Annotated in this window: 60 protein-coding genes and 2 pseudogenes (1 of these 62 only partly in view); 8 read left to right on the forward strand and 54 right to left on the reverse strand. The window is 53.3% G+C overall.

Translation table 11 applies throughout. From position 1 onward, the window contains the following. Together FO268_RS20060 and FO268_RS20065 are read left to right on the forward strand one after the other, a co-directional pair. Nucleotides 1-269, forward strand: a 269-nt coding sequence (locus FO268_RS20060) for an ectoine synthase (RefSeq protein WP_150995046.1), incomplete at its 5' end; no start/stop codon positions are given. A gap of 665 nt (nucleotides 270-934) precedes the next feature. Further along, entirely contained in the window at nucleotides 935-2,326 is a 1,392-nt protein-coding gene (locus FO268_RS20065) for a diguanylate cyclase domain-containing protein (protein WP_075196032.1), read from the forward strand. Between the two features lie 282 nt (nucleotides 2,327-2,608). On the opposite strand, the gene FO268_RS20070 is transcribed toward FO268_RS20065, so the two are convergent. The 18 genes from FO268_RS20070 to FO268_RS20155 form a co-directional block, all read right to left on the reverse strand. Further along, the gene (locus tag FO268_RS20070) at nucleotides 2,609-2,818 is read right to left on the reverse strand and encodes an ATP-binding protein (RefSeq protein ID WP_075267735.1); all 210 of its coding nucleotides are present in this window, start codon (nucleotides 2,816-2,818) and stop codon (nucleotides 2,609-2,611) included. A 111-nt stretch (nucleotides 2,819-2,929) separates the two neighbouring features. Further along, entirely contained in the window at nucleotides 2,930-3,466 is a 537-nt protein-coding gene (locus tag FO268_RS20075) for an acetyltransferase (protein WP_225316914.1), read from the reverse strand. Next, nucleotides 3,450-3,752: a type II toxin-antitoxin system TacA family antitoxin gene (locus FO268_RS20080; RefSeq protein ID WP_041336904.1), complete on the reverse strand. Its 303-nt coding sequence runs from the start codon at nucleotides 3,750-3,752 to the stop codon at nucleotides 3,450-3,452. Before FO268_RS20080 ends, FO268_RS20075 begins: the two co-directional genes overlap by 17 nt. A gap of 851 nt (nucleotides 3,753-4,603) precedes the next feature. Then, complete coding sequence (locus FO268_RS20085; protein ID WP_158499472.1) at nucleotides 4,604-5,218, reverse strand: MipA/OmpV family protein; 615 nt, start codon at nucleotides 5,216-5,218, stop codon at nucleotides 4,604-4,606. A 139-nt stretch (nucleotides 5,219-5,357) separates the two neighbouring features. Continuing rightward, nucleotides 5,358-6,449, reverse strand: a complete 1,092-nt coding sequence (locus FO268_RS20090) for an aldo/keto reductase (RefSeq protein ID WP_053115212.1) — start codon at nucleotides 6,447-6,449, stop codon at nucleotides 5,358-5,360. A gap of 84 nt (nucleotides 6,450-6,533) precedes the next feature. Beyond that, the gene (locus FO268_RS20095) at nucleotides 6,534-7,340 is read right to left on the reverse strand and encodes a dienelactone hydrolase family protein (RefSeq protein WP_150995047.1); all 807 of its coding nucleotides are present in this window, start codon (nucleotides 7,338-7,340) and stop codon (nucleotides 6,534-6,536) included. Nucleotides 7,341-7,484: 144 nt separating this feature from the next. After that, on the reverse strand, nucleotides 7,485-8,051 hold the full coding sequence (locus tag FO268_RS20100; protein ID WP_008170337.1) for a TetR/AcrR family transcriptional regulator: 567 nt from the start codon (nucleotides 8,049-8,051) through the stop codon (nucleotides 7,485-7,487). 43 nt (nucleotides 8,052-8,094) lie between these two features. After that, the gene (locus FO268_RS20105; RefSeq protein WP_150995048.1) at nucleotides 8,095-8,763 is read right to left on the reverse strand and encodes a cupin domain-containing protein; all 669 of its coding nucleotides are present in this window, start codon (nucleotides 8,761-8,763) and stop codon (nucleotides 8,095-8,097) included. A 63-nt stretch (nucleotides 8,764-8,826) separates the two neighbouring features. Continuing rightward, complete coding sequence (locus tag FO268_RS20110; RefSeq protein WP_008170341.1) at nucleotides 8,827-9,447, reverse strand: glutathione S-transferase family protein; 621 nt, start codon at nucleotides 9,445-9,447, stop codon at nucleotides 8,827-8,829. A 228-nt stretch (nucleotides 9,448-9,675) separates the two neighbouring features. Continuing rightward, nucleotides 9,676-10,143, reverse strand: coding sequence for a GbsR/MarR family transcriptional regulator (locus tag FO268_RS20115; protein ID WP_150995049.1), 468 nt, complete (start codon nucleotides 10,141-10,143; stop codon nucleotides 9,676-9,678). Next, nucleotides 10,127-11,563, reverse strand: a complete 1,437-nt coding sequence (locus FO268_RS20120; RefSeq protein WP_150995050.1) for an efflux transporter outer membrane subunit — start codon at nucleotides 11,561-11,563, stop codon at nucleotides 10,127-10,129. The genes FO268_RS20115 and FO268_RS20120 overlap by 17 nt, the downstream gene beginning before the upstream one ends. Continuing rightward, nucleotides 11,553-14,720, reverse strand: coding sequence for an efflux RND transporter permease subunit (locus tag FO268_RS20125; RefSeq protein WP_053115208.1), 3,168 nt, complete (start codon nucleotides 14,718-14,720; stop codon nucleotides 11,553-11,555). Before FO268_RS20125 ends, FO268_RS20120 begins: the two co-directional genes overlap by 11 nt. Continuing rightward, nucleotides 14,717-15,970, reverse strand: a complete 1,254-nt coding sequence (locus tag FO268_RS20130; RefSeq protein WP_150995051.1) for an efflux RND transporter periplasmic adaptor subunit — start codon at nucleotides 15,968-15,970, stop codon at nucleotides 14,717-14,719. The genes FO268_RS20125 and FO268_RS20130 overlap by 4 nt, the downstream gene beginning before the upstream one ends. Nucleotides 15,971-16,026: 56 nt before the next feature. Further along, nucleotides 16,027-16,959 carry a lipid A deacylase LpxR family protein gene (locus FO268_RS20135; protein ID WP_225316916.1) on the reverse strand — a complete coding sequence of 311 codons (933 nt, stop codon included), beginning with the start codon at nucleotides 16,957-16,959 and terminating at the stop codon, nucleotides 16,027-16,029. Between the two features lie 336 nt (nucleotides 16,960-17,295). Continuing rightward, nucleotides 17,296-17,742: a MarR family transcriptional regulator gene (locus FO268_RS20140; protein WP_150995052.1), complete on the reverse strand. Its 447-nt coding sequence runs from the start codon at nucleotides 17,740-17,742 to the stop codon at nucleotides 17,296-17,298. A gap of 611 nt (nucleotides 17,743-18,353) precedes the next feature. After that, entirely contained in the window at nucleotides 18,354-18,671 is a 318-nt protein-coding gene (locus FO268_RS20145; protein WP_052479578.1) for a hypothetical protein, read from the reverse strand. A 112-nt stretch (nucleotides 18,672-18,783) separates the two neighbouring features. After that, nucleotides 18,784-19,386, reverse strand: a complete 603-nt coding sequence (locus FO268_RS20150; RefSeq protein ID WP_150995053.1) for a hypothetical protein — start codon at nucleotides 19,384-19,386, stop codon at nucleotides 18,784-18,786. Between the two features lie 8 nt (nucleotides 19,387-19,394). Continuing rightward, a complete protein-coding gene (locus FO268_RS20155; protein WP_150995054.1) occupies nucleotides 19,395-19,691 on the reverse strand; it encodes a hypothetical protein in 297 nt (98 codons plus the stop codon). A 454-nt stretch (nucleotides 19,692-20,145) separates the two neighbouring features. On the opposite strand from FO268_RS20155, the gene FO268_RS20160 reads away from it, so the two are divergent. After that, on the forward strand, nucleotides 20,146-20,952 hold the full coding sequence (locus FO268_RS20160; protein ID WP_225316918.1) for a DsbA family protein: 807 nt from the start codon (nucleotides 20,146-20,148) through the stop codon (nucleotides 20,950-20,952). A 1,124-nt stretch (nucleotides 20,953-22,076) separates the two neighbouring features. Here the strand turns inward: FO268_RS20160 and FO268_RS20170 are convergent. From FO268_RS20170 to FO268_RS20200, 7 genes are read right to left on the reverse strand one after another with little or no spacing between them, the layout of a single operon-like run. Next, on the reverse strand, nucleotides 22,077-22,889 hold the full coding sequence (locus tag FO268_RS20170; protein WP_150995056.1) for a hypothetical protein: 813 nt from the start codon (nucleotides 22,887-22,889) through the stop codon (nucleotides 22,077-22,079). A 31-nt stretch (nucleotides 22,890-22,920) separates the two neighbouring features. Then, nucleotides 22,921-26,103 (reverse strand): type I restriction endonuclease subunit R, encoded by a 3,183-nt coding sequence (locus FO268_RS20175; protein ID WP_150995057.1) that lies wholly within the window; start codon nucleotides 26,101-26,103, stop codon nucleotides 22,921-22,923. Between the two features lie 45 nt (nucleotides 26,104-26,148). After that, nucleotides 26,149-26,976, reverse strand: a complete 828-nt coding sequence (locus FO268_RS20180) for a hypothetical protein (protein ID WP_150995058.1) — start codon at nucleotides 26,974-26,976, stop codon at nucleotides 26,149-26,151. 31 nt (nucleotides 26,977-27,007) lie between these two features. Then, entirely contained in the window at nucleotides 27,008-27,949 is a 942-nt protein-coding gene (locus FO268_RS20185; protein ID WP_150995059.1) for a GIY-YIG nuclease family protein, read from the reverse strand. Next, the gene (locus tag FO268_RS20190; protein WP_150995060.1) at nucleotides 27,946-29,328 is read right to left on the reverse strand and encodes a restriction endonuclease subunit S; all 1,383 of its coding nucleotides are present in this window, start codon (nucleotides 29,326-29,328) and stop codon (nucleotides 27,946-27,948) included. Before FO268_RS20190 ends, FO268_RS20185 begins: the two co-directional genes overlap by 4 nt. After that, on the reverse strand, nucleotides 29,325-31,310 hold the full coding sequence (locus FO268_RS20195) for a type I restriction-modification system subunit M (RefSeq protein ID WP_150995061.1): 1,986 nt from the start codon (nucleotides 31,308-31,310) through the stop codon (nucleotides 29,325-29,327). The genes FO268_RS20190 and FO268_RS20195 overlap by 4 nt, the downstream gene beginning before the upstream one ends. Nucleotides 31,311-31,352: 42 nt before the next feature. Beyond that, a complete protein-coding gene (locus FO268_RS20200; RefSeq protein WP_133007686.1) occupies nucleotides 31,353-31,916 on the reverse strand; it encodes a recombinase family protein in 564 nt (187 codons plus the stop codon). Between the two features lie 361 nt (nucleotides 31,917-32,277). Between FO268_RS20200 and parS the strand changes: the two genes are divergently transcribed. After that, on the forward strand, nucleotides 32,278-32,811 hold the full coding sequence (parS, locus tag FO268_RS20205) for a type II RES/Xre toxin-antitoxin system antitoxin (RefSeq protein WP_150995062.1): 534 nt from the start codon (nucleotides 32,278-32,280) through the stop codon (nucleotides 32,809-32,811). Beyond that, on the forward strand, nucleotides 32,808-33,326 hold the full coding sequence (locus FO268_RS20210; protein ID WP_083637163.1) for an RES family NAD+ phosphorylase: 519 nt from the start codon (nucleotides 32,808-32,810) through the stop codon (nucleotides 33,324-33,326). The genes parS and FO268_RS20210 overlap by 4 nt, the downstream gene beginning before the upstream one ends. A 404-nt stretch (nucleotides 33,327-33,730) precedes the next feature. Here FO268_RS20210 and FO268_RS20220 read toward each other — a convergent pair whose 3' ends face one another. From FO268_RS20220 to FO268_RS20295, 17 genes are all read right to left on the reverse strand, one after another. Continuing rightward, complete coding sequence (locus FO268_RS20220; protein ID WP_225316920.1) at nucleotides 33,731-34,534, reverse strand: hypothetical protein; 804 nt, start codon at nucleotides 34,532-34,534, stop codon at nucleotides 33,731-33,733. A 35-nt stretch (nucleotides 34,535-34,569) separates the two neighbouring features. After that, complete coding sequence (locus tag FO268_RS20225) at nucleotides 34,570-35,061, reverse strand: hypothetical protein (RefSeq protein ID WP_150995063.1); 492 nt, start codon at nucleotides 35,059-35,061, stop codon at nucleotides 34,570-34,572. A 2-nt stretch (nucleotides 35,062-35,063) separates the two neighbouring features. Next, complete coding sequence (locus tag FO268_RS20230) at nucleotides 35,064-35,657, reverse strand: hypothetical protein (protein WP_150995064.1); 594 nt, start codon at nucleotides 35,655-35,657, stop codon at nucleotides 35,064-35,066. Nucleotides 35,658-36,097: 440 nt separating this feature from the next. After that, nucleotides 36,098-36,403 (reverse strand): hypothetical protein, encoded by a 306-nt coding sequence (locus FO268_RS20235; RefSeq protein WP_225316922.1) that lies wholly within the window; start codon nucleotides 36,401-36,403, stop codon nucleotides 36,098-36,100. Further along, nucleotides 36,404-36,679: a hypothetical protein gene (locus tag FO268_RS20240; RefSeq protein ID WP_150995065.1), complete on the reverse strand. Its 276-nt coding sequence runs from the start codon at nucleotides 36,677-36,679 to the stop codon at nucleotides 36,404-36,406. A 12-nt stretch (nucleotides 36,680-36,691) separates the two neighbouring features. Beyond that, nucleotides 36,692-36,853, reverse strand: coding sequence for a hypothetical protein (locus tag FO268_RS22865; protein WP_191967009.1), 162 nt, complete (start codon nucleotides 36,851-36,853; stop codon nucleotides 36,692-36,694). Nucleotides 36,854-36,936: 83 nt separating this feature from the next. Continuing rightward, the gene (locus tag FO268_RS20245) at nucleotides 36,937-37,488 is read right to left on the reverse strand and encodes a hypothetical protein (protein WP_150995066.1); all 552 of its coding nucleotides are present in this window, start codon (nucleotides 37,486-37,488) and stop codon (nucleotides 36,937-36,939) included. A 259-nt stretch (nucleotides 37,489-37,747) separates the two neighbouring features. Beyond that, nucleotides 37,748-38,110, reverse strand: coding sequence for a hypothetical protein (locus FO268_RS20250; protein WP_150995067.1), 363 nt, complete (start codon nucleotides 38,108-38,110; stop codon nucleotides 37,748-37,750). Between the two features lie 93 nt (nucleotides 38,111-38,203). Then, nucleotides 38,204-39,283 carry a DUF7146 domain-containing protein gene (locus FO268_RS20255; RefSeq protein WP_191967010.1) on the reverse strand — a complete coding sequence of 360 codons (1,080 nt, stop codon included), beginning with the start codon at nucleotides 39,281-39,283 and terminating at the stop codon, nucleotides 38,204-38,206. 78 nt (nucleotides 39,284-39,361) lie between these two features. Continuing rightward, nucleotides 39,362-39,529 (reverse strand): hypothetical protein, encoded by a 168-nt coding sequence (locus FO268_RS22870; protein WP_157807854.1) that lies wholly within the window; start codon nucleotides 39,527-39,529, stop codon nucleotides 39,362-39,364. An 81-nt stretch (nucleotides 39,530-39,610) separates the two neighbouring features. After that, nucleotides 39,611-39,904, reverse strand: coding sequence for a hypothetical protein (locus FO268_RS20260; protein ID WP_041335755.1), 294 nt, complete (start codon nucleotides 39,902-39,904; stop codon nucleotides 39,611-39,613). Between the two features lie 75 nt (nucleotides 39,905-39,979). Next, nucleotides 39,980-41,752 carry a vWA domain-containing protein gene (locus tag FO268_RS20265; protein WP_150995069.1) on the reverse strand — a complete coding sequence of 591 codons (1,773 nt, stop codon included), beginning with the start codon at nucleotides 41,750-41,752 and terminating at the stop codon, nucleotides 39,980-39,982. 10 nt (nucleotides 41,753-41,762) lie between these two features. Further along, nucleotides 41,763-42,677 (reverse strand): DUF3150 domain-containing protein, encoded by a 915-nt coding sequence (locus FO268_RS20270; RefSeq protein WP_069183805.1) that lies wholly within the window; start codon nucleotides 42,675-42,677, stop codon nucleotides 41,763-41,765. 90 nt (nucleotides 42,678-42,767) lie between these two features. After that, nucleotides 42,768-43,508, reverse strand: a complete 741-nt coding sequence (locus tag FO268_RS20275) for a hypothetical protein (protein ID WP_126813391.1) — start codon at nucleotides 43,506-43,508, stop codon at nucleotides 42,768-42,770. Between the two features lie 2 nt (nucleotides 43,509-43,510). Next, nucleotides 43,511-44,470, reverse strand: a complete 960-nt coding sequence (locus tag FO268_RS20280; protein WP_041335761.1) for an AAA family ATPase — start codon at nucleotides 44,468-44,470, stop codon at nucleotides 43,511-43,513. Between the two features lie 302 nt (nucleotides 44,471-44,772). Next, a complete protein-coding gene (locus FO268_RS20285) occupies nucleotides 44,773-45,777 on the reverse strand; it encodes a YqaJ viral recombinase family nuclease (RefSeq protein ID WP_041335764.1) in 1,005 nt (334 codons plus the stop codon). A gap of 435 nt (nucleotides 45,778-46,212) precedes the next feature. Further along, complete coding sequence (locus FO268_RS20295) at nucleotides 46,213-47,190, reverse strand: recombinase RecT (protein ID WP_225316924.1); 978 nt, start codon at nucleotides 47,188-47,190, stop codon at nucleotides 46,213-46,215. Between the two features lie 36 nt (nucleotides 47,191-47,226). On the opposite strand from FO268_RS20295, the gene FO268_RS20300 reads away from it, so the two are divergent. Then, nucleotides 47,227-47,547: a hypothetical protein gene (locus FO268_RS20300; protein ID WP_053115184.1), complete on the forward strand. Its 321-nt coding sequence runs from the start codon at nucleotides 47,227-47,229 to the stop codon at nucleotides 47,545-47,547. On the opposite strand, the gene FO268_RS20305 is transcribed toward FO268_RS20300, so the two are convergent. The 8 genes from FO268_RS20305 to tnpA form a co-directional block, all read right to left on the reverse strand. Then, nucleotides 47,534-47,725, reverse strand: coding sequence for a hypothetical protein (locus FO268_RS20305; protein WP_225316927.1), 192 nt, complete (start codon nucleotides 47,723-47,725; stop codon nucleotides 47,534-47,536). The two genes, FO268_RS20300 and FO268_RS20305, sit on opposite strands and share 14 nt — an antisense overlap. Nucleotides 47,726-47,806: 81 nt before the next feature. Beyond that, a complete protein-coding gene (locus FO268_RS20310) occupies nucleotides 47,807-48,271 on the reverse strand; it encodes a single-stranded DNA-binding protein (RefSeq protein ID WP_150995070.1) in 465 nt (154 codons plus the stop codon). Between the two features lie 2 nt (nucleotides 48,272-48,273). Continuing rightward, a complete protein-coding gene (locus FO268_RS20315; protein WP_150995071.1) occupies nucleotides 48,274-48,615 on the reverse strand; it encodes a hypothetical protein in 342 nt (113 codons plus the stop codon). Then, entirely contained in the window at nucleotides 48,615-48,851 is a 237-nt protein-coding gene (locus tag FO268_RS20320) for a hypothetical protein (protein WP_150995072.1), read from the reverse strand. Before FO268_RS20320 ends, FO268_RS20315 begins: the two co-directional genes overlap by 1 nt. A 289-nt stretch (nucleotides 48,852-49,140) precedes the next feature. Continuing rightward, nucleotides 49,141-49,278: a hypothetical protein gene (locus FO268_RS22875; protein ID WP_157807853.1), complete on the reverse strand. Its 138-nt coding sequence runs from the start codon at nucleotides 49,276-49,278 to the stop codon at nucleotides 49,141-49,143. Nucleotides 49,279-50,053: 775 nt separating this feature from the next. After that, complete coding sequence (locus FO268_RS20325; RefSeq protein WP_191967011.1) at nucleotides 50,054-50,221, reverse strand: helix-turn-helix domain-containing protein; 168 nt, start codon at nucleotides 50,219-50,221, stop codon at nucleotides 50,054-50,056. Between the two features lie 28 nt (nucleotides 50,222-50,249). Further along, on the reverse strand, nucleotides 50,250-50,774 hold the full coding sequence (locus tag FO268_RS20330) for an AraC family transcriptional regulator ligand-binding domain-containing protein (protein ID WP_150995074.1): 525 nt from the start codon (nucleotides 50,772-50,774) through the stop codon (nucleotides 50,250-50,252). Between the two features lie 47 nt (nucleotides 50,775-50,821). Beyond that, nucleotides 50,822-50,971, reverse strand: coding sequence for an IS66 family insertion sequence element accessory protein TnpA (tnpA, locus tag FO268_RS22880; RefSeq protein WP_225316930.1), 150 nt, complete (start codon nucleotides 50,969-50,971; stop codon nucleotides 50,822-50,824). Nucleotides 50,972-51,142: 171 nt separating this feature from the next. Between tnpA and FO268_RS20335 the strand changes: the two genes are divergently transcribed. Next, entirely contained in the window at nucleotides 51,143-52,141 is a 999-nt protein-coding gene (locus FO268_RS20335; RefSeq protein ID WP_150995075.1) for an AraC family transcriptional regulator, read from the forward strand. A 176-nt stretch (nucleotides 52,142-52,317) separates the two neighbouring features. Here the strand turns inward: FO268_RS20335 and FO268_RS20340 are convergent, their stop codons facing one another. After that, entirely contained in the window at nucleotides 52,318-53,262 is a 945-nt protein-coding gene (locus FO268_RS20340) for an IS5 family transposase (protein WP_150995076.1), read from the reverse strand. Nucleotides 53,263-53,677: 415 nt separating this feature from the next. Continuing rightward, nucleotides 53,678-54,741: pseudogene (locus FO268_RS20345) on the reverse strand (IS110 family transposase). 52 nt (nucleotides 54,742-54,793) lie between these two features. Here FO268_RS20345 and FO268_RS20350 point away from each other — a divergent pair. Further along, nucleotides 54,794-54,934 (forward strand): annotated as a pseudogene (locus tag FO268_RS20350) (integrase core domain-containing protein); the annotation flags it as partial. A gap of 55 nt (nucleotides 54,935-54,989) precedes the next feature. Here FO268_RS20350 and FO268_RS20355 read toward each other — a convergent pair. Continuing rightward, nucleotides 54,990-55,991, reverse strand: coding sequence for a porin (locus FO268_RS20355; RefSeq protein WP_150995077.1), 1,002 nt, complete (start codon nucleotides 55,989-55,991; stop codon nucleotides 54,990-54,992). Between the two features lie 73 nt (nucleotides 55,992-56,064). Beyond that, nucleotides 56,065-56,406, reverse strand: partial view of an ABC transporter ATP-binding protein gene (locus FO268_RS20360; RefSeq protein WP_150995078.1) — the end only. 372 nt of this gene lie beyond the right edge of the window; 342 of the gene's 714 nt are visible here — the last part of the coding sequence; its start codon lies off the right edge, out of view; it ends in the stop codon at nucleotides 56,065-56,067.

A 56,406-nucleotide genomic window follows, 5' to 3' on the forward strand; every position in this document is an offset into this window, starting at 1 on the left:
AGGCAGGCTCCGAGCACACTTTCTGGTACAAGCACCACCTGGAAGCCGTTTACTGCGTTGCCGGTAACGGGCGCATCAAGGACCTCGCCACGGGTGAAGTTCACGAGATTACCGACGGTACCCTCTACGCCCTGGACAACCATGACAAGCACACTCTGTACGGTGGTACCGAGGACATGCGCCTGATCTGCGCCTTCAACCCGCCGGTGACCGGCCAGGAAGTCCATGACGAGGACGGCGCCTACCTGGCGGACACCAGCGATAACTGATCCGCCCTGATAGGGCGGCTGATCTGACCGCTGGCACACCGCCAGCGCGCCTGCTGCCGGTGGCGGTGTTGCTTTGGCTGGCACGCCCTTATCAGCGAGCCCCGATCTTGGTGGCGCCACCACTGGCACGTTTGTCCGGCCTGCGCCTGGGCACTGGTACATAATGAGATGGGCTATGACCACAGCATGGCTGCGGCTAGCATGTGAAGGCGCTAACGGAAGCACACAAGTACGTTAAACAGAGTTTCCACAGAGGTAGCCACCACCGCAATAGAGGAGGGGGTCCATACACGTCCAATAATTTCACATTGTGACATGGGCCCGTGCAAGCTTCTGTAAAGCGCGTTTTCAAAAATGAAGGGATCTCAACGGCGGAAGTAACCACCTGGAGATTAGTGGCAGACGATCAATAAGCCATTGGTTTACCGAGCGAACTAACCAAAGCGCTCAGTGCGTCTCTTCAAACTGACTTTCCGCTGTAGATCAGGGGCGTGGTTGTTGTATCGGGGCTTTCTTAACCTGCAATTTATGAACGCATTTCATCTCTGCGGCCAAAAGCGGGATATGATGACTTCAGGCTTTTTAGTGAGGTCAAAATGTACACTTTATTATGATCGGGTTGATCATCGGAGCAAATCCCTTGCTCCGACATACTGGTGTCCATCTTGCAATACTACAGCGAAAACTCCGTCAGTGATGACGTTGATATAACTCCCCACGTCACCGGCGAAACTTCAGAGTGTTTGGGGCGGCTGCTCATTGGTGACGATGAGCCGCGGTTGCTTAACAGTTTATGCTCGATATTGCGTGACAAGGGGTTCGAGGTTGACGGTGCCGAGGATGGCGACGCCGTCTGCCAGCGATTACGAGAGAATGCCTATGATCTGGTTTTGTTGGATATCCGCATGCCTGGAAAGAGCGGTTTAGAGATCATGGCCTGGTTGAAAGAAACGGGCGTTGACGCTCCGGTCATCATTATCAGCGGGCATTCCGACTATCGCATCGTCAGGCAAGCATTCAAGCTGGGTGCCTGCGATTATCTAAGAAAGCCCTACGATGTAGATGAATTAATTCGGGCTGTCGGCGGCACGGTTTTGGAACGAAGGCAGGCCCGTTCTAAGGCGACTACGGGTTGGTCTAACCCCCTAACGGGCGAGTTTTGCAAGCACACACTTGATCATCTTCCGGATCTGGTTTTTTCACTGGATGAGCGCAAGTGCATCAACTATCTGAATCATCACTCCGAGAGCCTCTTGGGATTATCGGCGGAGGAGCTGATTGGCCAACCGTTTTCTCAGCTCGTTCATGAGGGTGACATCGCTAAGCTTCCACTGTTATTTGGTAAGAACGAGGTGGGAGAGTCAGTAACCCAAGAGATCAAGCTTAAAACATACCATGGAGGGATCGGTTACCTGGACTGTGACATTACAGTTGTCTCTCCGCTTAAGGCTAACACCGCGCTAACTTATGCAAAGCCCCCTCCAGCGAGGCCCCCTTTTTTGGGCATTGTGCGGGACATCACGGAGCACAAACGGACATTGGCATTGATGGAGTTTCGTGCCTCTCACGATACACTGACCGGCCTGCCAAATAGGAGCCTGTTTATGGACCGGCTTACCTTGGCTGTCAGTCAGGCGAGCCGAAATGCGCAGAAGCTTGCCGTGCTTTTTATCGACCTGAACGATTTCAAAGCGGTAAATGATACATACGGGCATGGGGTTGGCGATCAGCTGTTGCAAAAAGTCGCCGCCGGTCTGACACATTGTCTGCGAGAGGGGGATACCCTTGCCCGCTATGGTGGTGATGAATTTACGGTCCTGTTGCCCTCTCTTAACGAAAAAAAGGACGCCGCAACGGTCGCACGCAAACTTCTGAACTCACTCGAAACCCCTTTTCAGCTTGAGGGCACCGACCTTTGTGTCTCTATCGGAACCAGCATCGGGATTGCAATGTACCCTGAAGACGGGGCTGGGGCGGAAACGCTGGTAGAGCGGGCAGACATGGCCATGTATGCCGTGAAACAGAGGAAAAAAAACGACTTTTATTTTTACAGCTAGGCATGATGGACGACGAAAGACCGGGCAACACGTCGCCCTAAACCCGTCATCCAAACCACTCGGGCTCCCCCAATGAAAAACACCTGAGACGTGAGCCACAATAGCCTTTAAAACATAGTCTGGAGGAATTTCAAGAAACGGGACATCTTAATTTTGTGTCGGGATCACGAGTGATCTGCCCCTTTTCGTCAACAGGCCGTGTCTTTTCGAATGCATTAAGATGTCAATGGCCATTTATTTTGACCCACCTTTGGCCAATAAAATTGACCCACCTTTCATAGTCTAGCTTGTAGATTTCTGCTTCGGTCGATAGCTTTCCCCTCCCAGTATAAAGATGTGTGAATGGTGGATAACCCGGTCAATGATCGGCACCACCACGTTGTCGTCGTGGAAGAACTCGCCCCAACTGGTGAAGTCCTTGTTGGTGGTCAGGATGATGGACCGGTATTCGTAAAGGCTGTTGATCAGCTGGAACAGCCAGAAACAAATGATGACCGCGGCCTGCCACCAATCGTTTTCATACGAATGTAAACCCTTAAGTCTGAGGAAATGGAAATAGTCGTATCAGAGCACCGATACAGCTATTTGAAGCCAGTATCATCCTCAAGATGGAGGATCAATCAGCTGACCAATTGTGCCCATAGGTAAGTAGAGAGACTGTAGCTCTCCGAATTGCCTTCCCATTGGCAGGAAACCGTAACGCCTAAAAAAGCGGTCACTTTCCTGGGTAAGCGGATCCGTTACTACCGCTATTCCCATGCCACTGTACTGAACAATCCGGTACGCCTCTTCCAGAGCTTCAAGAAGAATCGTTTCACCGAGTCGGCGCTCTGAGCTGTGTAGCCTGCTATCAACACCTAACCACGCCAGCTTGATCACTGGAATGGGATAGGCAGGATACCGACTACGAGTCTCCTGATCTGGTAGCTCGTCACGCACCACGGTGGCGCTGGTCAGGGTGAAATAACCCAGAACCGGAGCCGGCAACACACTGGCGGGCTCATCGTCCACCAACACCCAGGTACGATTAATTTTCTTGGCCATCTGATTGCGTGCTTCGCGCCAAAGGAACTCATTTACCCGTTCCAGTCCACAATCAAACGATTTCCTGTCATGGGACTTCTTATCTAATGGTTCCAACCTCAAGGTCACCGTTTTCTATCCTTTTGTTACGGCGACGTTTCGCGCTCAGCAAAGCCTCGTTCGGCGCTGGAGCTGCCTCGCAGGCTGCTACAAAAGCATCAAACGACTGACTATTCAGCCGATACACTTCGGCTTCCTCGATCACGCGAGCCGACTTCTCTCGGATGGCTTGAATGACAAACTCCGACAGACTGTGACTCCCGGTCAGAGCTGAAGCGCGCGCCGCCAATTCTTTGATCGCTGGATCAATTCTTAAATCCAGCCGCGCGCTTGTCTTTGACATGCGGTATCCCTCTTTCAACGGGCCGGCCAATCGACCAAACCCTCTGTTTTAGTGTTTTCCGTTTTTACTGTTTTACTGGCTGGCAACTTAAAATGTCATACCGTACGGCAAATCACCGTACCTACACTATCGGCTAATCAAAACCGGATGTCAATTGGAAGCTCGACCAAGCTTCACTCAAACCTTATTGCTCAATGACGTTGCAAAAACAGTTGTTTTCGCAACACTCAGAAAAAAGCCGGTTAAGTTGCCGGAAATTCACTATCAGATGTTGCGAAACCCTATTGCACAACATAGAAGCAAAAACCATGTTGCTAAAGGTGGACCAGCCCCAGAGGCTATGCCCGAGTCAGTACAACTGACCAGAATCCAGAACTTCAGGTTGAGGGTCTTGGGTATTGAGCGTTAACAGAAACGGCTTCGCCACTGGGTTACTCCAGAACTTGTTTTGCCCATTTGAGCTTTCCGCTGAACGTCGCCAGTAATTTCGCTTGCCCCTTGAGCGTCAGTTCACTGAAAGCTCTCACAAACGCTTGCTTTTCACGAGCCGCATGGCTCGCTCCGGCGTGCTCAAGCGCAACTCATAATTTTGCGGCGAGCGTTTTTTTCATCAATGGACCGCCCCGTACAACTTGGCCGGGTCCTGAATCTTGTTTTGAGCCTTGGTGAAGATCTGCCCAAGCATTCCGGTCTGCCTGCCCAATTCACGCAATAGCTCAACATACAACACTTCGAGCTCAGCCCCCTTCTTACGGGTGAGCGACTGCCAGCTGTACTACTCCGGGACCGCCACATCGCGACTGTAGGGCGGCTTGCTGTACTCATCCGCCATTTTCAGGAAAATCAGGTAGCTAAGTGGCTCCAGGTAGTCCCCCTAGCCCACGCCATCGTCTCGGAGAGTTGTACAGAAACTCCCTAAGGCTGCCGGTCAAACCAAAACGAAAGTAGCCATCAGGGCTGTAGGTACTCAGGCCAGACCGGACACTTTCGCTCGGGGAAATACCAAACATGTCTTCGGTCCAGTCTTCACTGCTGTATGTCAGGCTTGGTCCGAAGGAAGCGGACCATTTCTCACTGAGTTGATCGCGCCATTGCGCCTTGAACGCCAATTGATAACCATTTACGTCGCCGGTAAAGGGTGTCTGTGCGGTGGCGCTGTAGGACCAGGCATTATCAGCGCAGGCAATGCGTAGACCGGCAATGGCGCCGCCATCAACCTTTTCCAGTAATTGAAGATCATTATCATTGTCACGCCCTGCTGTATAGCCAATGAAGGGTGAGACCCGCCAATTGCTTTGGCGAATAGCATTCCAGCCCATCGCGAACGTTAAATTAAAATAGAAACGATCGCCATAGCTCAGCCTCAGTATCGGCAAGGCCCGGGTTTCGTAGTCATCACTGCCCAGGTAATCAGAAGCATAGAGCGCACCGGCCCAGAGACTGGTTTCCCATTCTTCGCCTGCCACGCTTGGCGCTGCAACAGCCAGCAAATACAATGCAGCGATCAGTGGGCATGCGCTTCTGCGTTTTACAATATATTCATGCTCTCCTCCCCCGGTAGCCGCACCAGAGCGGCGCGGCTACCCGTGATATCAATTGGCGACATCATTCTCCCGGCTTTACCGGATCCCGGTACCCCGCCATCATCTTCATCATCCAGCCAGGGTACTCCTCGGGCAGGCGGCTGACTCCATCCAGGGCTACCAGTTCATCGTCGGACAAGCGGATTTGGGCCGCGCGGATATTGTCCCTGAGCTGCTCGGGCCGCTTGGCGCCAACGATGATGCTGGTCACAGGCTTCTGGTGTAGCAGCCATGACAGGGCAATCTGTGCCACATTGACCGGTTCGCCGTCGATCTGCTTGCCATCGGCAACCTCCCGCATAACCTTGATGACTTCGCTGCCCCGCTCGCGGTTGACGGGCGGAAAGTCAAACTTGGCGCGCCGGTTTTCTTCGGAAACGTCCGGCCCCTCGTATTTACCGGACAGGTAACCCCCGGCCAGTGGGCTCCACACCATCAGACCGACGTTCTCAGATTCCAGCATCGGAATAATATCCCGCTCCAGGTCGCGACCTACGAGGGTGTAGTAGGCTTGCATGGATATGATCGGGCACAGGTTGCGGGCCCGGGTGATGCCGATGGCTTTCATCACTTGCCAGGCGGCCCAGTTGGACAGGCCCACGTAACGCACATGGCCTTGCTGCACCAGGGTGTTCAGTGCCTCCAGGGTTTCCTCGATCGGCGTGGCCGGGTCAAAACCGTGGATCTGGTACAGGTCAATATAATCCGTTTGCAGGCGCGCCAGGCTCGCCTTGCATTCGCTCATTATATGGCCGCGGGAAGCACCACGGGCATTGGGGCCAGCCCCCATAGGGCCAAGCACCTTGGTCGCCAGCACCACATCTTCGCGGCGAACGCCGAGATTCTTCAGGGACTGGCCGACGATGCGCTCACTGGCGCCGAAACCATAGATGTTGGCGGTATCGATAAAGTTGATCCCCGCCTCCAGAGCGATCTTCACGAGTTCGTCGGCCTGTTCCTGCTGCAACTGGCCGATCAGGCCCCAGATGTCCTCATCGCCGCCGAAGGTCATGGTGCCCAGGCACAGTTCGGATACGAACAGTCCCGAGTTGCCCAGCGACTTATAGTCTGGACGATTGTCTCCATCGAACAGTGGTAAACTCTCAGTTGCCATGTTGCACCTCATCATGCTTTTCGGTTGGTGTTCCAGAATTCACTGTAAATACTGCCGGTTTCGGTTTGTTTGCACTCGCTTGTGTTACTGGGTGAAGATGGCCTTGTAGAAACGCATGGTGCCATCCCAGGAACGGCTGGCAGCCTCTTCGTCATAACCAACCGGCATACCAAACTTTTCGGCGATCTTGTCGGCGCCCGGGTTGGTGAATGAGTGCAGCACGCCGGGGAAGCTCACCAGTGTAAGGTCGACTTCGGCATCCTGCATCTCCTTGACCAGGCCCGCGACCTGATCCGAGGGGACCAGCTTGTCGGCACCGCCGGTGTACACCTGGATCCTGGCTTTCACGGACCCGGGTTCAGCCGTGAGGGGGCTGCCGAGCGCGCCGTGGAAGCTGACAACGCCGTCCAGATCGACGCCCATGCGCGCCATGTTGAGAACGACGGCACCGCCAAAGCAGTAACCCTGTGCAGCAATGCGGGACGCATCAACACTTTCGTGGTTCTTCAGGATGTCCATCGCCTTCATGAAGCGCGCCTTGACCTGGCTCATGTCCCGGGTGGCTTCCTGCATGAACTTCTGGGCGGTATCGGGATGGTCGGCTTGTTTGCCAGAGCCATACATATCCAGCGCCAACGCCGTATAGCCGGCTGAAGCAAGCCGTTCTGCCTGATTCCGGGCAAATTCATTGTGCCCCCACCATTCATGGACCACCAGAACGCCCGGACGCTTTTGCCCGAATTCATCATCCCAGGCCATGTAGCCGGTGAAGGTCTCGTCGCCGACTTGATACTCGATGGTTCTGGTTTGCGTTTCTGCCAGTACCTGCGTACTTGCAACAGTGAGTGACAGCGTGGCTGCTGCCAGTGCTGTTTTCAGGGTGCTCATCATCTGTTTGCTCCTTTTCGCTCGTTATGAGTCAATTTGCGTAGCGATTATGTACGGGTAGACATCGACCAAAGCTCACAGGAAATGTCGCCGGGTGAGCGAACACGAATTTAATCGCTCGCTCAAAGCGCGATTCCTGTCCCGTCGTTACTGGCAGCGGGCGCGCAGCAGTCGCGTTGCGGCATCAAACACGGCGAGGTCTTCTTCGGTGCGCGCGGCAAGGTGGGCCCCTTCCAGCATCGCCAGGGTCGCCTGCGCTTCATCGGCGGGACCCAGGATGGCCGAGACGGATCCATCCCTTTGTCCCAGTTCAAACGTTGCCGTAATCCACTGCAGAACCATTGCGCGAACGGCGCCGACTCTGGCAATGACGGTGTCGGACAGGCTTTCGCGGCAGGTCGAAAAGGCAACGCACAGACACACGGTCTGGCCATCATGCAACGCCCCGCGGTACAGGGCAATGAGTGCCTTGAGGCGCGCGCCAGCGCTGGCATGGGCTGCGTCTATCTCGGTCAGACCCTGCTGCAGACTGGTCTGATAGCGCTCGATCAGGGCTTCGGAGAGCTTCGCCTTGGTGGGGAAATGATAATGGATCGAGGCCTTTCGAATGCCGATGGCCTCGGCCAGATCCGCGTAGCTGAACCCGTCAAAGCCCCGTGACCGGACGGTGTGCTCGGCAAGATCCATCAGGGCTGTTCTGGTATCACGGTTCATGGTTATTCACCTGTCTGCCTTTTCAATCCCGCTATTGCCGGGCTTATACCCTCGGCGCCCCGGCAAATCGCAGGTGCCCCGTTTTCATCCAGATCTTGGCGCCGTCGTCCCCGGCCGTCACGGACAACCTGTGTCCTTCAGGGAGGCGCAGCCAGTCATGCCTGGCCAGCACCTCGCCATCCCTGATAGCCGAACCTTCGACCACCAGCAGTTCGATTCCGCCGGGCGCCTCAGAGGTCAGTGTCGCCCCCGCATCGAGCTGGCTGTAGGTCACGATCTCACGATCGTCCTCATGCAGCTTTGCGGTGGCAACGCCGCCCTCTGAGGCGCCCCGCTCGGCCTCCATATTCTTGCTGAACTGGGTGCGGTCGGCCAGGTCGAACTGCCACAGTTTCACAAATATCGTGCAGCCCGTTTCAGAGCCCGGAATATGTGACGTGGTTGGGGGGTTGCGCACGTAGGTGCCAGCAGGGAAGTCACCGTGCTCGTCCTGGAACACGCCATCGAGTACGATGAATTCTTCTCCACCGGTATGGGTATGCGCCGAGAAATGACTGCCCGGCGCATAACGCACGATGGTCGTGGCGCGGGCAACTTCGTCCCCGATCCGGTCCAGCATGCGCCGCTCCACCCCTTTCATGGGCGAGGGCTGCCATTCAATCTGGTCGGAATGCATAACCACCGGTTTGGAGAAATCTGCATTAATCTCCATGATATTCCTCCCTTTTGTGCCCTTCATGTTTTCAGCGCTTACATTAAATCCGAAGGTTTCGGATTACCCGGCAATTGAAGGACGGGCTGCGACTTTTGCGCGCCAGGCCTGGAGATTGGTCAGGGACTCGGGAATGTCCACCTTCGCGAAATCCGCAAACCCCAGGCCGGCAAAGGCGGTGATGTCTGCGACCGAGAAGCTGTCGCCTGCGAGAAACTCATTGTCCGCCAGAACGCTGTCAAGATAGGTCATGGTTGCGCTGGCAATTTCTTTCTGTTTATTACCCCATTCAGCACACTGCCAGGTTTCCAGATCCGGACCAAGCCCGGGGGTCGCGTGATGGAAATAGGCACCCACGGCATTCATCAGACCGTTTTCTGCCCGCAGATTCATCATTGCGATACGGGCACGCTCCGCTGGGGTTGTACCCATAAGGGACGGACCATCAAAGACGCCGTCGATATATTCGGTGATGGCATTGCACTGGGCGATGCAGGTGCCGTCGTCAAGTTCCAGCATGGGCACGGTGGCATCCGGGTTTTTCGTCTTGAACGCCTCGGAACGGTGCTCGCCGCCCATGACATCGACCGGGACGAATTCCACCTGGTTTGTTGCGCCTTTTTCTGCCAGAGCGATGCGAACGCGGAGCGGGTTCGGGAAGCCTTCGATATCGTAGATTTTCATTGATTACCTCTGTTGGTCATTAAGCATACGACACTTAATTTACCTATCAGTAGGTAGGTTTGCAAGAGGCAAATTGACGAGCCTGCTTTGTTTTGAGCCGTTGACAAGACATTCCAAACGGTGAGAACGGTCCAGGCCTCCTCGCTGTAACACCGTCGAGGGTTGCTCCGATATAGCCAGCGTTTCATTCAGGCCCGGATGAAACTCAAGGTTACTCCTGTGCGTTTATTATGTTTTATGTTCGTGGATTTGAGATTTCAGCTGTTTCAGAAGGTCTTTGGAGCTCTCATAATACAGGGTGTAGAACTGATCCAGGTCAGACAGCTTGGCAAGCGTTTGTTCATTGGTAATGGTTGCCTTGGCTTCGGCGATCACCTCCTTTCTGGCCTCGAGCCGTTTTATCTGCCCTTCCACCAAGGCAGCATAAGGATGGGGACGAATTGCGAAAAAATCCTGGCGCTCACCCGGCATTGTTCGACGTTCAACAATACCGAGCCTTTCAAGAAAGCACGTATTCGTACTGACGCTCGCCTTACTGACACGCAACGTATCCACAAGCTGCGATGAGCTGACCGGACCATCCGACACGATAAGTGTCGCCCAGAGTTGCCCGGCGATCCGGGAAAAGCCTTCAGATTGAGCCTGAAGACCGAGGCGCTCAATAAAACGCCTGTCTGAATCAGTAAGTGTTTTCATAATCAGAAGATTGTAATGAACTCTGCCAACCCCCGCCAAGAGCCCGATACAAATTAACCGTCGACTGCAATTGATCGCGCCGCGTTTCCACGAGATCAAGTTCGGTTGTAAATAGGCTTCGTTCAGCGTCCAGCACCTCCAGATAACTGGACGCGCCACCCTCAAAGCGCAATCTCGCAAGTTTAGTCGTGCTTCGCAGTGCTGCTACCTGCCGAGCCTGCGCTTCCAAGCGCTCTTCGGTACCACGCACCCCGGCCATAGCGTCGAGCACCTCCCGAAACGCCACCTGAATGGCCTGACGATACGCAATCAGGGCCTGGCGTTGACGCGCCTCCGCCTGATTGACCAGTGCCTCGGATCGCCCGAAGTCCAGCAACGGGCCGACTAACGAGCCGCCCAACTGCCAAGTGGATGCGGAGCCCTGGAACAAGTCGCCACCGGACGCACTTCGCAGGCCCAGCAGCCCCTCAAACGAAATCCTGGGCAGGAACGCCGCCCGGGCAACACCGATTTCGGCATTGGTCGCTATCAATTCCTGTTCAGCTGCAGCAATATCAGGTCGCCGGACCATGAGGTCCGCGGGCCGTCCGGCAGGGATTCTGGCCGGAACATTCATCTCATCAATGGTATCTGCTACGGAAATATCACTCCGTACAATCTGTTGTGGATCTCGCCCCAGAAGCACTGCCAAGGCGTTTCGCTGAAGGGTGTGCTGCTGGCGAAGCCTCGGAAGTTCGGATTCAGCGGCTGCAAGCTCGGCTTCAGCCTGCCGCAGGATCAATTCGTTAACTTCGCCTCCTTCGGACCGGGCCCGTTGCAGGGCGACCGATTCGCGGCGGGATGACACGGTGCGTTCCGCGATGTCGATCTGACGATCAAGCGCACGCAAATTGAAGTAACCATTGGCCACCTCACCAATCACGGCTAGTCGGACGGCCTCGCGATTCGCTGCACTGGCCAGAAGCCGTGCCCGGGCTGCTTCGCTGGCATTCGCAAGTCGCCCCCAAAGATCCAGCTCGTACGATAGCACCCCACCGACCTGGATATCGTTAAAGGGTTGACCACCACCAGCACTGTTGACAACCTCCTCACTCGGCCCCTGGCGCACCGCAGAGCCCTCTACCTCCAGAAGCGGATATTGTTCCGCCTGCTGGCCGGTAAGGAGCGCCCGCGCCTCGGCGACCCGGGCAGCAGCAAGTTGCAGGTCGCTGTTGGCACCAAGCGCCTCTTCAACAAGGGTGACAAGCGCCGGATCGCCAAAGCCACGCCACCAATCCAGGGGGAGTTTCTCGTCCGCCGAAAGTCGTGCGGAAGACCAGTTTTCCGGCACCGACGGCTCGGGTTTCTCAACAGTCGGCGCGAGTGAGCAGCCACCAAGTGACAAAGCAATCACAGTGGCCAGCAATACCTTAACGATCATCAGCCACACCTCCGTCTGCACGTCCGGGAGCGGCCGCAGCCGAGGCATCCTGGTCTCTGGAGCCACTCAGAAAATCCGTGATACGGCGGACGACCACATAGAACAGTGGAATAAAGAACGTCGCCAGTATCGTTGCCGAAATCATGCCGCCGAGAACCGCCGTTCCTATCGCAATACGGGTGGTTGCACCGGCTCCACTGGCGAAAGCAAGCGGCAACACACCCATGCCGAAAGCAACCGATGTCATCAGAATCGGCCTCAAGCGCACTCGCGCCGCTTCCTTGGTTGCCTCAATCAGCTTCATTCCCTGCTCCTCGAGTGTTCGGGCGAACTCCACCAGAAGTATAGCGTTGCGCGCAGTCACACCAACGGTGGTCAGAATGCCAACCTGGAAGAAGACGTCGTTAGGAAGCCCGCGAACCATCGCTGCAAGTACCGCCCCGAGTACGCCCAATGGCACCGCCAGCATCACGGAAATGGGTATCGTCCAACTTTCGTAGAGCGCGGCGAGCGCCAGAAACACCACCAGTGCCGACAGCGCGTAAAGCAGGGATGCCTGGGCACCGGCCTGGCGCTCCTGATAGGACAGGCCGCTCCAGGCTCCGGCCACACCGTCCGGGAGTTGAGCGATCAAACGTTCGACCTCCGCCATGGCCTCACCGGTACTGTACCCCGGTGCCGGCTCACCCTGAATCTGGCGGGACGGAACACCGTTGAAACGCTCAAGGCGCGGTGAGCCATACTCCCAGCGTCCGTTCGTCACTTCGCTCAACGGGGTCATCTCTCCGTTACCGGCTCGCAGATACCACGCCTCAAAATCCTCAGGCAGCATCCGGAAAGGGGCATCACCCTGAACATAGACTCGCTTGACCCGCCCCTCATGGAGAAAATCGTTAACGTATTGCGAGCCCCAGGTCACCGACAGAAGTCGACTGATCTCGGACAACTCTATGCCAAGGGCCTGTGCCTTTTCGTGATCAATGTCCACTTTGTAGCGGGGATTGTCCGCCAAACCGTTGGGGCGCACACTCGTCAGCACGGGGCTTTCGGCCGCCAACTGCAACAATTGACCTTGCGCTGCCATGAGCGCTTCATGCCCGATGGCACCCCGATCCTGTAAACGCAACTCAAAGCCCAGGGCCCGCCCCAATGCCGGTATCGGTGGCAGGTTGAAAGCAAAAGCCCGCCCATCACGCACCAGCCCGGCAAGCGCCCGGTTCGCCCGCTGAATGATGGCGCCGGCGCTTTGCGTCTCGGGATCGCGCTCACTCCATGGCTTGAGATTGACGAACGCCAGTCCCGCGTTCTGCGCCCGGCCAGCGAAGCTGAAACCAGCGATTGTGAAGAGGCCCTGCACCTCATCCTGCTCCATAAAGTAATCTTCGATAACCTCAATGGTATCGATTGTGCGCTGCTGGGTCGCACCGGCGGGCAACTGATACTGCACCACGGCAAATCCCTGGTCCTCCGCGGGCAGGAACCCGCCGGGCAACCGCACAAAGAGAACGGCCACCAGGACGACGATGCCCAGGAACGCCAATGTGTAGAGCCAGGCGTGGCGCGCCGTATGGCCAACCAGCCGGACATAGCCCCGGGTCAGCCGCCCCAGGCCTGCTTCAAACCAGCCGAACAGCTTTTGCAGCAAGGTTCTTTCGTGCGTGGGCTTGAGTATCCGACCACACAGCATGGGGCTCAGAATCAGAGCCACCAGCACCGAAAGCACCATGGCACCGGCAATACTCAAAGAAAACTGTCGATAGATTGCCCCCGTGGAGCCCGGAAAGAAGGCCATCGGAATAAAAACAGCAGACAGCACCACACCGATGCCAATCAGCGCGCTGGCAATCTGCCCCATGGACTTACGCGTCGCCTCCATCGGGCCCAGGCCGTCCTCATGCATCACCCGCTCGACGTTCTCCACCACCACGATGGCGTCATCCACCAGAAGGCCGATCGCCAATACGAGACCGAAGAGAGTGAGCATGTTGATGGAAAAGCCGAAGGCCGCCATGATCGCAAAGGTGCCCAGCAGCACCACCGGGATTGCGATCGCTGGTATCAGGGTAGCCCGCCAACTCTGGAGAAATACGAGCATGACCAGGACCACCAGGGCGATTGCCTCGATGATGGTTGTGACCACCGCGTCGATGGAGGCCTCCACGAAAGGGGCCGTCTGGTAGGGATACCGAATTTCCACCCCTTCGGGAAAATAGGGCTCGAGCTCCTGGAGCCGCGCTTTAACAGCCTCTGTGACCGCAAGCGAGTTGGCACCCGGCGCCAGATTGATGCCAAGTCCGGCAGCCGGTTCGCCATCGTAGAAAGTGTCAATCTGGACTGCACCGCCGCCCAGCTCAACGCGGGCAACATCACCCAGGCGCACCCGGGACCCGTCGGGCATACTCTTGAGCAGGATGTTGCGGAACTCTTCGGTTGAGGTGAGCAAGGTCTGGGCGGTGACCGTGGCATTGAGCTGCTGGCCCTCGACCGCGGGCAGCCCGCCGAGCTGGCCGGCGGTGACCTGGGCGTTTTGCGCCTCGATGGCGGCGCTCACGTCGGCGACGGTCAGGCCGTAATTGGTCAACGCCGAAGGGTCCAGCCAAATCCGCATCGCATATTCAGAGCCGAAAACCTGCACGCTGCCGATACCTGTTACCCGTCCAATGGGTTCGGCTAACTCGGAGCTGATAAAATCGGCGATATCCAGCTTGCTGAGGCGACCGTCGGTAGAGACGAATGCCATTACCATCAGAAAGCTGGTGCTGGATTTCTCAACGCTGATCCCCTGCTGGCGCACCACTTCCGGGAGTCGCGGCTCCGCCAGTTTGAGCTTGTTCTGCACCTGGACCTGGGCAATGTCCGGATCGGTGCCCGCCGCAAAGGTGAGAGTAACCGTAGCGTGGCCTGAGGAATCCGCTGTCGACCCCATATAAAGCAGATTGTCGAGGCCGGTCATCTCTTGTTCAATGACCTGAACCACCGTATTGGACACTGTGTCCGCCGAGGCACCAGGATAATCGGCCTGAATTTCCACCGCCGGCGGCGCCACCGACGGGTATCGCTGGACCGGCAAAACGAAGATCGCCATGATACCCGCCAGCATGGCGACAATGGCCAGAACCCAGGAAAAAACGGGCCTGGAAATAAAGAAATTAATCATTGCGCGGTGCCCTCGTCGTCGGAGGCGTTCTTCTTCGGATTATTCGTGCCACTGGCTTGCTGGTTTTGGGGGGGATGTAATGGAATATCTGCGGCAACCGGCTTCACCTTGGCTCCAGGCCGAACCTTTTGCAGACCGGAGACGATGAGGCGATCCCCCGGTTCCAGCCCCTTTTCCACCAGCCAGAAAGCGCCAATGGCCCGCTCTGCCTCTAACTGGCGGGCGACAACTTCACCCTCCGGGTTGACCAGCAACGCGGTGGCCTCTCCTTGCGGGTTACGGCTCACGCCCTGCTGCGGCGCCAGAATGGCGTTCTCCCGAATTCCCTCACTCAGACGAACGCGCGCATACATACCTGGCAGGAGATCTTCGTCCGGATTGGGAAAAACGGCTCTCACCGTGACGGAACTCGTGCTTTGGTTGACGGTAACATCCGTAACGTCAACGCGACCTCTGTGGGGATAGACGGTACCGTCTTCGCGCAACAAAACAGTCTCGGCTTCATTTGGGCCGGCCTCAGAAGCAGCGCCCTCCTTCAGAGACGACCGAATTCGAGCCAGTTTTTCGACCGGTAGCTGAATATCGACATACATGGGATCAAGCTGCACCACGCGCGCCAGGACCTGGGGCTGATTGGCGGTCACCAGCGCACCCTCCGTGTACAGTGTCGGGCCAATGCGCCCGGCGATGGGAGCCTTGACCTCGGTATACGCCAGCTCGATACCCGCCGTTTCGAGCATCGCCTGGGATCGGGAGACATCCGCCCGGGCTGCCTCCAAGGCCGATAGCGCTTCATCACGTTGACGCTTGCTGACCGCGTTCTTCTCAAACAAGTCTGACGTACGTGCCCACTCCCGCTGCGCCTGTCGCAATTCGGCCTGTGCGCGCTCCAGTTCTGCCTGGGCCCGTTGATGGGCAGCACGGTATCGGTTGGGGTCGATCTGGTAGAGGACCTCACCTGCTTTGACCTGGGCGCCTTGTTCAAACAAGCGCTCCTGCAAAATGCCCGTGACTTGCGGCCTCACCTCCGAGATACGGTAAGCGGCGGTTCTGCCCGGCAGTTCCATTGAAAGATTCACACGCTGCGACTGCATCTCAACAACTCCTACTTCCGGAGGCGGCGGTGCAGACTTCTCAGCCTTTGCCTGACCGGGGGAATTGTCGCAACCAGCCAGCAACAAAGCCGCCATCCACATTGGCAACATGCGGACCCCGAATAGACGCGCCATCAAACTCTTCTCTGTTTCCATATAGCTAACCTCTGAATGGGCCAAAGACTCAAAAACCGCTCGATCCATGCCTTTATTTATAACCAGGTAGACAGAACGATCGATCCAAACTGATCGACGCCGTCCTTTTCCTCGAATTCTTCGCTACGCCATAGGTAGGTGTAGGCGATCTGCCAGCGATCCCAGGTCAATGCCGCACCCACCTGGGCGTCGCCAACCCATTCGCGGCTATCAACCGAGTGGCTGCCCTCGAAACTGTTGCCGTCGAGCAGCAGGTTGTGCGCCATATAGCGCCCTTCAACGGCAGCGAAGACGTACCAGCTAAAGCCCTGATCCCGCCGAAAAGAGGATTGCCCGCCTTGTGCAGGAGCGACTGACGGAATGCCGAAACTACGATCAAGCCCCTCCCCCAAACGAAACCCAAGGCCGCCGGAAGCGTAGGTATACAGGTTGCCGAGCGCAAACCCGGCAGACGGCCCATATTCAATGGTCAGCCCAGAAAAGTTTTGCTTCATAAGCCAGGCACGTTCATAACCGAAATTGATGATTGGCTCGTTATCAAGCTGGTTATCCCAACCCCTCGGCTTGTCTGCCGCAATCAGTTCATGGAAATTTCGTTGGACTACTTCAGCACCAGAAGCCGGTCCTACGATGCCCACGTCGATATGCAGGCTGTCTGTCAAACGCAAACCACCGAGCTCCCTTTCGCTTAGTAGCGAAATCCCGCCAAACAAAAGGCCGGCATAGGGACGGTCATCTTTAATAAGCGCTTCAACCTTTATATCTTCCGGCGTATACATCTGTTGACCTAGCCGATATGTTGCGCCGGCAAGACTACTGCCAGACCAGCCCGGAATGACGTCCGCAAGACGGCGGGTCCAATGTCGATCAGGGGGCTCAAAGGCCCAGATCACCTCTGCGCCGTTGGTATATTGACCATCGCCGCCGGCGGAAAACGCATCATTTTCTACTTTCAGGGACAGCAGGCCTTCAGCGGAAGCTGATGTCACAAGAGAACCCAGCAACAGACCTGAGCACCAATTCCGATAACGCTTTCTGCAACATCCAGATTTCACTGAAGGTTCCTCTGCCAAAGCTGGGTTGAACCGGATGCAAAAGAACTTGCTCCAGGATGCTGACATACCTTCCGCTACGGCGACTTTTGGTCGCCGGCCAGAAATGATGAGACGGCTGCCCACACAAATTGTTCAATCTGTTCAGTATAAACTAAACGTAACACAATTAATGATTGACAGCTAGCCGTGATGGAACTGTCCTGTCCCGGTGGAATGTGCGGAACGCTCCCGTTCTAATCTTGTCGCTCGCGCCTGAAAAATGTCTCGGGTTCAGGAATTTTTGAGGTTGACGGAATTTTCCATAACCCGCTCAAAAACACGCAGGGCGACTTCCAGGTCGTTATTTTCAATGCCTTTCAGCATCTTCTCTCGCAAGAAATTCGCCCGCTCATTCAGTTCGCTCATAAAGCGCTCACCGGCATTGGTAAGGTACAGCAGCCTGACGCGGCGATCACGCTTACAGTGCCGGCGTTCAATCAGACCCTGCTCCTCGAGGCTGTCAAGCAGGCGGACCAATGTCGGATTCTCGATGGTCATCAAATGGGCTAACTCTCGCTGGGTCAATCCTCCACCACCACGCTGCAGGCAGACCATGGTGAACCAGCGAGCTTGGGTAACCCCCAGGTCTTTCAGGCGCTCATCCAACAACTTACGCCAGCACCTTGCTACCCGGGCATTGGTGAATGGAAACTGATCTCGAGGGGTTTGTGGGTCCATGTCACTGTCCTGCTATTGATGATTCAGTAACAGTAAATCGTAAGCTAATCATATAGACAAGCGTCGGTTACACATTAGCCAGTTTTGCGCCAGATTAATATGCAACATCACGCGGATTCCGAGGCCAGCTAAGGAACCTCTCCTTCCAGTGAGACAGGTAACTCCTCACTTCTTCAGAGACAGGAGGCCTTCAGCGTATTGTCGCCCTGGTGGACACCCTTGCTGCGTGACCGGCAGCCGGCTTAAAAAAGCTGGCGCCGAGCGCTCCACAACGCCGTAGCATCTTCATTCGAAACCAGCCCGGTCTTCGGCACGGCGTCTTCCAGGCAATCCGCATTCGCTATGGTCAGTCCCCAGTCGAGTAGAGTCTGCGGGGTCGACAGCAAGGCCAAGTTCCGCTTATCGCCCAGAATGGCATGAACTCGGGGGTTGGGTGACCAAAAAACCAGTAGTTCAATAGGTTGAGAGTGTTTTTGGGCTATTTTTCGCGCTTGTCTGCCAACCCTCTGACAGCGGTAAAAGGGAAATTACAACAATCTTCAATACTGCACTTATCTAGGGTTTTGATTCCTCATGGATGCGAAATGGTTGAATTTGAGGAGCTGGGTCGCTCAGGCATGACCTGAATCATCATCAGTGGGGGCGCCCTCTGACTCCTCTTCCATCACTTCAGCAACGAGTTCTTCGGCTACAGGATCTGTCTCACCATCGTTCTCTCGAATTACTATATACCAGCCAAGAATCAACCCGACGACATTATCCCCTGGGCCTTCTTCTAGGTGTTCTAAAAGAAGTCCCTCACTGCTTTCACAGATCTGCTTGACCACGTTCCAGTCGAATTCGATCTTGCCTGTCTCAAGGCGTTTGAGCCCGAGATCTGCGAAAGATAGATGATCCGGAATGACCACACGCGCCTTACGTTGCTCCATTGAAGAGCTCCTTGTTTATTCGGATGCTCAAACCTTAATCGTCCGTAGCTTATCGATCAAATTCATGTATCGCGTCCCAAAGACGAACTCCGAGCCATCGAGCCAGGCGTTCTCAATCTCCGATAAGCGCCCTCCTGCCGGCGGAGGTCAAAGGCTGGCGTTGCGTGAATACTTCGCGCCTTGATTTGTCGCTCAAAACAGCGTTCAGCTGGTAAACAACGCCGGCTGATTTCGGATCGCCGTCCGAGTAAAAGAATGAGATCAGCTGGAGAGCATGAATGTCCGACAGCGGGATTCCCCCATTGTGACGAGATTGGCTCGATTCCTTCCCGAACTGCCCTGATTTGCGATCGAACACCGGCCGGCTTGCCGAGCGATAAAGAACGTAGACAATTGTGAGGTACCCGGGAATCAGGATGAACAGTGCGATAAACGCAAACTTGCGCCAGGTGTCGACGACCAGAATCATCGGCAGGGTAATCAGAACAAGCATCACAGCCATCAGGATCTTCAGCGAGGATGGCAATGCAAATGTCAGAGCAAGTGGCCCGAGGGAAACGAGCCTCCGGCGTAGAAGCACGCTTTGCGTGTCCAGCGGAGACCATGAGACCTTGCTGGCAAAGTGGTCCGCATACTGACTTGTATCAACGGGCCCAGGATTAAAGCGATGTTTCATTCGAGCCCGAAACTCAGCCCACCCCAGAAATTTCAGCACAGTTTTCTTCATGGCTTTGATTGCGACCAACGATGCCGATTACCAAGTGGTCTTGGGTTAACCAGGACGTTCAGGATCAGTAGTAAGACTAGATAAAGCAACATCCAGGGAGCCGACAACAGAAGCATCAGGGGCCACAGGTTGCTAGCCAGAAGGAATGCGATGATTGTGTACGCGGTTATGAGGGCGCCAACGACCGCTGAAACGACTGCAGCGGACATCAAATGGCCGCGAAGGACTCTCAAGCTGAAAAACTGGAGAATGACGTAGGCGGCAAAAGCCAGGAACAGCAGTTCAATCTTCAACGGCACTCCTGATCTTTCTGCCGACGTCTATCAAGTCTAGGAGAGACTCATGAGTTTCATCCAGCTGAGTTGGGTGGATGCTCACCGATCCGTAGCCACCATCAGGAGTGATTGCGTAGGCTGCCACTCTAAATGCCTCTATCCCTGACGATAGAACGGCAATCACATCCGAATTAGATTCCGCAACAATGGCACAGTGACCTGTGTACCCGGCGGGCAGGTAACTGGTTGCCACCACGCCGCCAATTTGATCTGCGACCTGTGCGATCACGATTCCACTAATTTGGGTCTTCAAAGTCAGGGTCTGCCTTTAAGTGGGCCAGTCAAATCACCAGCTATTTCTGTTTGAAAATAACTGCTGGAATTCTACTGTTAGGGACAATGCCCGGCGGAAAACAAAAGGTCATGCCTACCTGACCGTTTGAACCTTATTAATCGGTCCTGAGCCGATAGGATGGTGAAAATTTATTCCGGACCTTTTATTATGCCCAAACTCTCGCAAGTAGCTGTCTTCGCGGCTCTTGGCGTTCTCTCGCTGAGCCACGCTCACCACTTTTCAGAGATTAAAGCGCTCAAACAAGGGCAATCTCAGGTCAAGCAGACGCTTACAAGCAATGAAGTCGTGTCCATCGTGGATCAGAGGTTGGGCCTTGCCGAACAAAGGCTGGCAAAGAACGCTTTTCAAGCTCTCATCGGAGAATATGAATTGGCCTCCCCTCAAACACCTGAAGACCGGCTCGTATACGGCAACCTGAACGCTCGCCTCACCATGCAGGAATTTAGCGATATTGAGTGCCCGTTTTGCCGCAAAATGCATAGTGGATTGAAGTCGGTCGTTGATAACTCCCGCGGCGTCGTCAACTGGGAATTCAAGCATTTCCCTTTAAGCGGTCATAACCCGTCGGCCGCCATGCAAGCCAAAGCCGTCGAGTGCGTGCGAGAGTCCTATGGCAACCAGGTTGCCTGGGCTGCCCTTGACCAATTTTTCGAGAAAACTCGAAGCAATGGTCAGGGGGTGGGTGATCTGCCGACGTTTGCCAGATCGATGGGCTTGAGTGGCAAAGCGATGGAGCTCTGCCTGGATTCAGAGGCCCACGAAGACCGAATCTCCGGGGATTATCGTGAGGGATCCAAGCTAGGTATTAGCGGAACACCCGCTCTGAGAATTCTTGATCACAAAACCGGTCGTGATTACCTCATCAAAGGCTATAAAACGCCAGAGCAGCTGGCCCAAGCCCTTCAGCAGATTCTTGGGAGCTGATGTGGCAATTTACTTTATTGTCGGCCAAGGCCCCCTATGAGCCGGACATTCTCACCCCTGTTGCCCACCATACTCTGACTGTCCTGGACGCAGACCAGAATCTTGTTTTTGAAATGCCGGCGCCTAAATCCGGTTGGTCACAATGGATGCTGGAATCTGTGACAGCGCATCTCATTTTGCCTGAGTTGGATGCTTTTCTCGGAGATACATGGGTGGGGTCGACAGAGATTTGAGAGTAATCGGGCCCAGCCGTTGAAGCCGGGGCTGCGTTAAGCAGCGTTCGATTTTCCATAATCTGAGATTATGCGCAGTGGGTTTGCGCCTAGCACAAGCACGCCACCAGAGCCGGCAAAGAGGTCAAAGGCACGTCCGTGTGCCCGTATCGCTATTTTTGCTTCCGAGACGATTTGCTCTTTTCCCCCACGGTTTCCCGCGGGTGTTTCTTGGCAAAGGTCTCGGTTACATAACGGCCCGTTACAGCGCTTCGGTATTTTTTGGACATGCGTCACCTCACATGAATGAAAAGATTTTAGTGATGCCGAGGGATGCCCTCGGCATCGTCCTCATTTAGTGGTTTGGCCAACTCCGGAAATGGGCGCAAACACGCTGGAGCGTGCCATTGACCATTCGGAAGTAAGCTCGAACGTAGACAGCGGGTCTGATGACCATGGCTGATCTCCTGTACGAGATAGCCAGTGAGGTGATGGGCGCTTCGTCACAGACTGGGACCTTATAACCAATTGGTCTTGGCAGGAAAATCCTCAGTTTTGTACTATGCTCTTCCTACCAGCCTCACTGGCTGGTGGATTTCGGTAAGGGCCTTTCCGCCAAGATTGATCCCTTACCCCTTGCTTGCTAAAAACCTCAGGACTCAACCCCTGGGGTTTTTTATTGCCTGAAAATCAAGCAACACCTCGATGATACAAGATATGGTGACGGAAACAATAAGGTCATCATGAAAGAAACATGCCTGTGAATATCGAATTTTAGTTAAAACAGATGCTTAACGATTTATCCACACTTATGTGCATAACAAAATGTTATCAACATGTTGTGTTTGTGAATTCAGAGCGGTGAGCAAATGATGGCGAACAGGACGTCCTACTCTGTCGAGACAGACTTTTCTATGCTTCCGCCTCGCCCAGAGAGGCTTCCCATTGATCCAGGATATCGTCCAGCTTTGCGTGTTTGATTTGTTCCTTGAGCTCGTCAGAAGGGTTGGTAGCCAGAGCGATTGATCGGAAAAAAGACTCCATTAACGCATGCAGATCGAAAGCGTCCCCTTTGTCTTGATTAGCCATTTTTTTGCGTTTTGCGCCCAAAAACAGACTGTAGAACCAGAACCACACCCCTGCACTCCAACTGACACGGCGTATTATTTTCTCAAGATTAACAATGAATTCTTGGAGTGTTCTCTCGTTCGATGATTCGAGTTCTTTTTGTCCGATCGCGCTTACCAGCGCTGCCTCTTCGCTATCGGGCAGTGCCTCAGTCATTGCAGCGGCTATGTTCGTCAGGTTTTCTGATAACTTGGGGAGAAGCTTCATTCCGCGAACGCGGTGAGCCAACAGAGGATTGAATCTTGAGTAGTTGTATAGAGCCGTCTCATAGCTGTCGAGCAACTTTGGGTCTGCCCTGACCAAGCCATCCATCAGCGTTGTAAGAATAGTGGCGAAGTATTCCTTTGGAAACTCATTGACCATAATGCTTTTCAAATTCGGTCTGTCTCCAAGTATTTTCTTGAACTCGCCCTGGAATTCATCCACCGCCGCATTCAGTTTTGGGCGTTCGATCAGTAGTTCGTGCCGTATTTCCAGCAAGTGAAAAAGCAAGACACGAGAGCCTTCGCGGCGCTCCAGACTCAACTTCCAAAAGTAACCAATGACGGCTAGCCCCGCGGTTACGAGTATCCCTACATCAAACACTATTTCTTGCATTGTTATTCCTGCCCTCACCACAAGGCTACGATTATGACGAGGCGTCGTTAAACGTCTCTTTGTGAGACGGATTCTTGAGAAGGCTAAGAATTAGCAGTGCGAACGCTCTCTGTTTTGGTTCACTCTCCAATATTTCCATCGATAATTTTTCATGGTCCGTCATGGAATCCAGCACCAGATCAGTTAGCCGCTTTGGAAGCAATCCGTGCATCACTTGATCCGGTGAGTGGACGTCTACCTGTGCCATCACGGCTTCATCTCGGCGAACCCGGTCAGCAATCCCGTTCGCAAAATGAAGCTGATCCTCATCGCTGACTTCAGCTCCGAAGATGTCATTCAGCTTTTCGATGATTTTGGACAGACGTTCTTTCTCCGGATCGTGTGGCTTTCCGGTGCCGACACCCGTAATCGGATCCAGTCCGTCCGAATCGTCCTCACCTTCTAGCCGAAGCTCATGCTCCTTGCGCTTGGTGATCCGGTAATGGCTCAGTTCCAGCTCTGAAATATCGATTTCGTCCTCATCTAAAATTTCCTGGCGCAGCAACGGCAGCAGGTGCTTGGCAAAAACGCATAGCTGTTCCAGCTCCGGATCCTCAAAAAACACAATCTGGGACAAGAATTCATAAGCGCGAACAAAGCTGCCCAGGTTCTTCTTGAACAGGTCCAGCTGATCGAGGCCTTCACCAATCTCTTTTAGAGAAGCGTCGGCCTGCTTCAAGCCAATTGCATTCCCATCAGCCTCAGCCTGTTTCCGGGCGGCTCGGACCTGAGCTCGTTCGTCACGAAGCAGCTTGTATCGCTTGTTGAAGCGCTCCCGGGCAGGCTGACAGTAATAGCTAAGCTTGGAAGATTCGGCCTTAGGGTCGAAAAATGCCCGCGCAAAAGCCTCCACCTCGTCCCAGTGGTACACCTGCTCGCCATCCAGCGCTTCTTGGATGTCATAGACCACCTGGGCGTCTGAAACCCCGGTCAACTCCGCCTTGTTGTAGTACGGCAGGAAGGAATCGAGGATATCCTGGGCATCGTTGATGAAGTCCAAGATGAAGGTCTCCTTGCCAGGAAACAGCCGATTCAGGCGCGAGAGCGTCTGTACGCACTCCACACCCTTGAGTTTCTTGTCGACGTACATGGCGCAGAGCTTCGGCTGGTCGAAGCCAGTCTGATACTTGTTGGCGACCAGCATCACGTTGTATTCGTCGGTGTCGAACGCCCTGGCGTGATCCCGGCCATTCAGGCCCGGGTTCAAAAGACTGCTGGTTTCGGTGACTTCTTCCGGGATAACGTTATCGGGTGGCAGGCTTCCTGAAAAGGCAACCAGAGGGTGAACGTCCTGGTAGCCCTGATCTTTGATGTACTGCTGCATCGCCAACTGGTACCGCACAGCCTCCTGCCGACTGCTGGTGACCACCATGGCTTTAGCCTGGCAATCCAGCAGGTGCCGGACATTCTCGCGGAAGTGCTCGACGATCACCTCAACCTTCTGGCTGATGTTATAGGGGTGCAGTCGCACCCACTTGGCCAACGTGGTTCGGGCCTTCTTGGAGTCGACCTCATCGTCATCCGCATCCGGATGGGCAAGCTTCCACGCTACAGCATACGTGGTATAGCGCCGGAGCACATCGAGAATGAACCCTTCCTCGATCGCCTGGCGCATGGAGTACACATGGAATGGCTCTGGCTTGTTGGACTCGCTCCGTGGCTGAGAGGGATCTGGTTCACGACCAAACAGCTCAATGGTCTTGGCCTTTGGAGTCGCCGTAAAGGCATAGTAGCTGATCTGTTGGCTCGGTTGACGGGCGGAGACGGCGGCATCCAGCAATTCCTCCGCACTGATTTCCTCCCCTTCGGGCAATTCGCCACCCAGGATGGCCTTCAGTTTGGTGGCCGACGAGCCGGTTTGTGACGAGTGTGCCTCGTCGGCAATCACAGCGTATCGTCCAGACGCCAGCTTGGGGTACTTCTTCAGCGCATCGAATAATGCCGGGAAGGTCTGGATCGTCACGATGATGATCCGGGTCTGCTCGGCCAGCGCTTCGGCCAGCTGCTCGGATTTACTCTGGTTGCCCAAGTCGCGATTGATGGGGCGCACGACGCCCTGAGCGTGTTCAAACTGGTATATCGTGTCCTGCAGCTGACTATCCAGCACCGTTCTGTCGGTTACCACGATAACTGAGCTGAACAGCTTGTTTCCGTCGTGATCGTAGAGCTGGGCCAGTTGATGGGCTGACCAGGCGATGGAGTTGGATTTACCGGAGCCTGCGCTGTGCTGGATGAGATAGCGCTTACCGGCGCCTTCGTCCCGGGTCGCCTGAATCAGCTGGTTGACTACATCCCACTGGTGGTACCGGGGAAAGATCAGCGTTTCCTTGGTCTTCCGGTTTCCGTGGAAGTCTTCTTCGGTTTTCTTCTCCAGGTGCAGGAATCGGCCGATGACCTTGAGCCAGGCGTCTTTCTGGAACAACTGCTCCCACAAGTAATCCGTAGCGTAGCTGCCTTCATCTTCAGCTCGGGGGTTCCCCGCCCCACCGTCTGCGGTGCCTCGGTTAAACGGCAGAAAAAACGTGTCCTTGCCGTTCAGCCGGGTGGTCATGGCGGCTTCGTCCTGACTGACCGCGAAATGCACTAGCGCTCCACGCTTGAAGGTCAGCAGCGGTTCGGGCTTTCGCGTTATCGGATCTTTAACCGGTCGGTCCTTTTTGTACTGGCGCTTGGCGTGCTCCACGGTTTGCTTGAACTCGCTTTTGAGCTCCAGTGTCGCCGTCGGAATCCCGTTCACGAAGAGCACCAGGTCCAGCCGAGGATTATATTCTCCGGTTTTAGCGTGGGGTGAGTAGGATACTTCCTCCACCACGCGCAACCGGTTAGCGCTATATCGGCGCTCTGTATCCGGGTTCATACTGTGATCCGGCTTGAAACTGCAAAGATCGACCTTCACACCCGGTACTTTGAAGCCATGGCGGAGCACGTCGAGGGTGCCCTTTTTCTCCAGCTCTCGAACGGTTTTCTGGATGATCACTTTTCCCGGGTTCTGAGGATTGCCCTTGCAAAACTTTTCCCAGCGATCCGGCCAGGCATCCTGAAAGTAACCAATCAGGTCTTCCGGATACAGGGCATGTGCCTTGTCGTACTCCGACGCCTTGCCGACCAGCCAGCCCTCATCACTTAGAGCAGCAATGATGTCGTTCTGGAACGCTCTCTCTCGGCTGTCAGCCATGACTACTCCTCGTATCCTTCAAACCGTTTGGCGACCGATTCGCGCTCAAATGCCTTTGATGTGGCTCTGTACCCGGTACCGAATAAGCTGGTTGCCCGCTTCAATGACCTCAATGCGAGCACCACGATAACCGATGGTCTGGCTCTCGGAGAGGTCGTACTTCAAGTCTGCAGAAAAGGCTGGTCGGGCGAGGCTTCCTGAAAACTCACGATACTTGAAAGACAGCTCATCACCTGAGCGTCCCAAGTAAATCAACTCTTGACGAAAGGTTTGGCCGTAATTAGAGAACTTGTAGCGCTTTGTGCACTGCTCCTCTGTTAGATCAACGGCAAACAGGGCGCTGGATCCACCAAGGATGGAACCGCTCAGAATGGTTCGACCGCCAATGGAAATTGTTTTCTCTTCTTCCTGATCACCATTACCGTCGGATACCCAATTGGTTATGAGTTTGCCGTGCTGGTCCAACAGGTCCAGGTTGGAAATCTGCAAGGTGCAACCTGAATTCAATGGCCCCGAAATAAACTGATAATTTGAGCTGGAAGTCGATACCCCCTCGTTGAGGGCTCGAATGTTCCCATATCCGTAAGCCTTGCTCTCTCCCTCCGGGGACTCGTAGTTAATCTGATAGAGGGCGCCAGGCAAGAAAAAACGATAACCACTTTGCTCAAATTCCAGGTCTTCGACCTTGAACCCCGGCGAACCAACACCCCGGGTCCGCTCTAGTACTGATTCCCCTATCTCGGCGCTGACCTCCTGCCCGATAGGTGGATGCATTTCGGTATGAAGTTTTTGCGTAACGCCAGTTGTTTGGCAGCCTGCGAGAAAAACGCTGCCAAAGACCGCAATACCGGCCAACCAATTCTGTGATTTCATTAGGTACTGCCTTTTCTGTGTGACTTTTGGCTCAGTCGTTGAGCGCTTCACTGGTACTTTGAGCCTCGACAAGCGAGCTTTGCCAGTCGCCGTAGGATTTCCTGCTGGTTTCTTCGATCCAGACAATCCGGCCATTTGCCGAGCGTCCTGATACCACTGCCGCAGCAGCACTGGGACTTGAGAACGACTGGTCTTGTGTGAAACGCACCGCGCCGGAGGCATCCGGCACCAGCACACCATCTGCCGTCAACTGATCATACAAGGGCCGATAACTGGTGTAGCTACTGCCGCTCACCCACTTGTCTCGCGCCTGGCTTCCCTCAAGCACCACAAACTCACCATCGACTTCGCGGGCGGTGGCACGAATGCCGTATTTCGGCAGCTCCATGTAAAAATTCGGGATCGCACCTTCAGAACCAGGCTCTCCCTGGATCTGCGCTGCAATTTTTTGCCGATCACGGAGAAAGTCGAAGCCCAATACGGGCAAAATGATGCGGACTTGTTCAATAAAGAATGCCATATCGGCCTGGTCGGACTCCGGGAGTACTGTGTAATCATGGGCGGTGCCGTTGACCAAGCCACAACGTCCGGATTGCTTGGCAATGGCGATGAGCTGGCTTTCCAGGTACTTCACATGGGCTTTGGTGAGGTTCTGGTCTTTGCTGGTGATCAGGCACACCCGCTCCCAGAAGTCCTTTCCACCTTGTGGCTCAGGACGGTTATGCTGTTTCAGGCGTTTGGCCACATCATCGGATTCGCCGATGTAGACCAAAGGACGCATGGCGTTGTCTGGATCCGGGCCCACCAGGAAATACACACCGGTGCGACCGCACTCTGGCCTCTGCACCAACTCGGTCAGTTTGGTGCGGGGCCCCGTCAGGGCATGGCCGGTCCAGTTCATAATCTCGGCAGTCAAAAGACCGTTCGGCGTGCCATCAACAAGGAACAAACGAATACCGCGTCCTTGGCTCATACTGTAGCCTCCATGCCGGCTTGGCGTACCTTTTCATCAAAAGCACTTTCATCGGCCGGTGGTTCCCAGTTACGGACATCGATTTTTCCAGTGACGGCGGCTGATATTAGGGCTGACCGGCGTTCCAAAAGTAGTTGGATTCCTTTATCTGCCTGTCTTTGTAAATCAGTGAATTGCTGAAGTTCAGATTCGAGAACTTGGAGTATTCGCATCTGCTCATCCACTAAAGGCATCGGCAAATCTAGGTTCATCACGTTACTCGATGAGATCGATGCCAAATTCGTACTTTGCTTTGAGTTAAGAAAGAAATATGTACGAGCCCTGCTTGATTGGGTAAACATTGCCAGCCACTCTGGCGTCAAGTGTCCATTTGGGCGAATAGCGAAAACATGATTCTGATGCAGGCACGGCTCTACCTCAGCTTTCCATACTGTTCCTCTTCCTAATTTGTCGTTGTCCCCACCCTCATTCATGAGGACGTCACCTTGCCTCAAGCTATACCTCTCAATCTCAGACTCTAGGACCGCTATCTCCTTCACTTCCGTCAGGTCCACGTAGCCTGCTTGGACATTTGCCACTCGCAAATAGGGAAGAGAAACCGTTTTCTGATCCTGATAGTCCTTTCCTTTCGCAACTCCCCCTTGAATGGTTGCATACCACCTTAACTTTCCGACTCTCCAATGCGCCGGCACCTCCCCAAGCCACTCCACCCCAGAGTCCTTCATCGGCACATCGGGATCCAGCCCTTTAGTCACCGCATAGGAAATTACCGCCTGGCGCTTTTCCTGAAGCAGTTCTATCAGGCGCTCCTGCTCGCGGATAAGGGCGTCGATCTTCGCGGTTTCGTGATCTAAGAAACGGGCGATTTGTTTTTGTTCACTAACCGGTGGGCAATAGAACCTTGCGCTACCAATAAGCTCTTGATTCAGCAGTTTTGCTCCATAAATGTTCTCTCTCCCGTAATGAGGGATTGTTTCGGGAGCGGCATATTTCCAGAAGTCCAGACAAATTCCTCTTGTTGGCAGAAAAGCTGCAATTGCTTCATTTGTATAAGAGTCGATTTTAAGAAACGCGACTTTCCCGACAGACAATTTGAAAGAGAACAGCATGCTGCCTGCAGGAACAATGACAGCCTTCTTAGCATCAATGGCCGCATCAGTAATCTTCGACTGGGTGTCTTCAATTTGCCCCCGAGTCATGTCTGCAATTGTTACCCAAGGATGCTCACCATCATAAAACTCATCTTTGCCTGAGGGAGGTGTCCACCCAACGACGTAGGGAAGGTCCCACGCTATTTTCTTCGATTCCCAATGAGCAGGAACCTCATCTAACCATTCAAAATTTGTTTCTTTATAAGAGTCATAGGCTTTTAGACTCATGCAGACAACTCCTCAATCATCTGCTTGATCCGGTCGGTACATTGCTTCAGATCCGCATCAATCTCTTCAAGCGGCCGAGGCGGAGTGAACTCATAGAAATGACGGTTGAATGGAATCTCGAAACCAACAACTCCTACCTCTCCATCTTTGTCATCCCGCTTGGACTCATCAATCCAGGCGTCGGGGACATGTGGTTTCACTTCCCGTTCAAAGTAGTCGTACACGGACTCTGAGAGGGGCACGTTCTCATAGTCCCGAAGGCCGGTATCGGCTTCTGGATTGCCCTTGCTGTCCGTGCAGATATCCGCCTTTGGGTCGCGCTCACTCAAGGCATTGAGCAACGACTTCAGTTGCGGCGCACTCAGATACACCTGATGATCAGTGAGCGAGGTCTTCAAAGCCTTCTGGAACTGTTTGCGATTCCGGTCGACAATTTCGGCATCCATGGCGCGACAGGCCGCGAGGATCTTGTCCTGGTCTTCCTGATCCATTTTCTGGATGGCTTTTTCGTCCGCAATCCGTTCAATGCGTTCTTCCGAGGTTTGAAAGTTCAGCTGCAGCGGACGTTCGACCGTGATGCGTCGGTAACCGAATGCTTCGATGGGGAAGATTTTACTTTTCTTGGTTTCCTGGAAGTCCCCATACATCCGCACGATCTCGTCCTGGTCGGACTCGCTCACAAACTGGCGCTTACTGCCGAGGGACTTACGCATCTTGGTCGCCCGGTCAGTAGCATCGATCAGTTGGATCTTGCCTTTTCGTTCAGCCGGCTTGTTATTAGAAAGCGCCCACACGTAGGTGGAGATGCCGGTGTTGTAGAACATATCCGTGGGCAGGGCCACGATGGCCTCGACCATGTCGTTCTGCAGCAGATAGCGCCGGATTTCGGATTCGCCACTGCCAGCACCACCCGTAAACAGCGGGCTACCATTGAGAATGATGCCGATCCGGGAACCGCCTTCACGGGCATCCCGCATTTTGCTGACCAGGTGCATCAGGAACAGCAGGGAGCCATCGGACACACGAGGAAGCCCAGGCCCGAAACGGCCATCAAAACCTCGATGCTTATGCTCATCCGTGACCTGCTTCTGAACCTTTTTCCATTCCACGCCAAACGGCGGGTTACTGAGCATCAGGTCAAATTTATTGGAAGCCAGCTGATCATCCGACAGGGTGTTGCCGAGCTTGATGTTGCTGACTTCCTGTCCTTTGATCAGCATATCCGCCTTACAGATCGCGTAGGACTCCGGATTCAACTCCTGGCCGTGAAGAGAGACGGTGACACTCTCGCTGATCTGCTGAATGTACTCGTCGCCTTCGGACAAGAACCCGCCAGTCCCCGCAGTAGGATCATAGATGGTCACAATGCTGTTAGGCGTCAGCCGCCTCTCTTGTCCAGTCAGGACAAGGGAAGTGGTCAGATGCACGATATCCCGTGGCGTGAAGTGTTCCCCGGCCGTTTCGTTAGAGCTCTCCGCGAACTTCCGGATCAACTCCTCAAAGATTATCCCCATGCCGAAGTTGCTGATGGTTGCTGGACTCAGGTCAATGCTGGCAAACCGCTGCACCACTTGGTAGAGCAAGTTGTTGGCGCTGAGCTGTTGAACGAAATCTTCGAAATGGAAATGCTCGAAGATCTCTCGGGCATCCTGGCTGAACGATTGAACATAGCTCATCAGATCGTCGGCCGTCTGGCTGTCAGATAGGGTTGCCAGGCTTAATGGAGAAGCATTAAAGAACTGCTGGCCCGCTGCTCGAAGCAAGAGTTTCTCGCGAACCGCATCTGGCTTGGCCTGATGTTCTTGAGCTGCTGACAGTACCTGGGCTTTGGTTGGCTCCAATACGCACTCCAGGCGGCGCAGTAGGGTAAACGGTAAAATCACGCGCCCATACTGGCTCTGCTTGAAATCACCGCGCAGAAGGTCGGCAACCGACCAGATAAAAGCGGCGGTTTGGGAGTGGTTAGTTTTGTCGTCGGTCATCCGTGGAGCTCCATTACAGCATGTCGTCGGGCTGCGACTATCTCAGGCAGCCAATCCAATTCTTTTAAGTGAGGCGTTCAACGTCGTTCGAGTCACACCGAAGTGAGCCGCAACTTCTGTTTTCGTGATTTGAGGGTCGGAGAGCATAGCGGCTGCTTTACGGACATCCGAATCAGACATGGATGGTTTACGGCCACCTTTGCGTCCCCTTGCTCTGGCTGCCTCAAGACCAGCCTTTGTGCGCTCTCTAATCAGATCATGCTCGAACTCAGCCAATGCGCCGAAGATATGGAACACCAGGCGTCCGCCTGAGCTGGTTGTATCGATTGCTTCGGTAAGTGATTTGAAGCCAACTTCTCGATCATTCAGATCCTGAACGATCTCAACCAGATCTTTCAGTGAGCGTGCCAGCCGATCCAGCTTCCAGACGACGAGAATGTCTCCTTTTCGGAGGGTACGAAGGCACTGCGACAGTTCGGGTCGCTCGCGAAGTTTGCCGGTAACCTTTTCCTGGAAGATTTGCTCACACCCAGCTTTTTCCAAAGCGTCCACCTGAAACTCAGGATTCTGATCTTGGGTACTGACACGCGCATAGCCTATGATCATTAAACGCACCTTTTCTAATCATAGTTTTTTGTACGCGATTATTGGACACAAAACAATAGGAATATGCCGGTTTTTCGGGGAGCCCTCGAAGCGTCCAACAAACGACCGTTTCCTTGCTATCACGAAGTGCATGCTTGATTTGGATGTATTCACGATTTAGAGGAGTTTAGCACCGCTGAAGCGTGGTCCCCGTAACGGCCGGAAAATGCAATGCACTCGGCGCTTCAGCTTTCATTGGCCAACCGCCAAGAGATAAAGGGATTGAATGGGGCCACCTTCGCTGGAGATACAAGGGAGGGTTGTTGTTTCCGGCCGTGTCCGGCTCTATACTGTTATCATATGAAATTTTGGAGGCTATCAAATGATAACTATTGAGTCCGGCGGAAAAGATAAATCCCGCAGCCAAGTCAAGAGGGTGTTTAAGCCTCAGCTTGAAAAGCGGACGCTTAGCGATGATGAGCTACGCGCCCAAAAAGAGCTGGTTGTGAAGATCATCTTTAACAGAAATTCTACTTACCGAAAGGGAAATTCGGATATCGTTCATTCCATCACGGAAGGGTTTCCTGCGGCCGCAGTATCTCGGCTCGTTGAGTACCTCAACATCCGTCAGAATGAGATGCTAAAGCTTCTGCACATTACATCAGCAACTTTCAGTCGTCGCAGGAAAGACGGTAAGCTCGAGTCTGTCGAGTCGGATCGGGTCTATCGGTATACGCGTTTGGCTGCATTGGCTACGGATATGTTTCATGGTGATGGAGAGGCAGCCCGGCACTGGCTCAAGAGTCCTGCTTACGCCTTCAAAGGTGAAACGCCGCTGGAACATGCTCAAACTGAATATGGTGCTCGTGAGGTAGAGAATCTGATCGGACGGATTCGACATGGAATTCCTTCATGAGTGATTTGAAATTATTCAGGATATGCGACCCCCAATACGCCGAGACTCCTGATCAGATGCTTTCTGGAGAGGGGGCTTTTCGATATGGAGGGCGCTGGAATACTCCTGGGAGTCGAGTTGTCTATTTAGCGGAATCCCTGTCGCTGGCTGCCTATGAGTTGCTTGTGCATGTTCCTGACCAAGTTATTGCACCCTACAAACGGATCCAGGTTGAGGTTCCAGAGGAGCTAATCATGACGCTGGATGATTCTGTGCTTCCAGATGATTGGCAGGAACCCGGCCACCCTGACTTGGTAGCGATCGGTGATGACTGGATTGCCAGCGAACAGTCTCTGGGCCTGTCAGTACCTAGCGCCCTAATTCCTGGAGAACGAAACGTAATGCTGCTTCGGGATCACCCCGATTTTGACAAATTGCGGGCTGGCGAGATTGAAGATTTTCGTTATGACGCTCGGCTTACGGGAATTGTGAAAAAGCGCTTATCGTCGATTGTCGATGATGAAGAAAACGACTGAGCTCAGCCATCTAAGTCAGCTTTTACGTACTCCTGAAGACTGTGTCAGATTCTCAAGAAGTTTGAAACTGGAAACCGGCGACTTTGAGCCCTTTATGGATACTGCCACCATCATTATCCGACCATCCCACCTGGCTCTCAGCCATCAAGGAGAATCGCTAGCGTTAGCTTCGGGTGCATCCCCTACTCGCCGAATTTCCTGAGATCCCCAGATCAGGACACAGGGCTTGCCCGAGCGATCCCACACAGCAATCGCGGGGTCTTCTGATTCTGCGGCAAGCGCCCTCGCCTTTTGTTCAGCCTCATGCAATGATGCAAATCCGTGCTGATCGGCCCTATCAGCCGTAAAATAACCACAGTAAAATTCTGATTCTTTCATCTGCTACCTGCCTTGGTATTGCCACCTCAGTTCACTAGGCGGCTTGTACTCCTGCTGTACTGGTCAATCAATTTCCTGTACTGATCGACCGTGTCAGAGTTTAAGCCAATCGCCCCACCACGCTCTGCCAACTCTTGAGCTGCAGCAACCAGAGCGCCATCGAGCTTGTCTTCATAACGGGTGTCTTTTAGATTTACATCAATGGCGGCCTGCAGGACCTTCAGCCCGTCTTGCAGGGTTTGCTGGGAGTTCGAAAGCCAGAAGCCGATCCGATATCGACAAGGTGCGAAACCAATTTCAGCACAGCGGCTAAATGCATCCATCGTGTCCTGGGCCAGCTGTTTGAGTCCACTGGCCTCAATAGTTGGTGCCATAGGAATGGCAACCTCTGGCCCGCGGACCAGATGCAGATGGTTCAGCAGATTGGTTTCCGCCACGAAGTAATCAGCAGGCCAGTATCCTTTGTCCGACGCCAATTTCATGAGATCGAAGGCGGCTTGCTCCCGGTTGGGAATATCCGCCTCAGCGAAGAGCAAGAGAAGAGCATTGTTGACCAGGACATCGACACTCATGTCTCCGCTGGTCAGCCGGTTGACCCAGTGATTCGGTCCGTAATGAACAATGAAAGGGATACCAACCTCTTCCTGAAAATGCGGTGACGTTGGCGTCGTGTGGTCCATGCCGATTGCCAGCAGCAGCGTTTGCAGGCGCTCTTCGCTGGTGTCCAGGTTGTGCCCGAAAATTTCGGAGACCCGGTCAAAGGTAACCTCTGGAAACGGCTTTCCAGAGGGAGCGTCAGTAGAGGCCCAGACCGGTGCAGCGGTCATCATGGCACCCACCAGACAGAGAGATCCGACTAACCGCTTCATTCCACGTGCTCCCGGTCCCTCACCTCATCGATCTGCCAACTGTCGATATCGGTTGAGTAGCGAAGCTCGATGGTGCGTGCAATTGTCGGAACGTAATCGACACAGGTATTGGTCACGAGGTAATGCAATTCAGATTGCCGGGACTGGGAGCCATAGGTTTTGGCGTCCTCGAACGTGAGGCTCTCGCACTTTGCATTCATTCGCTCGAGTTCGAGAACGCGATGCTGCTCAATGGCTGTACCCTGGCCGGTTGTCTGGGCCAATTGGGCGACCAATTCGCTCAGAAAGCGGCGGTATTTTCGACTGTAGAAGACATTCAAATCCCGATCAGACAAGCCGACAGCAGCCTTGTCGTAATAGATTTCAACCAATTCTCTGGCGTTCGCTTCCGTTGCCAAACGCAAAGATTTTCGGTCGTACTCAGGGGGATCGGCGAGCGCCAATGTGCTCAGGCCCGCCGAAAGCAGCAACAGGGTCAGTTTTTTCATCGCTAATCTCCAAAGTAGCCTTTGCGGTCCATTTTGAGTTTCCGCCAGATCGGCAGAATCTTCTGCACGAGCTCATCGCGATTTCGAATAGCTCGAATTCGAATGATCGGTTGATCCGCATCTTTTGTTTCAAGAACCAGCGTGGACAGACCGAACAACCCCATGAGCCCTGCCGGCGGACTCTTAATGTCTGACACCTCTGACATTTCGCAGAACAATTCCTGGCGGAAGATTGAGGTGATGCCCTTTGCTTCTTTGATCTTGTTGCGGGTGATAACGGTCCGCTCACACTTCACCGTGAGATAAGACATGAGAACATTCAGGACGCCAACGATGAGAAGCCCGTAGATTGAATACCGGACGACTTGATCGATCAGTGGTGTGTATTGCTCTTTCAGCCCTGCATTCCATAACACCAGGCCAACGCCGGCCGCCGCGAAAACGAGGCCCCAAAAGATAAAGCCACCAAGATTTACTATCTGCGATGGACTGCCCTCCCAAACAACTTCTTCGTTGTCGTAAGAGACGGGGGAGCTGGCGTCCAAAGGATCCGTTTTCGGATTCGCTTCAGCCTCGATTTTATTGGTCTCGCTCATGATTTCGTCCTATGCAGCTCGAGCATGTTCCAGGCAAGCCAGTGCCGTCGTTATCGAAGCAGTTGCCGGAACGTCGGGCTGGTGTTTGCTGAGTTTGTGGTGGAGGTGGTCTGATGAGCCCAGAACGAGGTGAACCACTGGTCTAAGTCCGGCGGAAGCCAAAAGCCAATTGTCTGGCTGATGGTCCACTACGATCAGAACATCCTGCGGGCGTGATTGGGCGATCACGCTTCCCAATATGGTTTCCGGGTCTCTTGCCAGGTCCAAATTGTTCAAAACCAGGACCGGGCATTCTGAGGGAATCTGAATCACGCTCTGCCGCCTGCACTCAATCAGACAAAACGTAGAAAAGTGTTCGAGCAACTGGAATAAACTACGGTCGATGGCCGCGTCGGCAGAATGGAATTCGGTAACTCGCATGACGTTCATTGTTACCGCCCTCACCTTAAGGCCTGCTCAAACGCACCAAGCAACAGCATGAAACTGATCGACATGCCCAGTGCGGTTATCGCTCGACTCATGCTGCGATACACCCGCTCTTTTTCCTTATAAAGCCCCGTCACAGAGAGCCCGATTTCTACGCAGGCAAAGAGAATTCCCATTTTGGCGGAGATGAAGAGCAGCAACGGAAACGTCATGCTGACGGGGTCACCCATCTGAATGATGACAAACATCGCAATCGCAGCAGCCACGACGACGAGCAGCGGGTATGACCGGGGCGAGCGAAGCCAGCGAGAAAACATCATTTACAACCCAGACGCGATTTTCGGACGTGACCACACTTTGATAGGCGGGTGATCAGCTTTCCTGTCTGCCAAAACCCCATCAAACATCGCCACCACCCGAATCACTGAGATCCCCTCTTTTACTGCGAGAGCGATAATTCGGAAATAAGCCGCAGTGGCGGATTCGGCCGTTGCCTCAAACTGGTATTTGGTCCGGTATTCCGTGTACACGTCGGCATTGAAAAATTGCCCATCACAAAGCCGGCCGCCGAAATTCGCGTGAACGATATTGGTCAAAGGGTCACCCCATTAGAAGAAAAGTGAAGCGAAAAGAACCAACGCGGCGCCGGTGATGACCACATTGATCTGCCGATCCTGAGACAGAAGCTGGTCACGCTGTTGGCCGTCTATCTTCCCAGACTGCAAGAGCCGGTTAACGAGCCATCGGATTAACGGTGTGGTGATGAACATGAAGGCGCCCTCCTGAGCTTCTGGCCAGTTTATTGAGGGCACTCGACGAATTGGGGATCAAAAGGTCAGCGGAGTGTGACCTTTTAAAATTCGGGTCTCGGGTAGTCCCCGGCAGCCAGAGCCTGCTCAACAAGCGCGATCTGAAATACCAGGTGTGCCGCTGTATTGAGATTCTTCGTGTCATCCAACCACGACTGGAGTGTTCCAGCTTCCTGCTGCTTAAAGGCTTCAAAACTGTCAGCGCGCGCGACCGCGGGATTGATGTTGCTGTAGGGCAGGAAACTGGCAAAAGAATGCTGCCGGGCCAGTCGAAGGATCACTTTGCGTGCTCTACCCAGGATTTTGCGATCATTCCGGTACAAAACACCCACCGGTGTGCGCAGAGCCAACCAGATAGCAATATCCGCCAGCAAGAATCGCCCTGACAGTGAGTAGTGAACGAGGATGATTGAGACCGCTGCCAACCCGATTTGATCCGCGATGCCCGCCGCCTCGAATCGAAAGCTCAGTACAACCAGAAGAAGCACTGACAAGACCCAGATGACCAGTGACGCTCCAGCCGCGATCAGGCGAGCCGGTGTGCTGGACAGACCCTGAAAAGTAACTGTCTTGAGCAGCTCTGATGTAAAACTCATGTCCGTGATGTCCCTGTTTGTGTGTTGCTTTTACTTTCTCACGGAATTTTTCACGGGCAAGGTAGCTAGCAGGAAGAAAAAAACCCGCCGAAGCGGGTTTTGAGGGTCTAATTCGATTTTCGACAGTCTTGTTGATCCGCCAGGCGACAAATCTCTTGCCACTGAAGGCGGCGCTGATAGATCACAAAGCCGGTACCGACTGTGCCTACCAGGGTAAGGACGATTCCAAACATGAGAAAAACTGACATGGCATTGCCCATCATTGTTTACCTCTTGTCATTGGAGCGGAACGCTTACTGACAGTCAAGTTCAGGCGCTGACTGCGCAGCACCGGAAGATCCTGGATCAGCTCATGGCCTGCGAGATCGCGAGCCATCTCCACTTCTAACATGAGAATGATGGCGAGCAACCACGTCACTAGAACCATGGCGATTGCGTCAAAACTGGTAAGTTCCAGTCCATCGGCAAAGGTTTGGAACAGGTGTCCGGCCATTAAAGCGGAGGCGGCGTAGGTCATCGTTTTCAGACTGCCCACCAACCTGGTGCTTCGCCGGTAGCGCATTTTCTGAATGATCAGATCCTGCGTCCGTAGTTTGTTGAGTTTCTGGTACAGCAATTTCATACGTATGTTCTCTCCAGGCAAGACCTCGCTCAGAGAAAACAAGCCAGACCCCCGAGAGGATTGGCTTGCTCTCCGAGGTCGGCATTTTGTGGTTTAAGCAGTCTGTCGTGGACGGTCCCTCAAGACGTTTCCGATCTGGCCAAAACCAGAGGGGTCACGCATTAACTGGTCCGCCCAGTCCACACCTTTAGAATCCGATTCGAGCATCGGAATTGATGGCAATATCAACTGAACATCCAGGCCCAGAAGACTGAGCTTCCCGGCCAGCGTGTTTGCAGCGACTTCACCCGCTTGGTTACGGTCTTTGTCGACGAAAATAAGAACCTTTTCTACCCATTCGGGTGGCAGAAAGGATTGCATCATGGTCGTCGACAGCGTTGGCCACACTGGCAGCTGCGTCATAAGGGTTACCGAAAGAGCTGTCTCCAGTCCTTCTGCGACACCCATAACGGTTCCTTTCACCGGATTCACGCGAATCTGGCGACCCCGGCTTTCTCTGTTGACCGCGGGGGTAAGTTTTCGCGACTTGTTCTTGCTGTCGGAAAACTCCACCTTTAGGCCACTCTTGGTAATGAACGTCCGATGAATCGAGACTGGTTCACCCGCGTTATTGCGGACCAGACCAAGAATTGCCCCGTACTGGCCCAGCGTTTTACCGTCGGCACCAACGTAGTTGAGCGACGGATGGAACCGCAGGTCATCGGCTAGCATGGCTGCTGTTCTTAGCCTTCTGCGTTCGAAATAGGCTCTCGCCGGATACGATCGCAGGTCGTTCAGTGGCAGAGCATCCCCCCAGATCTGGTTAAGCCAAAGCCGAAGCTTTGAATCGTCCTGGATCTGAGTCTTGGGCGTCCTGATCGGTTTGGTGTCCACGATCCTTCCGCCCAAAAAGGCTTCAAGTTCGTCGTAGGTCTTGGTGAATGACCAATCGTTCACCCACATCAGCATATCGATGCCTTCAGGGATCACTCGCCAAGCCTGTTTTACGCCGCCACCGGTGGTGTTGGCGTCACGAAACAGCCGGAAGCCATCGGTACCACCGTCAATGGGACAAGGCACGTTTTTGCCAAGCTTATTGACCGCAGTTTCAAGGGCTGGCGCCAGTGCAAGAAAAGCACTGAGCCAACGTCCTTCCATGCGACGTTTCAAAGCAGTTGAGTTTCGTTTTTCCATGGTTCTCCTCCAGGCAGTGAACTTTTCAAGGGACACTGCCGAGCAGTGAGTAAGAAAGGGCCAGAGCCTTTTCAGTCATCAGTGAAGCGTCAGAACGACTCTTTTGTATTGCACCCAGGTATTCCCGAACTGCTGGAAAAACAATTCGGTGGTTTTCCGGGGCTCATAGATCGTCATGAGTCGGATTGGCTTGCCGTTCCGCGTGGTCAGGCCCTGCTCAATCGAGAGTTGAGGTTGTTGAGACATGGTGCGTTTCCTTTTGAGTATTGAGGGAACACACCAGCCCCAAGGGACAGAGTGTGTCCCTCAGAGGGTTGAGGTCTTTTATTAGCCGAGCATCTTCTTGCGGTAATACCGCAACCACTCGACCATTGTTTCCGGATCTACGCCCCACTCCCTGCAACAAGTTGCAAAGGAAAAGGGCATTTCCCGATTTTCGGACAGGATCCACTCCCAGGCTTCGTCACACGGTTTTCGAACACCACCGTGCTGACGGATGCCAAAGGCGCTTTTCACTGACTCGATAAGAAGCCGTTCACGAATATCCGCGAAGGCTGATTCGGGGATCTCCTGCAGTGGGCCTGAAGGCTCACAAAAGTCCGGTTTCCGAGAGGTTTCCATGTGTCCTCCTTGCGAAGAACACACCAACCCAACGGGAAGATGTGTTCCCGCCTGGGCTGTTGGAAGATTGTGGAGTCAGGGATCGAGATCGAGGACGTTGCCGGCGATGCGAAACAAAGCTGATTGCAGCTCCCTCACATCGTTGATGACTGTCCAATTCCCGAAATACGACTTCACAGCGTTTGAGCCTATACCGATGGCGTAGGTGTCGATCTGGTGTTTCATCAGATCTAGCAGGTAGTTGACTGCGTGACCGTTGTTCGGAGAACCGTCGGTAATCACAATCAGGACCTGACGTGGTTTATGACTGGCACTGAGTTCCCGTGCCGCGTAGAGCATTGCTTCAGCCAGAGGTGTGCCACCGCCGGAACTGACCAGGAAGCGCCCAAGATTGGGTCTCACCGGCTGTCCACGATGGATCATTGGACTGACATTCCCCCCATAACCCGGAAACATCGATACTGCGATGTCACATTTCGGGATGGTGGAAATAGCCAGCGCCAACGACACAGTGGCCTGATTGGCAATCTCCTGTCTTTGGCTCATGGAACCACTCGTATCGAGCAGTACATGAACCGAGGTTTCCGGCCTCTTGTGTTCGTCTCGCTGGATGAACACTCGAGTGTCGCCCGCAGCCAAACGGCTTAGACGACGACCATCAACGCGGCGCCCGCGGTCATGCAACCACTGGCGCTGTCGGGTTTCAGCCTGTAAAAGTCCCAGCAATCGGCTACGAATGCTTGAAGACGTCAAAATGCCCGCCTGCAATTCACTCGTATCACCGTTACCATTCCTCATGTCCTGGCCCACACCGGTATCAATCTCAAAAGATTTACCGGATTGGTCTTCCCGGGCCTGTGAACACAAGTCTTCTTTTAGCTGTTGACCGGGATTGGTCGGCATATCCTGCTCCGACATAACCCGTTCATAGGTGCCTCCTGCGCCGGCGTCACTGGAATCATCCGAAGACGAGTCCGATTCTGCCTGGTCACCCGCTGAGTCCTGATCAGACATAGATTGCTCACCGGAAGCATCCGATGGGCCATCCGTCTGATCAGCGGCTTCAGGAGAGGAATCTCCCTGAGTGTCGCCGTTCACAGATGAGGAATTTTCTGAGTTGGAGTTCGGGTCCGAAGAACCCCCCTGGCCGTCGGGTGACGGATCAGGCGGCTGTGACGAATCACTATCCGGGCTGGACTTTCGCTCCTGCTCTTCCTCTTTCTCGGCATCCTTTAACGCTTTCAAAATGGCCCGGGCCACCTTTAGAGCGTCATCACTGGTTGTCATGGACAACATGTATTTCGCCAGCAACCCGTCCAAACGGACGAAGAAACCTCTGGGAAACGTCTGCTCCAAGACCTTCAAAGACTCTGGAATCAGCGGTTGGTAGACCTGCCGATCCAGAAACTCCCCATACAACCGGTGGTAGAGGTAACGAAACAATTGCGATGCCTCGCTTTCTGCCGCGGTCGGTACGGGTGTCCAGCCTCGCTCATGGATGTAGTTCTCCATGGCTTCCAGCGTGAACTGAGTCCCGGGAAAGGCGAGCTGGATAGCTCGCTCAATCCGGATGTCCTCAATCAAGTTGGTCATACTCTTTTCGATCTCAGACCGACACTTTTTTAAGGTGTCGAAACTGGACTCGCGAATATGAGCTGCTTCGTGAGAGAGATAGCCAAACAGCACATCTTTCATCTCACTCATGTTGTCTAGCATAGGCAGCACAATGGTTTTGCCATCCGTCATGGCGTCTGAGCCCGAAAGCACGACGCGCACACCAAATTGCTCACCATAAGCCGCTGCCACGATTGGTAATGCCCGCTCGAGAGCGGATTGTCTTTGGTTCATAGTTCCGCTCCTAGAAGTAGGCGCCCATTGCTGATGCAGTGGTTGGAGGGGTTGAGGAAGGTGCAACCTGGGGCTGTGCGTTTCCGCTCTGGAGTCCGGCGATCAGTTTTGTCACCGAGAATTCTCCAGACACGATTCTCTCCAACTTTTTATCGTCAGAACACATCGTGAGGAACGTCAGTACCCTGCCGAACACGGGATGATCCTGGTCGATTCGTTCCGCTGGAATAGAGCTACGCAGCGCACGGAATTCGCCAAGAACCCTGAGAATCCGGCCGTTGCCGAAACTCAGGGTGTCCAGCTTGGTCACCAATGGGTCGAGTTGTTTGCAAAGCGTCTTTCCGCCGATGGCGCGTTTCCGCTCCAGAAGACGATCAGACATCTCACGGCAGCTCAGTCCGACTTCGTGCAGGATTTGATCGGCAATTTCCGCCTCATCCGGTTCGAAGCCTTCCAGGGGCTGCATTTTGTAGAGCTTAAATTCGAACTTGAACGCGCTCGCCACGGTTTCACGGTCAGGAACCTGATCCCGCATGATGTGAGCGTATTCTTCGTTCTCCGCGATCCAGTCTTCCTTGTTGCGGTCAAAATCGTTGAGAAATTGCTGCAACGCGGATTCAAAGCCGGCCTTCACGGTTTCGAGTTTGGCGACGACGTCATCAATCGCTTCATCGCGTACAGCGAATCCGCCCATGAAACGTGTTCCTTCAGCCAGACATGCCCTTTCTGCCGATTTGCGCTTACTGAGCAACGGATCGAGAGCTTTGGGAGGAAAGATCTTCTTTCGCCCCAAATCCAGCAGTTTCTGTGGTGGCAACTTGCCGTCTATGCCCAATCGAATATCACTGTCGCGAGAGGCTTTTTTCTCACCGCTCCAGCACCGCATTTTCAGATGGACAAGGGTGGTCCCATGGATGAATTCCATGTGTTATCTCCTTAGCAATTATGAGAAGAGGGTGTACCGCCGGAGGCCGGCGGTGAGTTGTGGTTCAGAGAACCGAGGTCGAGGAAAGACTCAGAAAAAGGCGGCCTTTGTGTTTGACTCAATTACCGTCAAATCAATCGGTGCCTCAATTGCGCCCAGTGCGATGGCGTATTTCCTGAAGTCAGCAGTGGGACAGCTCTGACGCATGTCCGAAAACTCCTTGGACGTACCGTAAAGCTCCGCGAGCTCATCGAAACTGTCCGTCAGGAGAGTGTTGTCGTCGTCCACAATTTCTATGGGTGCAAATGAGAGCGAGGCTGAGGGGCCTTGCTCGATCAGATGCCGACGAAGAGCAAACAGCAACAGAATTGCCAACGGACCTTCGGAAAGTTCCGCGCCGCCGCTGTGACTGCCACTTAAAAGGCTTTTGAACACCGGTAGTGAAGCCAGTGTGGTTGCCTCATCACGGAATTGCTCCGTGAAAGTGTTGAGTGCAGACGCCAAGAAGCTGGCGATCTGCATTTCGGGAACCTGAGTCGAGATCCGAAACCAAAACTGGTTTGGAATGCTGCTCTCCAGGTCGTTTTTCGAAACAACCATGTTGGTGCTTCGATCGATCGTCAGCGATTTGAATTTGAGGTAGCCCTTGCGAAGTTTCGCTTCGTACTGCCTTCTCCAATCCGCCTTATCCGAGGAACGATAAACCAAGGGCTTCCCACGGCGTCCATACCAGACATCGTGACCACCTTTGGCGTTTGGCCGCGTATCTATCGCCCAATATTTATCGGACGTTTTATCGGCGTAGTGCAGGACACGGATATCGTCGCTCATGCTCAAGCTCCTTTGGACCAGGAGGTACCAAAGATGTCCTGTGCGATTCGCTCGATTGCTATCCGTTGCTCTGGTTCCGCTTTAGCCAGGAAAGACTGATTCAGCGAATAAGACAGAGCATTTGGTGCATTTCGGAAGGCCAGTGCCAATTTTGCCCAGCGACACAGCGTGCGCGTGGACATGGTGATGGTCAGCGGCGTCGCCGTTTCCTCACCCCCAATGAACAGCTTCCGAATCTGATTCGCTACGCGAACCATCTTCTTACGCAGCTCTTCGGGAAGGTCTGGTGCCTTCTTTTCAAGGATCGTCAGTTCAACGTCCTCGGTTGGATAGTCCACGTGCACCATCCGGAATCGGTCAAGGAAGGCGATATCAAGCTGGTTTACACCCTGATACAGGCCGGTGCTGTCGCCAGAACCAACGCTGTTGCCGTTCACAATGAACCGAAAGTTTTGATGAGCGTGAATCACTTCGCCACCGTTTGTCGCAATGACCAACGGGTGTCCTTCGAGGACATCATGCAAAGCGGCAAGCTGACCGGGATCAGCTCGATCGACCTCGTTCAAAATGAACAGGTGTCCATCACGCATGGCAACAGAAAGGGGTCCGTAAACGAACTCCATCGTGCCGTTAACCAATTTCCAGGTGCCTACCAAGTCGTCGAACTCCATGCGCGAGTGCGCGGTGAAGCTCTGCGTCGGCCAGTTAAGTCGTGACGCAACTTGGTAAGGCAAGGTCGTCTTCCCTGCCCCGTAGTGGCCAGAGAAGTAGAGCCCATCGTCGTCGGGATCATCCAGAAAGTTCAGGATGTCTCGCAGAGTCTCCCGGCGGAAAACGTAGGAATCGTTTCGCTTGGGAATGTAGGGATTGGTGGAATCGGCGAAACCGGCTGTGATTACTTCAGCTGGAACGTCGAGGTTAAAGGTGTTGCGAATGGGCAGTGCCTTGTCGCGAACGGTCATAGAAAGCTCCTTTTCAGTGAGAGTTCACTTATTCCAGAGCGGCATCACACACCAGAAGGTGATGATGGCCTTCTGGCAAGTGAGATTTTTTGAGAGAGGAATTACAGCCGTGGCTGACGTGTCCGTTTCAAATTCCGGTGTGGACACTTATTTTGTCGTGCAAGCACGATCAAAATGCTCAAGGGATTACCCGGTGTAGTAACCGCCTTCCATAACACCCTGGTTGGTAGGGCCCTAGAGAAGGCAGACACGAAAAATGGAACTGTTCCGAGGATAAAGTCCCCGGAACAGCCATTGCTGGTTTAGAAGTAAGCCGCTTTGACTGGCGTAATCACCTCACTCATGTCGCGGTTGACCAGTTCATCCTCAGAACGAGTGAACCGGACTTCCTCGCGAGAGGGCTTGCGGTAATTCTCCAGCTCGGTGCTCAAATCCAGGTCAGGAAAGTTTTCCTGAAGGTATTTGAGGTAGTCGACCGATCCCGACTTCTCGAAGCGAGTGACCTTAACGCCGCCGACATCAGCATGGCGAAAAGGCCCCATCAGGTTGATCAAGGCCTTTTGGACATCTTTCTGGTCTTTTTCAAGAGCCTTAAGCTTGTCCTTCAGAGACTTGATCTGTTCCTGTTGCATTCGCCAGGCTTCCGCATGAGCTTCCCACTTGAATTTTTCCGTTCCGCTTTCCGGGATGAACCAGTCGCGATCAGGATCCAATTCAGGGGGTTGCCCAGTCTGGACCAGTTGCCAAAAGTGCTTGGCAGCCTCGATGATTTGGTTTTCCCGTTCGGGAGTTAACCGAATCTCGAAATCCTGGTCCGCACCATCTTCCCGGTAGAAAATGAGTCGTCCGATGCTCTGGCCGGCCACAGTCAACTGAGCCTGAACCTGAGCCTCATACAGTTTGAAGGCCGTGGACTCGACTCCGTTTGCCTCAAGGTCATCCCAAACAGTTTTGGAAGGCGCCTTGAATTCGTAGGGTTGGTCCTGTGTGTCCACACCATCAAACGAGGCGCGCAGCACATCCCATTTGGCACACTCACCGCACATCGGAAGCAGGAACTCACCGTAGCGGGATTCGGCCAACTGACGTGCTTTATCCTCGAGGGCGACGCCTCGTTGGATGTTCGGGTTGCCTGAAAGGTCTGGCGGGTTAATCCGTCCGATCTTTTCAGCCCAAAGTTGCCAGGGGGTTTTATAGGGGCTCAGTCCGAGGATCACCGGAATGTCTGTTGCGGTTATCCCCAGGGCTCGCCATTTCAGCCATTCTTCAGAGCGTTGGTTCAGGTCAACTACAGTCATTTTCGGCATTACGAATCTCCATAAGAGGGGTAATGCCGCCCAAGGGGTGCATTACCCCATTGGGTTGAGAGAGTGAGTGTTTAGGCTGTCTGGCTCATGGCCGGAAAGTCTTTGATGTACTGTTCGCAGAGTTCTGCAAACATCCTCGCGTAGCTTTCGGATGGAAAGTCAGCGACCGGGAATTCCGGATATTGAAATTGAACACCGGGCCGGAGGTGGCCGATGACCGAATAGAAGTTCGGTCGGCCGTCGTTGCGCTGAGGTTCCGAGACAGATAAACGGCTTTGACTCGGAAGGAGTCGTAGTCGCGGATCTTCTCCAGGCTATCGAAGTAGAACATCGTCATCTTTGGTTGAGTTTGAGCGTTCATGATTATTCCTCTTGAGTAGAGATGAGAGGCATGAACACCCGTGTTGGGGTCCATGCCCCAAGTGGGTTTAGATTTTATTGATTTACCGCTGAGGACGGGACGGGTTGGGCTTTTGCCTTGTCCAATTCGTCCAGAGCGTAGGCCAGCTCAGAGGGATCTTTGATCCTCTCCACCATGACCTCTTTGCACGCTTCAAAAGCGTTTTGGTTTTTTGCCCGGTCCACCAGATTCTTCACGGTGTTGAGCAATTGGGCCGAGAGTTCTTCTCTTGGCGGTGGTGCAGGAAGCGCCGAAGGCGTAACCGGCTTGTGCTGGTTTGCCAGGATCGCCAAGCCTTCTCCGTTCTCCTCGTTGAGGATCCTGAGTGCCTGTGCCATGCGAGGGTTCGAGATTGGCCACCACTTGCTGGCTCGCTTCACGATGCTTTTCAACATCATCTGTTCAGCCCAGTCGACCCAGGGTCCAAAACCTTTTTTGAAGGCTTCGGAAACGTCCCGAATCTTGTCCATGTCAGCTTTCGACATGGCTTCGACGAGAACGCCCCCGGAAGGTAGCTCTGCGATGCAGTAACCACCCCGAATGGAGCCACGATCCGTTGAGAAGGGATCACAGACGTGATCTGGCTTCTCGGCGGGGCCTTTGTAGGAAAACTGGTCTTTCTCGTACACCAGTTCAGCCTTGGCCCAACGAATCGCACCGGTTTCCACGCCAATCGCAATCAATCCCCGATACGAAATATCGAGCATGACCTTGGCGTCTTCATTGCGGCGTAGACGACGAGGGACCAGAAACGCCAAGCCCTGGTTGGGATTGAGCGTCAGTCCGACCGCGGCGACGTTGTACATCGCAAGCCGAAGTGATGAGAGGTTCTTCTTTGCCACATCCAGCAGATAGGAGTTGTTCATCAACTGCTGGGTGGCAAAGATCTGCTCCTGCTTGAAATTCAAACTGGAGCTGTTGAACTTATCTTTTGAGGATTCAATGATCTGATGCCATTGAGCGGGTTGTACTGCCTGAGGTGCCTGATTCATAAAAAGGTCCTTGCGCGTCAAGAATTCCGGGCGATAATTCCCGGAGAGGTGAGAGAGATGCAGACCAACCATTACATCGTCGATGACGAGGGCAATTTCAGGTTCACATCGGTGGGTCTTGAGGAAGAAGGACCGCTACTGGCCAGAGCCGGCATTGATCCCACATCTATCAAGACGTATGAGGCATATATCCAGGCCAGGAAGACCGCAGGGCCTTACTTTATGGATTACCTCAGAGACGAAACTGACCGCATGCTGGAAGGTAAACCGGACACCGTTGAGTGGCAGGCCATCAGATCCATAGCGTTTGGGTCAGATGAAGAGCAGAAAGCTCTGATTGAGAAGATGAAGCGGAAACGGTCGTTTAAGGCTGTTTAGCTTCTTTGCGGGCGTTGATTTCCTCAATGATGCGACTGCGAAGCCACTTCAAAGATTTGATCTGTTCCCGATCGGTGAGAAGCACCAGCATTTCCTGAGAATTGCGAAGGTGCGCTTGAAGTTGTTCGTTACTTGCCGTTTCCAGCCAGTAGTAAACCTCTTTCCTTGAGAACCCCATGATGTCGTCTCCATTGAGAAGATGGGGCTTTCCCGTCAGGGGTATAAGCCCCATTCGGGTTAAAGGTTAAAAAGCCGGCTGCTAGAACGGGTAGTCGTCGTCAAAGCCATAGGCTTCAACTGGCGGCTGTTCCAGATGCCCAGGCTGACTCTGTGAAGCATGAGCCTGCTGTTGGGGCTGTGGCGTGGGAGCGGCCTGCTGCGAACCATTTTTGGAAAAATACTTCGGCAGCTTGCGCGGGAAATCATTAACCACGATTTCTGTGGTGTAACGATCTTCACCGCTCTGGGTTTGCCATTTCCTGGTTCTCAACTCGCCCTCAAGGAACAAGAGATCACCAGGTTCAACGTTCATGCCGATGTGCTCAGCAGTCTTGTTGAAACTGACGCAACGGTGCCATTCAGTGTTCTCTTTCCATTCGCCAGTTTCCCTGTCCTTGAGAGACTTGGTTGTAGCGATTGAATAAGAAACCACCTGCAGGCCGTTTGGGGTGGAGCGAACATCTTTTTGACCGAGACGGCCAATGAGCTGTGCTTTGTTGAGCATGATTATTCCCTCTTGAGCTTAGGTTGAGAGTATTCAATCTCGACAGGTGCACGCTTGCCGGATTGAAGGAGGTGCTGATTTCTCATGTGCTGAAGTTCTGCAGGAGAATCGATGATTGACCGAATGGTCATTTGCTCGGGTTCAGGCTTGTAGAATCGATGGAAAACCCAACGAATCGCGAAGACCATTACTCGAAGCAAAGCTTTCGTATACAGCGTCAAACGACGTTCACACGCTGCGAGAAAACGGTCTCCAGTTTCGAAACCGAGGTCGACCAGGAAAAGCAGAATCCTGCCACCGAACATCAGGACCAGGATTGCAGATAGACCCAAAATGAGTTCCATCAGGCACTCCTTTTCTCAGGTGAGAAGACGTACCCGAACTCGGTGTCATAAACCCAAGTCAGATCCTGTCTCAGAGAGGCATTAAAGTGCGGCAGTAGCAGCACATTGCTGGCCTCAGAAGTGGCAACAACAAAACGCCCTTTGTCCGCCTTTTCGATTGCCTGTTGGATGACTTCATCAACGTGGTTGACGAAATGAGAGAGATGCCTGTTGGCATCGTGTTCACTTCGATTCATGTGAGTGATTCCTTTGGAGTGTTCAGCCAATTGCCGTAGCAACCGCGTCCGTTTCATGGCTAGGTGAGGACGCTGATCAAGTGCCGAGTTCAGTTGAACTGCAGCAACAAGATTCGAGGAATCACAGGAAAAGCATTCAAGTCTGGATCCGATACGGGTCCAGGCCGCAATGCTCGTGAGGAGGTTGGGAAAGACAGACGCACGAAACCAAGCAGTTGAGTATCAACTGAGGATCATGCGGTCTGTCGGGGATGCGTTCGTAGAAACGAACTGAGTTAAGGCCGTAGGCCTAGAGGTTTTTCTCTTCGCGTTCGACTTCAGCAATCAATAGCTGCTCGTTCTTCGAGTCGATGTGGGCCGCTATCAAAACGCTGCTTACTACGACAGCTGCAAAGCACGTCATAAAAATAAGCATGGAAAGCTCCATAATTAACGTCTCCTTTTGAAGGTTGGTGGATTTTTATCCGCTATTCAAGTCTTTCAGACCTGTTGGGCGGGTGATCCAGTCGCATTCGGATTCGCTCTACGGATTGCTTGTAGTGAGCAATTTTGCCAGCGCAAATGATATTCAGGCTCACAATAACTGTCGTGAGAACGAGATAGATTGCCAGTCGAAGGAGGTCGCCGTTAATCAGCAACTCCCAAAGAGCGACAGATGTTGGTGCCATCGAACTTGCGTTGACACTTAACATTGCTGCCCTCCATCGTGCATGAAGTTCAGAATTTCGAATGAAGAGTTTTTCTTTTGCAGTAAACATAATTTTCTCCGGTTTAGTGTTAAGCCAAATCGCCGTGGCGATCGCATCCGTTTCGTGGCTAGATTGAGGATGCTTATCAGGTGCCGTTGTTCGGGGAACAAGCAGCAACAAGATCCGGAGAAACCAAAAGGCGGTCTGCCCTGCCCTGAGAAACTCACAGGCACGGCAAAACACCCTCAGGAAAGGGGTGGGACTATCAAAGAGGTCTGTTTAATCTGTTTTTGGGTAAAGGAGCGCGGAGGTGCGCGATCTGGAGAGATGGGTCCCGATGAGGCGGTGTGCCGAATGACCCGGTGAGGCACTATTTGAAAATTACACCAGCCTTGTGCGAGGTACAAGGCAAAATATTGTTTCGACGCTCACAATTCTTGAATTTCTGCGAAATGCAGGCTGAGGTCGCAAAGCGAACGTTCGTCTGGAGAGCGGATTGCGCAAGTGTGGCGCTCACTGCAACTTGCGTCGATACGCTCCCGGCGCCTGGCCAAGCCACTTTCTGAAAGACTTGGTGAAGGCACTGACCTCCTCGAAATGAAGCCGCCGGGCGACGTCGTCGATACTCAGGCTCGGGTCCGCCAGAAGTCGAAGCGCGTAATCCCGCTTTAGCCCGGCCAATATCTCGTTGTAGGTGATACCCTCTTTTTTAAGCTTGCGCCACAGCCGACAGCAGGTTTTCCGACATTCCCAACTGTTCAGCAATATCCTGTTGTCTCAACCACCCGCAATCCTGGTTGAGGGCCAGCAGGCGCCGGGTCTGCCGGGTAAACGGGTCGGCTTTCGTTCGCACCAACATCATGTTCTGGTTGTCTTTGAGGATTTCGCGGATCGTCTCCTGCGTAACCGACAGCGGCAAATCTGCCAGCTTGGCATCGAACACCAACACATTGCCAGGTGCGTTGTAGGTCGGGCTCACTCCGAAAAGATAGCGAAAATGGTCGTCGTGCTCGCTTTTTGGGAAGCGAAAACGAACCTCCAGCGGCTGCAATTCCTCGCCCACAAACCAGCCAAGCAGTCGCAGCCAGATCAGTAACATACTCTGGTAAATAAAGCGGTAACTGAGGGAGCGGCGCTCGTCGAAATCCAGAACCAGTTCCACGTTGCTTGGCGTCGCCTCCAGCCTCAAACGAAACTGATTGGTGAACATCGAGAAGGATGGAGAGCTGCCCATCAACGACGAGAGATCCAGAAAACTGGCTTCACCGAACCCAGTCGAATCTACGGCTGAGGGAACAGACGCTTACGCCAGTTGCAGAAACTGGCATAGCCGATGTTCTCCTGCTTGCAGAACTTCGGGGCTGACAGACCACTGTTGCGCTGCTGGTCAACCAGGGCTCGCCACTGTTCTTCGGTGCGATATGTTCTCATGAAAGCAACCTCCTATTGGTGAATGAGAGGTTACTGTAGGAAGAAACTTATCGGGGTGGCAGAACGTCGTGGAATCGAGCCCATCATCGCCTGTTGAAACGAATTTCGAAATTGCATAGAATGAGATTGTATTTAAGTACAATGATAAAAATAAAAGATGGAAATAATAAAATGAACAGCATTCTAAATAACGCTTTAAGTCAGGCAGTAGTTTTTAAGTGCACTCACCCAGAAGTAGTCTCAGATTTTGTAAATAAAAAGATTGGCCGTCACACGATTGAACTAATGAGCAATCCAAACCCTCTGTCACGCTTGAGTTTTACAGAATTTTCCGGGCTTGGATTATCCTCTCTTTCCTATGGTAGCGAGGTTAGGATTAAAAGTCCTGAGTTAGAGAATACATTTCATTTACAAATAATCACGAAAGGCTTCTGCAATATAACTTTTAAGGACGGAGAAGTTTTTTTGGGTCAGGGTGACGCAATAATGTTAAATCCCCATGAATTAATAATACTTGATTATTCTCATGACTGTGAAAAGTTGATCATCAATGTGCCCGAAAGCGAATTTCAGTCTACTGTCCTTTCTGATCTTGGACATATTCCAAAATCAGGCATTCGCTTCCACCGAGATCCGGTAAACCTTTTTTCTTTCCCATCATTAGTAAAACTTTTCGAAGCTATACTCCTGGAGTCTGAGAATTTAGACTCAAGCCTTCTTTGCACTTCTAGCCTATACAAAGAAATCTTTGCAAAAAAACTACTGCGTACATTTAGAGGCAATTTTAATATAGATGATGATATTCAGAATATTCATCCTTGCATGAAAAATATTATCCAGTACATTGATGAAAATCTAAAAAATGATATTACTTTAGAAGAGTTATCTGACGTGTCATTGGTTAGCGTACGCTCAATTTATAATATGTTCGCCAGCTCATTTTCAACAACTCCTAGAAATTATATAAAGAACAGAAAACTTAATAAAGTTAGAGAGGAATTGTTAAGCGGTCGTGCGAAAAATATCACGGAGATTGCGTTCGATTACGGATTTATGCACTTGGGGCGACTATCGTGTGATTACAAAAAGGTATTTGGTGAGCTCCCTTCTGAAACCCGAAAAGCGGGATTTTCTCTGGAGACTCTGAATAAGTCTCAAAATCGGCGATAATCGAGGGTTGGCAGACAAACGTGAAAAATAGTCTAAGGAAGGTCTGAATAACCGCTGATTTTTGCCGATCTTGGTTTTAACCGGCAAAAAATCGAAGATTCAGACACTATTCTCCCGTTATTTGTTTATTTTTTGCCCGTTTCCCGCCATTTTGGCGAAAAACAGGCGCACTGGCCCTACGCCAGCAGGTATTTTTCACCAATCAGCAGGTTGCTGAACGCTGCCAACAAGTGCAGCCGGTTATTGTTCTTGGCCAAGCCGCGATAGCGGACTTTGTTGTAGCCGAAGACCTGCTTGATGTAACGGAAGGGATGTTCAACTTTGGCACGAACACTGGCTTTGATTTTCTCGGCTTTTAGCTTGTCGGCATCCAGCTTCTTCCGAGTACCAGGCCTTTTGGCAATGAACCAGGAGACGTTCTCGCGGTGCTTATGCTCATCCCGCTTTTGAACGCCAAGGTAACCGGCATCGCCGAAGACTCGTTGCTCCTCACCATGCAACAGCTTGTCGGTGGGCACGATGTCGTGAACATTGGCAGCGGTGGTATCGATGCTGTGAATCAGGCCCAGCGTGTCATCGACACCGATGTGCATCTTCATGCCGAAGTGCCATTCGTTGCCCTTTCTGGTCTGGTGCATTTCAGGGTCGCGCTTGCCGGTGCTGTTCTTGGTGGAGCTGGGAGCAGAAATAATGGTGGCATCTACGATGCTGCCTTCACGCAGCATCAGGCCGTTCTTCTCCAGGTGTTTATTCACCTCTTTTAACAGCATCTTGCCAAGACCGTGCTGCTCCAGGAAATGCCGGAAGTTGAGAATGGTCGTCTCGTCTGGCAAGCGGTCCAGCTTCAGACCGGCAAAGTGCCGCATGGATTCGATCTCGTACAGAGCGTCTTCCATGGCCGGGTCGCTGAGGTTATAGAACAACTGCATGCAGTGAACTCGCAGCATGGCAGACAGCGGATGCGGAGGTCGTCCGTTCTGGCCCTTGGGGCAATAACGGGCTACCTTCTTCTCCAATTGCTTCCAGGGAACCAGCTTGTCCATCCGCTCCAGAAAGATCTCGCGGCGGGTCTTGCGCTTCTTGTTCTGGTACTCGGCTTCGGAGAAGGTCATCTGATCCATGGCGGTAACGAATCCTATGCGGTTGGCGATGGCCGTATTATCGCTGATTTCGAGACTTATTCAGAGTCTCCCTTAAAACACTCCCAACCGATTGAATTACAAGTTTATCGTAAGCAATGGGATGGACTCCTCCTCTATTGCAAGCACTTTGTTTGATCGCGACTAAGGTACGACTGCCTACGTGTATCCGGTCTCTTTAATGATGCCGTATTGTAGGCATCGGACCCTGATGGGCTATCCGCGCACTGGCTCCCAATTGATTCAACGAGCTTAAAGCTCATCGTGACTACGGGGTTTTCCAGTGCCGGTTCGACCTGTTCGCCATCAATCAAAGTGCCACGCAATCGTCGTGTTGGACGCTTCCTATACCGTTTCCAGTTGTTGCCCCCACATACTCAGCACTCAAACTACCCGATCAAGCACCAGCCGCTGCAAGTTTTTCGTCATAGTCCTCTTCGCCATGAGCCAGTGCCCAGGCGATACGGGCTGTCTTGTTGGCCAATGCCACCGTCGCCACATTGATATGCTTCCAAGAGGCAAGGCCTTTCAGCCAGTGACTGAGACCGTCGTCTTTACCATCAACATGACGCAACACGGCCCGGGCTCCGTGAACGAGCAGCTTGCGCAGGTAGCTGTCGCCTCGCTTGCTGATTCCCAGCAAGCGATCCCGACCTCCAATGCTGTGCTGCTTGGGCGTTAAGCCCAGGGAAGCGGCAAAGTCATGCCCCCTGCGAAAGGCCTTTCCATCGCCCAGTGCACCCGACAAGGCACTGGCTGTCAGCGGCCCCACTCCACGTAACGTCATCAAACGCTTGGCAACAGGGTCTTTCCTGACGCTTTCAACAATCCGGTCATCAAGCGCTGCGACGCGGTCATCCAGGTATCGGAGGTCCTCAGCCAGCCCATTCAGAAGAGCCCGAAAACTATCGGTCAGCCCGTTCTCTGAATCTTCGAGCCAACCTGGCAAGGCCTGACGAAGCTGCTGGATGCCTACCGGAGCAATAATACCGTACTCGCCCACCAGTCCTCGTATCTGGTTGGCCTTGGCCGTGCGCTGCCCCACAAGCTCTTCCCGGATCCGATGTGCAGCCTGAATATCCTGCTGAGCAACCGTCTTTGGAGCGACAAATCGCATGTTCGGGCGGCTCATGGCTTCGCAGATCGCCTCCGCGTCTACCCGGTCGTTCTTGTTGCTCTTGACGGACGACGGACGTAAGGTTTGACAAATTGGGCGGCAATCAACCGAACATGATCCCCCCGCTTCTGGCGTTCCCGAGCCCAGTGGTGTGATGACGCGCAAGCCTCCATGCCGATCTCGGCACCGGCGGGTACTTTACGGCTGAGGGCATCAAGCCACTTCTGCCGAGAGTATTTGCCCTGCCATTGCGTCTTACCGTGACGGTCTACACCGTGCACGTGGAAAACTGATTTGGCAAATTCAACACCGACACGTACAGGTTCACTTGGGCTTCTCCTCATCTTCATGATGGTTGACTAATCACTCACCATTTTGGCACGTAGATGCCGGTGAGAGTTCTTACTGGTGCTTCCCAAAGACTTGGCGGAAGCTCAAAAGATGGTTGATCAGTCCGTGCAGACCTATAACACAAGACGACCACATCTGGCCCTAAAATACAAAACGCCCGACGCAGTGCACCGGGCGTTTCGATAGAAATAGGTGTAAACCTATTTCAGGACTAGACAGAATATAGCTCAATTCACCACGTTTAGAATGCGTACTTAGCCATCACTTCGACCTGCTGCCCTTCTGGAGCTAGCGGCCCAAAAGCCAAGTTATACTTACGCCACTCAACACCAACTTCCAGCTCTGGTAAAATGTTATGAATTAGGTTCATCCGCGAACTCTCGTAATTGGTCTCTGCCTGATCGTCTACCTCCACCTTAGTATAAGACACATTGGCTCGCCACTGGTCGTTGAAGACATAGCGAAAGCCGGCATTTAGGCCAGCTTGACTCACAGCATCACCATTTTCCAATTCGTCCGAAAGGGATCCGTTCACACCGACACCAGTAAACGCACCCAGACCTTCTCCATAGTGGGCATTTAGGTTTAGGCTGTGACGGCCCAGCATAACTTTGGTACCGATTGCACCACCGGCGACGAAGTCTCCATTGTCTACTTCTCGGCCACTGGCGGTCAGGATGATCTTGTGACCGCCATCCAGGTTGAGGTCGTAATTGATAGCGAGATCAGGAGTGTCGGCGTCAGCGTAAACCGGATCTTGGGCAGTTACTCGAAGCCCCTGAAACTGGTAGCTGGCTAGAGTGGTGCGGAAGTTATTACCCGCTAGTGTACCACGCGGACCTCCGAAAAAATCTAAATAATCTGTAAAGGCCACGGCCCAAAACTGGCCGGTCCAAGTCTGACCAATAGTCGTATTATCTATTTTAATAAAAGCGTGTCGCAGCCGCCAGTCATTATTCTCGCCCGGGTATAAGCCACCGTAAAAGTCCCCTTCTATGAAGCCTACCACTGTGTGTCCCTGTTTTTCGGTGACCGTTTTAAGGTTGAAACGGCTTTGGTTCGCGCGGCCAAAAATTCGGCTGTCCCCATTTTCGGGATTTTCGAAGATACCCTCAGCCTTGAGAAACCCTCCTATACTGAAAGATGTATCGTTAAAGTTACCAAGATCAATCGCATGCGTTACGGGCGCGATGCCAAAACTGGATGCGGCTACCAACATGATTAGAGACTTGCGACATTTCATTATTTTACTTCCTCTTTTTGTTTTACCAATGTAAACTAAAAAATTAATCCATATTTACTATCTTATTCCTGAACTATACGCTTAGAGCGCTTTCAACCCTTTCCAAGTTCCGGTCAATTTCCTCCGAGCTTCCTTCAAAGTGCACCTTGCCTTTGACCAACACCACGTGCCGGTCACACAATTTCTTGAGAGCCTTGATGTTCTTGTCCACCACTAGGGTGGAAATACCGGACTCCCGAATAGTGGCAATCACGTTCCAGATGTCCTGGCGGATCAGCGGTGCCAGACCTTCGGTGGCCTCGTCCAGGATCATCAGGCGAGGGTTGGTGACCAAGGCACGGCCGATGGCCAGCATTTGCTGCTCGCCACCGGACAGTTCTGTTCCCATGTTGGACAGCCGTTCCTGCAGTCGCGG

The organism is Marinobacter denitrificans (assembly GCF_008795955.1).
Classification (GTDB): Bacteria; Pseudomonadota; Gammaproteobacteria; order Pseudomonadales; family Oleiphilaceae; genus Marinobacter; species Marinobacter denitrificans.

Excerpts from the sequence above, each read along its gene's own strand:
- FO268_RS20080 (WP_041336904.1), bottom strand. The coding sequence starts at position 3,752 with ATGTCAAAGACAAGCGCGCGGCTGGATTTAAGAATTGATCCAGCGATC.
- FO268_RS20090 (WP_053115212.1), bottom strand. The coding sequence starts at position 6,449 with ATGGCAACTGAGAGTTTACCACTGTTCGATGGAGACAATCGTCCAGAC.
- FO268_RS20095 (WP_150995047.1), bottom strand. The coding sequence starts at position 7,340 with ATGATGAGCACCCTGAAAACAGCACTGGCAGCAGCCACGCTGTCACTC.
- FO268_RS20100 (WP_008170337.1), bottom strand. The coding sequence starts at position 8,051 with ATGAACCGTGATACCAGAACAGCCCTGATGGATCTTGCCGAGCACACC.
- FO268_RS20105 (WP_150995048.1), bottom strand. The coding sequence starts at position 8,763 with ATGGAGATTAATGCAGATTTCTCCAAACCGGTGGTTATGCATTCCGAC.
- FO268_RS20110 (WP_008170341.1), bottom strand. The coding sequence starts at position 9,447 with ATGAAAATCTACGATATCGAAGGCTTCCCGAACCCGCTCCGCGTTCGC.
- FO268_RS20115 (WP_150995049.1), bottom strand. The coding sequence starts at position 10,143 with ATGAAAACACTTACTGATTCAGACAGGCGTTTTATTGAGCGCCTCGGT.
- FO268_RS20120 (WP_150995050.1), bottom strand. The coding sequence starts at position 11,563 with ATGATCGTTAAGGTATTGCTGGCCACTGTGATTGCTTTGTCACTTGGT.
- FO268_RS20125 (WP_053115208.1), bottom strand. The coding sequence starts at position 14,720 with ATGATTAATTTCTTTATTTCCAGGCCCGTTTTTTCCTGGGTTCTGGCC.
- FO268_RS20130 (WP_150995051.1), bottom strand. The coding sequence starts at position 15,970 with ATGGAAACAGAGAAGAGTTTGATGGCGCGTCTATTCGGGGTCCGCATG.
- FO268_RS20140 (WP_150995052.1), bottom strand. The coding sequence starts at position 17,742 with ATGGACCCACAAACCCCTCGAGATCAGTTTCCATTCACCAATGCCCGG.
- FO268_RS20145 (WP_052479578.1), bottom strand. The coding sequence starts at position 18,671 with ATGGAGCAACGTAAGGCGCGTGTGGTCATTCCGGATCATCTATCTTTC.
- FO268_RS20160 (WP_225316918.1), top strand. The coding sequence starts at position 20,146 with ATGGTGAAAATTTATTCCGGACCTTTTATTATGCCCAAACTCTCGCAA.
- FO268_RS20170 (WP_150995056.1), bottom strand. The coding sequence starts at position 22,889 with ATGCAAGAAATAGTGTTTGATGTAGGGATACTCGTAACCGCGGGGCTA.
- FO268_RS20175 (WP_150995057.1), bottom strand. The coding sequence starts at position 26,103 with ATGGCTGACAGCCGAGAGAGAGCGTTCCAGAACGACATCATTGCTGCT.
- FO268_RS20180 (WP_150995058.1), bottom strand. The coding sequence starts at position 26,976 with ATGAAATCACAGAATTGGTTGGCCGGTATTGCGGTCTTTGGCAGCGTT.
- FO268_RS20185 (WP_150995059.1), bottom strand. The coding sequence starts at position 27,949 with ATGAGCCAAGGACGCGGTATTCGTTTGTTCCTTGTTGATGGCACGCCG.
- FO268_RS20190 (WP_150995060.1), bottom strand. The coding sequence starts at position 29,328 with ATGAGTCTAAAAGCCTATGACTCTTATAAAGAAACAAATTTTGAATGG.
- FO268_RS20195 (WP_150995061.1), bottom strand. The coding sequence starts at position 31,310 with ATGACCGACGACAAAACTAACCACTCCCAAACCGCCGCTTTTATCTGG.
- FO268_RS20200 (WP_133007686.1), bottom strand. The coding sequence starts at position 31,916 with ATGATCATAGGCTATGCGCGTGTCAGTACCCAAGATCAGAATCCTGAG.
- parS (WP_150995062.1), top strand. The coding sequence starts at position 32,278 with ATGATAACTATTGAGTCCGGCGGAAAAGATAAATCCCGCAGCCAAGTC.
- FO268_RS20210 (WP_083637163.1), top strand. The coding sequence starts at position 32,808 with ATGAGTGATTTGAAATTATTCAGGATATGCGACCCCCAATACGCCGAG.
- FO268_RS20220 (WP_225316920.1), bottom strand. The coding sequence starts at position 34,534 with ATGATGACCGCTGCACCGGTCTGGGCCTCTACTGACGCTCCCTCTGGA.
- FO268_RS20225 (WP_150995063.1), bottom strand. The coding sequence starts at position 35,061 with ATGAAAAAACTGACCCTGTTGCTGCTTTCGGCGGGCCTGAGCACATTG.
- FO268_RS20230 (WP_150995064.1), bottom strand. The coding sequence starts at position 35,657 with ATGAGCGAGACCAATAAAATCGAGGCTGAAGCGAATCCGAAAACGGAT.
- FO268_RS20235 (WP_225316922.1), bottom strand. The coding sequence starts at position 36,403 with ATGATGTTTTCTCGCTGGCTTCGCTCGCCCCGGTCATACCCGCTGCTC.
- FO268_RS22865 (WP_191967009.1), bottom strand. The coding sequence starts at position 36,853 with ATGTTCATCACCACACCGTTAATCCGATGGCTCGTTAACCGGCTCTTG.
- FO268_RS20245 (WP_150995066.1), bottom strand. The coding sequence starts at position 37,488 with ATGAGTTTTACATCAGAGCTGCTCAAGACAGTTACTTTTCAGGGTCTG.
- FO268_RS20250 (WP_150995067.1), bottom strand. The coding sequence starts at position 38,110 with ATGAAATTGCTGTACCAGAAACTCAACAAACTACGGACGCAGGATCTG.
- FO268_RS20255 (WP_191967010.1), bottom strand. The coding sequence starts at position 39,283 with ATGGAAAAACGAAACTCAACTGCTTTGAAACGTCGCATGGAAGGACGT.
- FO268_RS22870 (WP_157807854.1), bottom strand. The coding sequence starts at position 39,529 with ATGTCTCAACAACCTCAACTCTCGATTGAGCAGGGCCTGACCACGCGG.
- FO268_RS20260 (WP_041335755.1), bottom strand. The coding sequence starts at position 39,904 with ATGGAAACCTCTCGGAAACCGGACTTTTGTGAGCCTTCAGGCCCACTG.
- FO268_RS20265 (WP_150995069.1), bottom strand. The coding sequence starts at position 41,752 with ATGAACCAAAGACAATCCGCTCTCGAGCGGGCATTACCAATCGTGGCA.
- FO268_RS20270 (WP_069183805.1), bottom strand. The coding sequence starts at position 42,677 with ATGGAATTCATCCATGGGACCACCCTTGTCCATCTGAAAATGCGGTGC.
- FO268_RS20275 (WP_126813391.1), bottom strand. The coding sequence starts at position 43,508 with ATGAGCGACGATATCCGTGTCCTGCACTACGCCGATAAAACGTCCGAT.
- FO268_RS20280 (WP_041335761.1), bottom strand. The coding sequence starts at position 44,470 with ATGACCGTTCGCGACAAGGCACTGCCCATTCGCAACACCTTTAACCTC.
- FO268_RS20285 (WP_041335764.1), bottom strand. The coding sequence starts at position 45,777 with ATGCCGAAAATGACTGTAGTTGACCTGAACCAACGCTCTGAAGAATGG.
- FO268_RS20300 (WP_053115184.1), top strand. The coding sequence starts at position 47,227 with ATGCAGACCAACCATTACATCGTCGATGACGAGGGCAATTTCAGGTTC.
- FO268_RS20305 (WP_225316927.1), bottom strand. The coding sequence starts at position 47,725 with ATGGGGTTCTCAAGGAAAGAGGTTTACTACTGGCTGGAAACGGCAAGT.
- FO268_RS20310 (WP_150995070.1), bottom strand. The coding sequence starts at position 48,271 with ATGCTCAACAAAGCACAGCTCATTGGCCGTCTCGGTCAAAAAGATGTT.
- FO268_RS20315 (WP_150995071.1), bottom strand. The coding sequence starts at position 48,615 with ATGGAACTCATTTTGGGTCTATCTGCAATCCTGGTCCTGATGTTCGGT.
- FO268_RS20320 (WP_150995072.1), bottom strand. The coding sequence starts at position 48,851 with ATGAATCGAAGTGAACACGATGCCAACAGGCATCTCTCTCATTTCGTC.
- FO268_RS22875 (WP_157807853.1), bottom strand. The coding sequence starts at position 49,278 with ATGGAGCTTTCCATGCTTATTTTTATGACGTGCTTTGCAGCTGTCGTA.
- FO268_RS20330 (WP_150995074.1), bottom strand. The coding sequence starts at position 50,774 with ATGGGCAGCTCTCCATCCTTCTCGATGTTCACCAATCAGTTTCGTTTG.
- tnpA (WP_225316930.1), bottom strand. The coding sequence starts at position 50,971 with ATGAGAACATATCGCACCGAAGAACAGTGGCGAGCCCTGGTTGACCAG.
- FO268_RS20335 (WP_150995075.1), top strand. The coding sequence starts at position 51,143 with ATGAACAGCATTCTAAATAACGCTTTAAGTCAGGCAGTAGTTTTTAAG.
- FO268_RS20340 (WP_150995076.1), bottom strand. The coding sequence starts at position 53,262 with ATGGATCAGATGACCTTCTCCGAAGCCGAGTACCAGAACAAGAAGCGC.
- FO268_RS20355 (WP_150995077.1), bottom strand. The coding sequence starts at position 55,991 with ATGAAATGTCGCAAGTCTCTAATCATGTTGGTAGCCGCATCCAGTTTT.